The following is a 57,671-nucleotide window of genomic DNA, read 5'->3' as shown; positions in this document are numbered from 1 at the left end:
CCATCCCTGTTTTTGCACTAACATATATAGAAACATTAAAATCACTTCAGGTTTATTGGTATGCCAGGTGAAACCAAATGAGTACGCAAATACCCCCACAGATACAGAACCAGCTTGCGCAGTTGCAACAGGTTCAGCAGCAGGCGCAGTCCCTTGCCATGCAGAAATCCCAGATCGAGTCCATGCAGAAAGAAGCTGAAATGGCACTTGAAGAGCTGGATAAACTGCCTGAAGATGTTGTAATTTACCGCAGTGTCGGTGAACTGCAGATAAAATCAAACAAGGAAGAATCTGTGTCCAAGCTGAATGAAAAGGTGGAAACACTTTCACTCAGGTTACAATCCATTTCCAGACAGGAAGAAAGGATATCAAAACGTTTCACACAACTTCAGGAACAGATTGAACAGTCTATGGGGAACCAGGCACAATAAGCCTGTTCTCTATTTCTGATGACATGTCGGTATAAGCACCGGCTATGTTCAGAGGTTTCCATGCAAGTTGAAGAAACGGAGTTTTACAATAAGCTTCTGGATTATAACAATATCCTTTATCTTTGTCATCGGAACGCCGATCCGGATGCGGTAAGCAGTGCCTTTGCATTATCAGAAGCCATTGGAGGGACAATAGGGCTTGTTGATGGATGTAACAGGGTTGCTTCTCTTCTTATTGATAAACTTAGCATTGACGTGGTCGAGAAACCCGATCCGTCAGAATATGACATTACTCTTGTAGTTGACACTTCAACCAGTTCTCAGCTCAATGACATCAAACTTGGCAAATACTGTGTGATCGACCATCACGCAACAACTGCTCTTATCGAAAATGCAGAGTTTTATCTGCATCGCCATGCAACATCCACTGCTGAGATGGTCTTTGATATTCTTAAGTCCCTGGGTGCACCTGTAATGCGCCGTACTGCAATGGGTTTGCTCACAGGAATCATCACTGATACCGGTCATTTTAAACATGCCACACAGGAAACATTCAGGACGGTTTCTGAAATAATCGCATGTAGTGGTGTAGAGTATGCAGAAGTATTGGAGATGATGGCAGCAACCCCACAGGATATATCCATGCGTATAGCCATGTTAAAATGTGCTACCCGTGCAAACATTGAGAGGGTTGATGACTGGTTATTGGTGGATTCTCATGTGAATTCTTTTGGTGGTGCAGCTTCATCCATGTTCCTTAACATTGGTGCTGATGTAGCTCTCATAGGAACTTCCCGTGATGCCAATATCAGGGTAAGTGGAAGGGCCAAGCGTGAAGCTGTCGCTGCAGGTGTAAATCTTGGGAAGATAATGGAAGATATTAGCCATAATTATGATGGTACCGGAGGAGGTCATGCGGGAGCTGCCGGAATTGATGTAGTTGCCGACATGGATACCATTCTAGGTGAATGCAAAGACAGGATACGTGATATCCTCAAAGGTAAACCCAATCCTTCTATATGTGATTCATTGAATGATGAATGTCACGAATCTGAATAATTTAAAGGGGCAATTAGATGCTAGAATACTGGAACCCATTGATGGAAAGGATGCCAGTTGATGAACTGGAAAAGATGCAGGAGAAGAAACTCAAAAGTCTGGTTAACTATGTCTACCAGCACTCAGATTTCTACAAAAAAAGATTTGATGAAGCAGGTGTCAAACCTGAAGACATCCATACACTTGATGACCTGAAGAAATTACCTTTTACCTACAAATCCGATTTAAGAGATACATATCCTACAGGAATGTTCTGTGTTCCTAACGAACAGCTTGTGCGTTTCCATGTTTCTTCCGGAACCACCGGAAAGCCAACTGTTGTAGGTTACACAAAAAGTGACATCCAGGCATGGAATACATCCCTTGCAAGAGCTCTCACTTCAATCGGTGTGGGTCGTGGGGATATTATGCAGGTAAGCTATGGATATGGTCTTTTCACAGGCGGTCTCGGGCTTCACTATGGTGCTGAGGAAGCAGGTGCCACTGTTCTTCCTACAAGCTCGGGTAACACCGAAAAGCAGATAGAACTGATGCAGGATTTGGGCACTACTGCGATTGCCTGTACTCCGTCCTATTTCCTTTTCATGAACGAGGTTGCAAATCAGCATGGCATCAGCATACAGAATGACACTAAGCTTAAAGTCGGTGTATTCGGTGCAGAAGCATGGTCTGAAGAAATGAGGGCAAGAATAGAGGAGTCAACCGGTATCAAAGCCTATGATATCTACGGTACTTCAGAACTCAGTGGTCCTCTTTGTACTGACTGCCAGTTCCAGGAAGGTATCCATATGTGGGCCGACATGTTCCTTCTCGAAGTAATTGATCCCGAAACAGGTGAGCAGCTTCCTGATGGTGAACGTGGTGAACTTGTAATCACAACTCTTGCCAAGGAAGCACTCCCGCTTATAAGGTATCGTATTGGTGATATCACTATCATTAACAAGGAGCCATGTAAATGTGGTCGTACACATCCACGTATCATGAGGATACTTGGCCGTGCAGATGACATGCTTATCGTACGTGGAATCAATGTGTTCCCCGGACAGGTAGAGTCTGTACTGATGACTATACCTGAAGTTGGCGAACACTTTATGATAATTGTGGACAGGATAAATGAGCTTGATACTATGACCATCCAGATAGAGATGACCGATGAAGCATTCAGTGACAAGGTCAATGATATTATCTCTCTTGAGAAGAAGGTTCAGGCTGCACTTAAGAATGTGCTTAACTTGGCAGTCAAGGTCGAGCTTGTTGAGAGCGGAACAATCCCACGCTCGATGGGTAAATCTAAGAAAGTGATAGACAACAGAAAGCTATAAACGCTTATGCAACATAACTTCTAATAAAAATGCAGGTGTTAATATGGAAGAAAAGATAATCAAGCAGATATCACTTTTCGCAGAGAACAAGCCAGGTCGCCTTGCTAACATTGCAACTAATTTCAGAAATGCTGGTATTAACATAAGGGCTTTTACAATCGCTGAAGCCGGAGATTTCGGTATCATCAGGATGGTAGTTGACAAGCCGGACCTTGCCCACGAAGTTCTTCATGATGCAGGATTCACTGTTTCCGAAACCAGTGTTCTTGGTGTTGAAATGGAAGATGTGCCGGGTGGTCTTGGTAAGATTGCTGATGTGCTTGGTGACCAGAACATCAACATTGATTATGCATATGCTTTTGTCACAAAGACTGAGAAAGCACTTCTTATCCTCAGGGTAAATGACATCGAAGGAGCCATTAAGGTCCTTAACAGTGAAGGCGTAAAGCTCATCGATATGGCAGATATTCAGGAAATCTGATTTTCTGAATATTATTTTCTTTTCTCTAAATAGTCATTTACTTTTTTTGATCAGGGCTTTGTTATTCTTTGTCATTTTCATATTATCTTCTGGTTTTTGCAGGCGATGCAGAATCGAACAACTGAATTGAACCACTAATAATTTATATGACCTGTTGTCATTCCAATTGAAATGACGGATGCTATCAATTCAAAAAGAGTTCGCAAGCCCGAGTGTAAACTCGGTGGTTCACATACTACTATTATTGGCGGACGTGCAGGTAAAAAGATAGTGTCCTTGCTGAGTCAGCATCCTTCTGTCAAAAAAATGATCCCTTCTGTGATAACCGTAAAAGGAAAAGGCAATTCCGGTGGAAAACTGGCTGCCAGGGTACAGAGGCCTGATGACAGGGGAAACGTGCGACTTCTTCTTTCACACGGTACATCTTTCCAGGAACTGCGTATTATCACGAATGTGGGCAGTTTTGAGGAGGGTGAACGTGTGATGGATGAGCTTAATTCATTATTATCTGATATCTAAGGTGTAATTTATGTTCATTGGAATAGATCATGGTACAACTGCAATGCGTTTTGCTGCACTTTTTCCAGATGGTAATGTGCTGAAACTTGAAATTCCAAGGATAGAAGCTGCCGTGATGACACAGTCCCATCTTTTATCCTCAATAGAAGCTGCTTTTGGAATCTCTTCTTCAGATATTCATCTCATGGCTGTGACATATTCCATGGGTGATGGTATAAAGGATATTGAGGACATACGTGCTGTTGAAAACCGTGGTGTTAAAAGTATTGAAGGTGCTGGCAAGAAAACAGGTGGTGGTGGGCTTGTTTTTGATTCAATCAGATTATCAGGGATTCCTGCTGTTGTAATTCCTGGTATCCATGAAGGCAGTGACACAGATCCCCGTCTAAATATTTTCTCACATTCTACAAGTCCTGAAAAAATAGGTATCGCTTATCATGCATTTGCGCTTGGTTTCACTGATTTTGTTCTTTCTGATATAAGTTCTAACACTGTTACAGTTGCCGTTGCCAACGGAAAACTCATCGGTGCCATAGATGCCTGCATCTTTGCTCCCGGACTTCAACACGGTCCACTGGATGTACAGGCTCTCAGGGACGTGGATGCAGGAAAGATGAGCGCTAATGAGGCATTTGTAAATTCAGGTGTTCTTAAACGCACTTCATTCTCAGACAGGCATGAACTCATTAAAGCGGCAGAAGGCGGAGATTCTCAGGCTTTGCTGGCTCTGGATAGTGTTGCACTTTTTGCTGCCATGGAGATTGCAGGTATGCAACTTCTGATGAAAGATTATGGTTCTGCAGGTGAAGTTATCATCGAAGGTTCTGTTGGAGAAGTTCCTGAGGTTGTAAAGAAGATAGAAGCTCATCTTGGTATCCGGGCTCATGTTCTGGACAGATGGAGTGCAGCCATCGGCTGTGCTGAGATTGCAAGGGATATTCACTCAGGTTCAGGTGAAATTCTGGGTTTGAAGGTTAATTTCAAGAAAAAGTGAAATGCAGTTATTGTTTGAAATTATAAATTATAAATTTGAAACAATTAATTTGAAACATCAAACATTTACTGTTTCGTACATTTGCCTTCGATGTAGATTACAGAAACACCTTTTGTGTCCAGTTTTTTCTGTATCATCCCTTTAATAATCTCTGAGCAAGTTTCTTTTCCTTCTAAATCCTGCATCTCATCTATGTTAACGCAAGTTGTATCAGGTACAAGTGCTTTTACAACATTTTTCAGGTCGGGTGCACTCTGTCCGCCTGTCATTGCAGCCACATCATTCTGAAGTATGATTGCAAGGATATCAAAACCGCCTTCAACTGCATTTATCAGTCCAATTATGCCTGAATGTGCAAGTCCGAAATCTCCAATCACAGCTATGCCCTTTCCTGGAAAACCACAGGCTGTTGATATTGCGCCACCAAGTGCAAATCCGGTATCAACTGCGTTTAATGGGTCGGGCGCTGTACGAATGGAGCATCCCATATCTCCTGCAACCGGCCGGATATCATGCAACACATTATAGAGTGGCATGAATGGGCAATCACTGCACATGGGTCTTGAACCTCTGCTGAGAATGGTTTGGATCTCAGTATATTTTGATACAGTATCATTATCGATGTTTTCAAAAGCAAAATCAACATGCTCCTTTTCAACCATGCTGAAAGGAAGGTGACAGGTTCTTTTTCCAAGAACCTTTTCACAACATGTGCTTATGTGTGACTCGATAAAAGGTTCGCTTTCTTCTACAACAAGTATGCGTTCATGTTGGTCTATGAAGCGCTTAACAAGTTTCTCAGGAAATGGTGAAACCATTCCAAGACTCAGATGTGAATAAGAAGAATAAACTAATTGAGTGGAAAGGATTTCGTCCACAATTAATGAAGGATAACCGGATGAGATTATTCCAACGTTTCCTTCCTTTATGGAAATATGATTGAACCTTGAGTTTTCAGCTTCATGAATGAGGAGAGGTTCGGATTCAATGTGGAATCTCTGGTGTTTACCGTGCATTGTCAGTTTCCAGATATTCCTGTCTAAAACCATCTCTTCAGTTTTTGTTTTTGAGTTCGCCTGTAGCCTGCTGACCTTCTGTATTTCCTTTTCCAGCCGGTCAGTTATTCTCATAATTATGGGAACCTTCGCTTCTTCAGAAAGCTCAAAAGCCCTGTTTAGTGAATCGTATGCATCCTGCGGTGTTGAAGGATCAAAAGTGGCAGTCTCTGAAATTGCCCCGTAGAATCTGGAATCCTGCTCGTTCTGCGATGCTTTTGCCGCCGGATCATCGCCTGCAAGTATTACAAGTCCTGACCCTATGGTGTGCATCATTGCTGTCATGAGCGGGTCGGAAAGCACGTTCATGCCCACATGCTTGACCATTACAATTGAACGACGGCCTGTTACTGATGCACCAAGCGCAGCTTCCATGGCTGCTTTCTCATTGGTGAACCAATGGATATCGTAATCTATGGATTCCTTATTCTCAAAAAAGTAGTCTGCAACTGCAGTCATGGGATATCCGGCTACGGCAGTAATGAACCTGACATTGCTGTCAAGTGCTGCAAGATGAATTGCTTCAAGGCCGGTTATATCCTCTGTGTTAGTCATAATTTGATTATTCGATTTGAGCTTTGAGTTTAACTGAATCATCTGGTTGGGCAAACCATGCCAGTGATGCAAGAGCACCTATGATGCCATTGCCATCAAGCCAGATGTCAATGCCGTTGTCTTTAGCATATTGCAGAGCGTATTCCTTTGTAAGTTCTCCACTGCGACATTTTGTGCTGTATTCGTTGATCTTCTTTGCATCATAATCAGAGAGTACGACCATTCCGGTCTCATCGGATACGCTATATTTCAGGAGAGCTGCTTTAACACTTTCAAGCAGTTCCTGTTTTGCATTCTCATCCACGCATCCGAATTCAAGTACTGTGGAAACACAGTTCTGGGTTCTTGCGGATACCGGGAAAAGCTGTACAAGAGAGTGTGACAAATAAATAGACTCGTTACAATCCAGTGCATTTGCCATATTGTGAGTAAGTGTCCAGGTTGCACCTTCTTCCTTGGTGTCGGTGTCATCAATTCCGATGAGCACTCTTTCTCTTCTTGGAACTACAATAGTACCTTTTGCAGCACGGCCACCGCCGGATTCGGTGTAGTTACAGCGAAGCACACCTTCAGCGAATGCCCTGCATTTGGTGGCCCCTACTCCTCCGCCTCCAAGTCCTGCATAGGTAATGTGGACCTCGTCTCCTTCCACAATCACTGACTCTATGCCTGCAGCAGCTGTGGATGGTTTAAGTTCAAGGGCAGAAGTACCGGTCTTTACGGTATATCTGACCATGTTCCCTATGGAACGTGTATTCTGGATGAGCGGCGAGTGAGAATAATGGAACTTGGACCATGCAGCACCGCCATAACAGTTCGAATGCTCGATGATCTCAGCATATTCGTTTTTACTGTCGCATATTGCGTATATGCCCCTGTATGGAGTGATATAGGGGTCACTAAGTTCAATCTCTTTCATTTGGGACTTAAATGCAAGTCAATACTTTAAATGTTTTGTTTGTCGTAGTATTATCTCACATACCCTTCGTCCTTCAAGCTGACATACCTACCATCCCCGATAACCACATGATCCAGCACATCAATGCCAAGCAACTTACCGCCTTCCACAAGTTTCTCGGTAACCGCAATATCTTCTTTGCTGGGTGTGGGGTCGCCTGAAGGATGATTGTGTGAGAGGATGACTGAAGCACAGGATTCCATGAGTGCTGCCTTGAAAACTTCTCTTGGATGAACAATATTTGCATTCAGACTGCCGATGGAAATTAGTTCTTCGCGTATAACCTGGTTTTTTGTGTCAAGCAGAAGTGCCACAAGTCTTTCTTTCTTATGTTCACGCATACCGGGATAAAGAATTGAATATACGTCAGCTGGTGATCTTATCTTTCTTTTTGGTTTATCGGAGAATCCTTCCAGTTTGCGGGCAAGTTCAAAGATAGCAGCTATCTGTGCAGCTTTTGCAGTACCAATGCCGTGAATTTTAGTCAGACTTGCAATATTGGCTTGGCTGAGCTGCTTGATATTATATTCCGAAAAAATACGGCTGCACATGTTGATTACATTTTCTTTCTGTGATCCTGTTCTCAGGATTATTGCCAGCAGTTCTGCATTTGAAAGTGCCTCTGGGCCGTATTTCAGCAGTCTTTCCCTGGGTCTTTCGTCCATTGGCATGTCATGGATGCTAATCTTGTACTCACTCATTGCAATGGCTATAAAATAGTAGAATATAAATTAATCGTAATTTGTCTATTATAATTTACTCTTTATCTAAAAAATAATTAATATGAATTGACTGGATACTGTTTGCGCTGTGTACTTATAGAATGAACTTGCATAGCTTCCTGTATGAAAGTCATTTGTGTTGCAGGATATAAGAATTCAGGCAAAACAACGCTGGTTACTCGCCTTGTAGAAGCTCTTTCCGAACATGGGAAAGTTGGAACTGTAAAACAAATGCTGCATCATCGTTTCAATCCAGAGAACACCGATACCGGTAAGCATTTCGATGCAGGTGCTGATCTGGTTGCAGCAATAACGGACACTGAGCTTGTAACCATAAAGCGTAATCCATCTCTGGAGGATGCCCTGAACTCTCTTGCAGACAACGGCGCAGACTTTGCAATAGTTGAAGGTGCTAAGAGCAGTGACCTGCCAAAGATATTTCTGGGTGAACCAGAAGGTTCCGATGAAGTATCTAATATACTTGTTAAACTGCCTGTAAAATCAGACTGGGATATAGCCGCTATTGTGGAACTTATGCATGATCAGCCTGAATGGGTCACACTGGATTCTCTCATCATGAAAGTGCGTTCCAATCCTGATCTCTGTCTTTCAGGCGGAATTGCAACATTTACAGGTATAGTCCGACGTATCAATGACAATGTGGAAACAACTGCCATAGATTTTGAAAAATATGAAGGTGTTGCCGACAGGGCTATTGAAAAGATATGCTTTGACATGAAACAAAAAGATAACATCATTGATGTCTTAATTCATCACAAGACCGGACTGATAAAATCAGGAGAAGATATTGTTTACATAGTCGTGGCCGCCGCTCACAGGCAGGAGCTTTTCCAGACACTTGCGGATACACTTGAGCATATAAAGGAAGACGTCCCTATCTGGAAAAAAGAGTACACCATTGAAGGTGATTTCTGGGTTCATGACAAGCTATGAGTCAAAACAATTCGAAAAAAAGGTGTAGATGGTTTATCTGTTCTTCAGTCCCATCTGCTCATCTATTTCTTCTGCAATTTCTTCCAGTTCCTGGAATATGCGCTCGGAATCTTTTCTCATTTCCTGTACTGCAGCCTTAAGACTTCCTCCACGAAGGTACAGTCCTCTTTTTTCTCTGTAAATAAGTCCTGAGTTGATCAGGTTCCTTATGTGATGATTTACTCTTGACTGGTTGACCTCTATACTCTTGGCTATGATATCTGATGATATTCTATTCTGGTTTTCTGCCAGCTGCTGAAGTAGATCATGAACTATCTGTGTAGCAAGATTTTCCGTATCTCGGCCTGAAGATAATCCAAAACTGTTACAAAACCAGCGAATATCTTCTTCCAGTATCTTTTCCCTGGGCTTTTCCAGATTTATCAGGATTATCTGTTGTGGCATAAGATTCCTCTATCTTGCAGTATATATATAAATATATCTGTACAATATCGACATGATATCGACAAAACCGATAAAAACGCTATTTTTTGCAAAAGGTATATATACGAGTTCTACAATATTATTGCTCAGTTGATCGGAACTTTTCCGGTCAAGTGATAATTGGAGGAAAATAAACGATGATTATCAGACCAATTGGTGAGAGAGTCTTAATTAAATCTGTCAAAAAGGCAGAAGTCACTGAAAGTGGAATTTACATCCCTGACTCCGCACAGGAAGAGAAGAAAGAAGGAATTATAGTTGCTGTGGGAACCTATGAGGATGGCAAAGAACTTCCATTAAAAGCCGGTGAACACGTGATTTACGGCGGTTACAAAAGTGACGAGATCGACATTGACGGTGAACTTCACATGTTCATTGATTTCAAGGACGTCTTAGCAGTAGTTGAAGAATAAGGAAAAATAAGGTATGATGGAGGAATATCTATGTCAAAACAGATAATGTTCGATGAAGATGCACGTAAGGCATTGTTAAGTGGTGTAGATAAAGTAGCAAATACCGTAAAAATTACACTTGGTCCAAAGGGCCGTAATGTTGTCCTTGACAAGCCCGGTAGTCCGGTTGTAACCAATGACGGTGTAACCATTGCTAAAGAAATAGAACTTAAAGACAAGTTCGAGAATATGGGTGCAAAGCTTGTAAAAGAGGTTGCATCAAAAACTCAGGATAATACTGGTGACGGAACAACCACTGCAACCTTACTTGCACAGTCAATGATAAGAGAAGGATTAAAGAACATCAGTGCAGGTGCAAACCCGATCGAGGTAAAGAAAGGTATTGAAAAGGCAACCGAGAAGGTCGTTGCAAGTCTCAAGGAAAAGAGCAAGGATGTAAAGGACAAGGAAAGGATCCTTCAGGTTGCAACTATCTCCGCAAACAACGATGAGGTTGTTGGTGAGTTCATCGCCGATGCAATGGAAAAGGTAGGATACAACGGTGTAATTACAGTTGAGAATTCCAAGACCATGGAAACACACCTCGAAGTTGTGGAAGGTATGCAGTTCGATCGTGGCTTTGTATCACCATACATGGCAACAGATCAGGAAAAGCTCACCTGTGAGTTTGAGGATCCTTACATCTTAATCACTGACCGCAAGATTTCCACCATGAACCAGATCATCCCGGTACTTGAGAAGGTCGCCAAGGAAGGCAGACCTCTGGTTATGATTGCTCCGGATGTAGAAGGTGATGCACAGGCTGCACTGATATTGAATATCATCCGTGGTTCATTACGCGTATGTGCTGTAAAAGCTCCCGGATTTGGAGATGAGCAGAAGGCCATGCTTGAGGATATTGCAATTCTCACAGGCGGTATGGTAATCAGTGAAGAGAAGGGCATGAAGATCGAGGAATTCGCAGAACACATGCTTGGAACAGCACGCAAGATCAATATTGACAAGAACAAGACAACAATCATTGAAGGCAAGGGTGACAAGGCTGATATCGAAAAGAGAATGCAGCTTATTGAATCACAGATCAATGTCACAGATGCGGAGTTCAAGAAGAAGGAGCTCAAGAAACGTCTTGCAAAACTTGGCGGCGGTGTAGCGGTCATAAAGGTAGGAGCTGCAACAGAGACCGAACTCAAAGAAAAGAAGATGAGGATCGATGATGCCCTTAATGCTACAAAGGCTGCCGTTGAGGAAGGTGTGGTCACAGGCGGTGGAATTTCATTATTCCGTGTAACATCTGTGCTTGAAGACCTTAAACTTGAAGGTGAACAGGACATTGGTCTTAAGATCGTCAAACGTGCACTGGAAGAACCTATCCGCCAGATCTCACTGAATGCCGGAAGAGATGGTGCTGAAATCATTGCTCAGATCAGAGGGGAATCCAATGATCAGTACGGTTACAATGCAAAGACGGACAGCTTTGAAGACCTCTTTGAGGCTGGTGTTATTGACCCAACAAAGGTTGTCAGAAGCGGATTGCAGAATGCTGCATCCATTGCGGCCATGATCCTGACAACAGAAGCAGTTGTAACTGACTTTGATGATGAGAAAGATGATAGGACACCTGCGATCATAATCTGATCGCACTCTTATCTTTATTTATTCAACCAATATTCAGAAAACGTAACGAGGTGAAGAATAGACGTTTCAAAATCAGCAGAAATCCACAGAAATTCAAAAGTAAAATTGTACAGCCTGATAAGCAAAGAACAACAAAATATCCATGAGATAAAAGGAGTGATAGTATGAGATTTGGTCTGACAAAAGTAACACCTGCAAAAGGAGGATTATGGAACCCTATGGACGAGATCGTGCAGATGCAGGAAATGCTGAACAACATGTTCAAAGAGAGGAGTTTCGGGGAAAGATGGTCGGAAGCCGGAATACTCGCACCACTTGTGGATGTCAAGGACGAAGGTTCCGAATTACTTGTGACCACCGATCTCCCGGGAGTAGAGAAAGGTGACGTTGACCTTGATGTCAGTGACAATATGCTGACTATATCTGCAAAGCGCAGTTCAGACAAAGAAGAAAAGGACGAAGGCTACTTGCGCAGAGAAAGGACTTACAGTTCATTCTCAAGAACTGTTACATTACCAAATACAGTCTCTGTAGAGGGTGCAAAGGCAAAACTCGAAAACGGTGTGCTTACCGTTACTTTGCCAAAGATGCAGATAGAAGAAAACAAAAAGATACTCATCGAATAGATGGGTCCATGCATGAGTAATCCTGTATAGCTGCGGCTATAGCCGCTTGCTATCGGATATTTATTTACTCATTCCGGGTTCAGGCATGACCCTGAAAAACGTGTCAAGTGTCAAAAGTGATTTATGTTAAAATCAAAAAACAATAAATGGGAAATGTCAATCCCGGGGAGTTTATAATTATGGATCTTAATCGTTTCACACAAAAAGCCCAGGAATCTATTCAGGGTTCAAGTACAATTGCTGCAAGATACAGAAATCAGCAGATAGATTGCGAGCACATGCTTCTTTCATTGCTGGAGCAGAGCGGAGGACTGGTAACAACCTTACTTCAGAACATGGAAGTGCCGGTGGACCGCGTAAAAGAAAAAGTCGAAGCCCAGCTTGCAACCCTTCCACAGGTCTCAGGGCCTGGTGGTGATCAGGTCTACATGACCCAGACTATGAGACGTGTCCTTGATGCTGCTTCACAGGAAGCAGGCAAGATGAAGGATGAATACGTAAGTGTTGAGCATCTCCTGCTTGCAATGGTCGAGGAAAAGGACAGCTCGTGTGGTAAGACACTCTCAAGTGAAGGCGTTACACGTGACAGGATACTTGAAGCAATAAAGCAGGTAAGGGGGAATAGAAGAATAACCTCAGAAAATCCGGAAGACACAATGGAACCACTGAAGAAGTATGGAATTGATTTCACAGAACTTGCAGCTCAGGGTAAGCTTGACCCTGTAATTGGAAGGGATCAGGAAATTAGACACTCAGTTGAGATCCTTTCACGCCGCAGAAAGAACAATCCTGTACTTATTGGTGAAGCAGGTGTCGGTAAGACAGCAATTGTTGAGGGTCTTGCACAGCGTATTGCCAAGAAGGATGTTCCTGATGCCATGAAGGACAAGCGTATCATTGCTCTTGATATGGGTGCACTTATTGCAGGTGCCAAGTTCCGTGGTGAATTTGAAGAGAGACTCAAGGCTGTACTTAAGGAAGTTGCAGATTCTGAGGGCCAGATCATTCTCTTTATTGATGAGATTCACACCATTGTGGGTGCAGGTGCAACTGAAGGTGCAATGGATGCAGGAAACCTCCTGAAGCCAATGCTTGCACGTGGAGAGCTTCACTGTATCGGTGCAACAACTGTTGATGAGTACCGCAAGTACATCGAAAAGGATGCTGCACTTGAACGCAGGTTCCTGCCAGTATTCGTTGAGGAGCCAACTGTAGAGGACACCATATCCATCCTTCGTGGACTGAAGGAGAAGTATGAGGTACACCACGGTGTACGTCTTAAGGACTCCGCACTTGTGGCTGCTGCGATCATGAGTCATCGCTACATTGCAGACAGGTTCCTGCCTGACAAGGCGATCGACCTTGTGGACGAGGCCGCTGCAAAGAAGAGAACTGCAATTGACAGCAAGCCTGCTGAACTTGATGAGGCAGACCGTAAGATCATGCAGCTTGAGATCGAGCGCGAGGCACTGAAGAAGGAAAAGGATGCTGCTTCAAAGGAGCGTCTTGAAGTCCTTGAAAAGGAACTTGCAGATATCAGGGCTGAATCCGATGCTATGAGGGCGAGATGGGATCGTGAAAAGGAAGCTATTTCAAAGCTTGGTTCACTGAAGCAGGAGATAGAGGACACAAAGGTTCAGCTTGAACTTGCTGAGAATGATAACAACCTTGAACTTGCATCCAAATTGAAGTACGGAACACTCATCCCATTGCAACACCAGTATGCTGAAGAGGAAAAGTTGCTTCAGGAAATGCAGGGTGAGATGCTTCTGAATGAGGAGGTGGGTGAAGAGGATATTGCCGATGTTGTCAGCCAGTGGACTCACATACCTGTAACAAAACTCATGGAAGGGCAGCGTGAGAAGCTAGTACACTTTGAGGACAACCTTCACAACCGTATCATCGGTCAGAGTGAAGCTGTTAGGGCTGTTGCTGATGCGGTCATACGCAACTACGCAGGTATCAAGGACCCGAGGCGTCCGATTGGAAGTTTCATCTTCCTTGGTCCGACAGGTGTTGGTAAGACTGAGCTTGTAAAGGCACTTGCAGCCGAGTTGTTCGATGATGAGAATAACATGGTGCGTATTGACATGTCCGAGTATATGGAAAAGCACACAGTTGCAAGGATGATCGGTGCACCTCCTGGTTATGTAGGACATGATGAAGGTGGCCAACTCACAGAGGCTGTACGCAGAAGACCTTATTCCGTTGTACTCTTCGATGAGATTGAGAAGGCACATCCGGATGTGTTCAACGTCATGCTGCAGATTCTTGATGATGGTCGCCTGACCGATTCCAAGGGCAGGACTGTGGACTTCAAGAACACGCTGATAATCATGACATCCAACATCTTCGCAGGTGATCTTACCGAACTCCTGAAGTCTGATGAGGATGCACAGGATGTGGATTACAATATACTGCAGATGCGTGCAATGACTGAGCTTGGAAAGTATTTCAGGCCGGAGTTCCTCAACCGTGTTGATGAGATTGCTCTATTCCATGCACTCAAGCCGGAAGAGCTTGTAAAGATCGTTGACATCAAGGCAGCTGACCTTGTAGAGAGGCTTAAGGATAAGCGTATCAGCCTTGAACTTACAGATGCTGCAAAGGCATATTTGTCAAAGGCAGGATACAGCGAAACCTTCGGTGCAAGGCCGCTTAAGAGAGTTATTCAGAACGAGGTTGAGACGAGGATTGCAAAGCTTATTGTTGCAGGCGAGGTGCCGGAAGGTTCAACAGTAATTGTTGACAGCAATGGTGCAGAGCTTACTGTGGGCGTTAGACCTGCAGAATAAATTAACAAAACGAAAGTAACAAAATCACAGAGGTAAAAAAGTAGTAGAATTCATATGAATTCTACTTACTGTCCCTGTAACTTCTGCCCAGCTGCCTGAAGTGCTCCACCAAGGGCTTTTGCAAGCTCACAGTTTTCGTTGCATTTGCACTCACATGTGCAATATTTTGGTGCGTTTTCCATCATCCACTGGCCGAGGAAGCCAAAGGCTTTGAGTTCTTCTGCACTGGCATTCTGTACGTAGTTGTTGATGTCTTCTAATTCCATGAATTATCACCGAATTGCAATAAGTTGTGTATTAATATATACTTAAGCGTCACAATTATGTACTAAACCTGCGCCAGTATAGAAAAATAACCGTATTTTAAGTATCTTCATAAATCAAAAGTTGAAGTCCATCTTTTTTGCTTTAATCCAGAGTTCATCAAACTTATCTTTCAGTTTTGCTGCATATTCTTTGTCGTATACTTTAAGTTCGCCGAATAAATCATCTGGATTTAAGGGATCTGGAATTGTTATATATGTAATGTATTCATCAATGAGCCTGAAATCAAAATCACAATTTAGGGCCCTTGCATCTATGTTCATTTTGATCATTTCTTTGTCATGTGGATCTTTTATATGTCCAAACCTGTTTATCATTACGTAATTAAAGACATTTTCTGGAAGGATTATTTTGATCTTAACTCCTTTTTTTGCAGCCTTGACAAATTCATCAATGACATTCGGCATGAATTTATTTGGATCAATGTTATTCTCTTTATGAATGAATTTTGACATTTTTGCTGGCTTAACATGCAATATCTCATTTTCAACTTCATCAAGCAGATTCTTGATATTCTTAATGATATCTTCTTCACCAATAGAAGTGGCCCAGAACTGCAGTTCCGTATGATCTGGCTGTGCTATATCGGAGAATTTCGATTCAAGTTCTGTCACTTTCAGTTTAAAATTTTCCAGTTCGTTCTTTGTTTCTTCTTCTTTTTTAGTATAAAGGTTGTTCAGAGCAATAGATGGTTTAACAGCCTTGTATTTTCGGGGTCTTGATCTCTGGAATTCAACCAGTCCCATATTATTCAGATTTGAAAGGACTTCATAGACCTTCCCGACAGGTATGTCAGATTTACGTGACAGTTCCTGTGCTCCGGTTACTCCTTCTTTTAGTAATGTTGAGTAGGCAGAAGCTTCGTATTTAGTAAGCCCCAGATCTCTTAGTGATCCTTCATGGTTCATGTTATCACGTTTTGTAAGCATTTATACTTATAATTCCTTTGTCAAAACAACTATAAAGATGTTTTTGCTGATAAGATTTATATTCTATTCTGACGTATTCATACTTGACGATACATCGTCAGGTATTCGTAGCATCAAACTACTTATTAAAAGGTGTTTCAAAATGAAACAAAAATTAGGTGTATTTCCCAATACAAAATCTTCAGTTGACATATTAAGAGAATATATTGAAGATATTTCTGTAAAAAACCTTAATAATGATTGGATTCAGGAAAAGAAGATTGATCTGAATTTATTAATGGAAGATACTCATTCTTACGCTGGTTTTAAAGTATCTTCCAGACATTTTTGCGACAATCGCTATTAAATATTATTTTAATGTACCTTTTTATATGTTTTTTTAAGAGTGAAATTCTTATATATACACATGTATATACAATGTTTTAATTTCTTTGTTTTTCTTCTTGTTGAACGGTTATTTATTCTCATACATCATTTCGTTAGATATTGAAGTTAATTTTTATATTTTCAAACACGCATTTTAGCATTCTAAGATCTATCTTATAAATTACAGTTTGTCTATTTATCGCAAGGTTTATTTACTAATAATGCTGTACATAGTTTTGTGTACCATCAACAGCACGCAATGCGTGTATGTTAGTACCACCCTATCCAACCCCCAACGAGGCATCCTTTCCGGGATGTCTCTACCCTGTTTTAATATTTGATATAAATGACTAATCGACGTGCTGGCGCGGCAAATTGTAACCAAATACACTTCTGATGAGTTTATTTTAGGGTAAAACCCTTATATATTAAACTAGCTATTTGTCGTCATGTTAAAACAACTCGCACAGAGTTTTTTAGTAATAATAATAAATCACAAGGAGTGTTTATCATAAAAAACATCTTTCAAAAGCTGGGTGTTTTCGTAGAGAACAATACCATTCCGATTATAATGATAGCACTACTTCTGATAATTATCTCTTTTCAGGGTGCTCAGTTAATTGGAATGGCTTCAGGTACGGATACCTTTGTTGATAAAAACTCAAAGCTGTATCAGGATTATGATCATCTGTACCTGAATCTCTTTGGCACTGAGTCCATTGTTGTAATGGTTGAAGGTAGTGATGTTACAGATCCGGAGCTTCTGAAAGCCCTTGACAGGGCATACCTGTCAATTCAGAAAATACCAGGTGTTGTGGAAGTAACTTCGCCTTCTACTGTTATTAAAGAAGTTAATTATCAGATGACGGGCAGAAGTATTATCCCCGATGATCCGGAAACGATCGATGGAATAATAACCTCAGCAATGCCCAGTGCCCTTATGCCTGACGACACACATGCCATAATGTCTGTTGTCATGGAAGGTACTACATCGGATGCCACCCAGGAAGACATTCTCAGGGAAACAGAATCTTCCATTGAACTTGCAAACTTCCCTGCAGATTATAATATTATCGTTACCGGCGATCCGGCATTCATGATAGCGATGAATGATGAAATGACTACAAGCATGGGTATGCTTCTTTCCTTATCTGTTCTTTTGATGATAATAGTGCTGTATCTGGTGTTCAAGCATGTCAGATGGAGACTGCTTCCTCTGCCAATTGTTCTTGTGGGTATAATATTCACGTTTGGTGCAATGGGCTTCCTTGATATCCCAATGTCAATGGTTTCAATGTCAGCATTCCCTGTTCTTATCGGGTTGGGTATTGATTATGCCATCCAGTTCCATAACAGGATAGAAGAAGAACTTGCGCGTGGTGTAAGTGATGAAGAGGCCGTTATTGATACTATCAAGCATACCGGTCCTGCAGTATTAATAGCACTTATCATCACAGCTCTTGGTTTCTTCTCATTGTTCACATCCACAGTCCCGATGATCCAGGATTTCGGAAAACTGCTGATGATAGGAATAGCAATGTGTTTCCTTTCCTCTCTGTTTCTGGGAGTCACTGTTCTCTATGGATTCGATAAGATATCTAAATTAAATATACCTGGCAGACTTGGTTTGAAGAAGAAATCAGCACACCATGAAACTCATATTATTATTGATGAAGAACATGAAGCCGATTTCCTTGAAAAAGCCCTAAAAGGGATTTCTACATTTTCAATGAGAAATGCGTTTCTTGTATTGTTTATTGCAGGTTCCCTGTGTGTTGGTGGTCTCTATGCAGACAATCTTGTAGGTATTCAGACTGACACCCAGACTTTCGTCCCGCAGGATATGCCTTCTCTACTGGAGTTGAAACATATGGGTAATATCCTGGGTGGAGACGACCAGTTAAACCTGATAATAAAATCGGGAGATAATGCTGATCCGGAACTTCTGAAATGGATTGATGAATTCTCTGAACATGAAGTCGACGGCAGAAGCCATATACAGGGTTCTTCAAGTATTGTTGACGTCGTAAAAGCGGCAAATTCTGGTGAGATTCCTGATAGTTCAGAGAAGATACAGGATATATATGATCAGCTTTCTGACAGGGAACGAGATGCCTATCTGGAAGGGTCTACAATAATCCTGCTGAACTTAAACATAGGTAATGCAATGACGGATATTGGTCTGGAAGGCATAGAATCTCTTTCAAACATTGTGGAAGAAGATATTTATTGGATGACTCCTCCTCCAGGCGTACATATAACGATGACAGGCAATTCAATGGTTTATGTTGCTGTAATTTCTGCTTTGACCTCAGGCAGGGTCTTTATGACAATGCTTGGTATTGTGTTGGTATTTGCAGGTTTGTTGGTAATCTATAGGGATATTCTCAAAGCTCTCACTCCGGTTCTGACCATGGTTATGGTTGTAGGCTGGTCCGGCGGATTCATGTATTATACAGGAATGGAATATACACCGATGACTGCGACACTTGGGGCATTGATCCTTGGTGTTGGTTCGGAATATGCCATCCTTATGATGGAACGCTATTTTGAAGAAAGGGACAAAGGTGCTGATCCTGAAGAAGCAATGCAGGAAGCAAGTGTCAAGATTGGAAAAGCCATTGTAACATCAGGTCTTACAACGGTGTTTGGTTTCTCTGCTCTTATAGCTTCACCATTCTCAATTACCAGTAACTTTGGAGTTATCACGGTAATGGATGTAGTACTTGCATTACTTGCAACATTTGTGATATTCCCTCCAATCATAGTTACACTGGATAAATTCAGGGAAAAGAGGAGACACTTGCACCAATCGCATAACAAGTCCGGTTCAGGTGGAAGTAATATATTAAAAAGCATTCAGGAGGCAATTACCCAATGAATGTGAGATATAGTAATATAAATGGTCTTAAAAAATATACCAGTCTTATGGTGGTATGTATTCTGCTTTCTATTGCTTTTGCAGCAGCAGTACCTTCTGTGGCTGCAAAAGAATACCTGCCTCCTACATATGAATATACAAATAATTTCTATAACTCGTATGGTGAGCCTTCAATTTCGGCTTCCGTACTTGGTGATACGGAATTCGAACGAGGTGAAACCGCAACCCTTGAAGTTGTTCTTGCAAACCGTGGCGTAATCTATGGTTTTAAAGCAGACAAAGGTGTGGGGACTTCAGAAACATTACATGAGCTTTCACTTGATGAGTTGCAGTATGAAACCATGAGGACAACTGCATACGGTATCAAGGCAAGTCTTGTATCTTCTACGGATCTGATAGATATCGATCCTGAAACAAACGGTCAGACTTTGGAAGAATTATATCCTGGAGTTTTGCCCGATGATCCGATGAGATTTACCATAACTCTGTCAGAGGATATTCCTGCAGGTGTCTACATGCTGGAATTACCTTTAAGCTATGAGTATCAGAGTGAGGTCAGGATGACAGCAGGTGAATCCATAATACTTGGTGAGCCGAATCTCGATCATACAAGTATTTACACTAATGTGGAAACAACTCTTCAGATTCCTATTATTGTAAAACCTGCAGCAAAATTTGAGATAACAAATATTACAGGGTCCCTGGTGTCAGGCGGTACAAGTGTTGTGAATGTTACATACACAAATACTGGTGAACTCACCGCCGAAGATGCCATTGCAAGAATTATTGCAATGAAGCCACTGAGTACTGAACGTTCAACCAGGGTTCTTGGAGCAATGGAACCAGGTGAAAGCAGGACAGCTAGTTTCACAATCAGTTCTGATGTTGGTACACTCGCAAAGAACTATGGTATTGACAGCGAGATCAAATACATCGATGAAGATGGTGAAGATGCTTTCTCTACAGGCATGAAAGTGACCCTGCCACTTGAGGAACCTGAAAGAGAGATCAATGTAGTTGGTATTGCTCTTGCTGGTATTTTTGTAATAATAATAGTATTGATTGTTAAAAATAAAAGGAAAAACGTGTCTAATGACAATTAGAGGGATGCTTATGATTAAAAATATTAACTTTAAAACGCTGGTTTCAGTATCATTGATCCTCAGTCTGCTATTTGTAGTTCCTGTGAGTGCTGACTCCATGTCTACAATGGATCTGGAACTTCCGGATTTCTTCAATTTTGATGAGAACTATTACACAGTTTACGGTGGTCCTGATGTATCTGCCACCCTTGTAGGAGATAATGAATATTCAAGAGGCGATGAGGTTACCCTTAAGATCAACCTCATGAATAAAGGTGTGATTACCGGTTTTAAGTCAGAAGAAGATGATGATCCTGTATCAGAACTTGACCAGAAGATCCAGTCTACTGAGATGGGCTATGAGGCACAGAGGACAACAGCAATTGGTATTGTTGCAATCCTGACCTCTGATGATCCAAATATCAGGGTAAAGTCAGGTCAACAGGAAGCAGGAACTCTTGCATCCGGTGAACAGACATCTGATCCGCTGGAATTTAACATCGAAATATCAAATAATGCACCTGCCGGTGAATATCCACTTAACCTGACACTCTACTATGGTTATCAGGAAAATGTACAGATCAACGGAGACAACGAAACAGACCTTGGTATTACTAACATGGAAGTTGGTCTCTGGTATGCAGTAGGCCAGCAGATGGATGAGGTAAGTGTTATTGTTGACAAGGAAGCTGACTTTGAAGTCACAAATGTCACCGGTGAGCTTGTTCTTGGAGAAGAAGGCATAATTCATGTTATCTACAAGAATGTTGGTGAAGAAGCTGTAAAAGATGCAACTGTAAGAATAAGTTCTGCTGATCCTTTCAGCACAACCGATGACCAGTCATTTATAGGTTCACTCGAACCAGGGGAATCTGCAGAAGCAATTTTCAAGCTGAAGGTAGATGAGACTGGTGTTGCAAAGACCTATGCTATCAACAGTGAAGTAAAATATGAAGATACTGATGGTCACAGCCAGACATCCGATACTGTGAAAATAACAACCGAAGTTCTTCCAACAGGTTCCTCTGGCTCCAATTCAGGGGTATATGTAGGTATTGTTGTAGTACTTATCATTGTAGTTGTGGCTGCAATAGGTGCTAAGAAATTCCTAGCAAAAAAAGAAGAAGATAAGTGATCTTCTTCTTATCTTTAGTTTTCAGGGGCAATAATTATGATCATCACATCTCTTCAGAATCTTGGTTTTACTTCTTACGAAGCAAAGGTTTACGTGGCTCTTGTCAGGAATGAAACAGCAACAGTTTCAACATTACATGACGATTCAGGAGTTCCGAATTCGGCTATTTACGGTGCTTTGAAAAAGTTGGAAAAAAGGGGAATTATTGAATTCCAGAACACAAAACCAATGCGTTACAGGTGCATCTCTCCTGAAGATGCCATTTCCAAGTTAAAGAAAGACTATGCAGAAGAATGTGATATTGTCTTTGAAAAACTAAATGAAATATATGGCGAATCTGCAAGTGAAACAAATGAGGAGCATATCTGGAATATTAATGGTGTAAGAAATGTAACCTGTAAAGTGATCCAGATGCTGGAAGGTGCAAAAAAGGATATTCTCATACTGGCTTCATCAACTCCTTTCGGGACAATTGCAGAAAACCATTCATCCCTCAAAAAAGATTATACTACTATTATCGGCATTATGAATAAAAAAGCCAGTGAAGAAGGCATTAATGTGAGGGTTATAAGTTCATGTGAGGATGAAGCAAAGAAGATCAAGAATCTTGTTCCTCTGGCAACAGTACGTGTAAACTCAATTGAAGAGGCTGATTCAGAGCTCAAGAGTTTTGTTATTGTTATTGATAATTCGGAAATGCTTGTTGATATACTAAAAGATGGGGATGGGTACACTGATCTGTCTGCTGTATGGACTAATGGTGCAGATTTCTCTTCTGTTATTTCTCATCTGTTAAGTGCAAAATGGGACACATCGGAAAGATATACGATATGAGGTTTTATCTTGCTTCTCACTAAACATGATATTAAGGCTCAGCTTATAATTTCCATTATTTTCCTTATATTGGTAATTGTTCCTGCATCTGCAACCGTCAATGCTACATTTTCACCGGATGATGCAGTTGTCAGTTCAAGACTTGACCGTGAACCTGTCTTCTGGGCAAATGTAAGTGAGGATTCCGATGTGGTCTGGTTCCTCGATAATTATCAAGTGGCAAGTTATACTGATATTTGCAACAGCAGTTATGTTCCTGATGTTTCAGAAACGGGAAATTACAGTATAATGGTCAATGTTTCAAATCCAAATGGAAGTATAGAAAACCAGTGGTATTGGGTAGCTACTCCGACCCCTTCCCAGATTATGTCCGGCGGAAGCGGAGGCAGCAGTTCATCTGGTTCTGTTTCTTCCGGTGAAGATTCCAAAAAGATTCTTGTGAAAGAAGTGAGTATGCAGATACTCAACAAAAATGTGCTTACTGAGTTCTCATTTAATGAAGAGGAAAATCCTATAAGTTCTCTTGAATTCACTTCATCTGTAAATGCAGGTTATGTGCGCATGTCACTTGAAGTATTAAATGACCGTTCATCCTTTGTGTCTGAAGACCCGGATGATAAGGTTTACTGTTATGTAAATATCAATCCTGACAAAACCGGTCTTGATAACAAGATCAGCGATTCCCGGATTTTCTTTAGTGTCAGTCAGAAGTGGCTTGATGAAAATAATATTGATGCCGATTCTGTACGTCTGAATCTGTTCAGCAGCTATGGCTGGAAAACCTTCCCTGTAAAGATTATGTCAGGAGACAATGCATCAGAGAATTCCCATTCAAACGTTACTTTCGTTTCAACAACAATTGGCTTTGGTAATTTTGCGATAACCGGAAAGGTAAATGCAAGTTCAGATGATGAAGTGGTAGTTATTGATATGGGTGATGATTCTTCAAAGAAATCTTCAGGCTCAGACTCTGGTTCCGGGAAAAGTGAAGATGGTTCTAATTCAGAAAATGTTCTGGATACTGTGCTTAAATCCATGAAAGAATTATTTATAAAAAGAAATCCTGTAAATACTTAAGATTTTACAGGGGAAAAAATGGCACTGACAACTAATTCTAAGGTATGGAGCATAATGCTCATAGTATCAATATTCATTTCTATTTTTTTTGCTGTACTATTTTACTTTGAGGACATATTCATCGTCTTGATAGTTGGGACCTTACTCATACTTCTTACTGATAGCGTCATTATAGAATTTGATCGGTATTTTGGTCATAAGTCTTTATGGGCCAGAAGACTTTATGCTGTATCTCTTGTTGTCATAGGCATATTGCTGGTATCTCTATTACTGGTTGGTCAGTTGTCAGATATGACCTCTCTTGTGAACTCTCAGGAAGAGTATGAAACAGGAATTTCTAATATTGTTTCTACTTATGGTTATCTCTTTTCTTCACAAAATAATGTTAATATAGGTCCAATGATGGGCGAAAGTCCGTCAGGAATTCCTTCTGGGAATATAAGTGGAAATATGAGTGTAGGTGTTGATGGTGATATGGCTGCATCTCCGTTGATTTCCAGTGAGGACATGCAGTCAATTGGTGATTACATCTTCAATTTCTTCTCATCTCTGATTTCAAAATTATCTTATTATATATTCACAGGCCTGTTGATAATACCAATGATGTTCCGTCTTTATTTTGCCAGGAAGAACGTAATAGTCTCTGAGATCGTTAGCATCTTCCCTGTAAAGTATCAGGATTGTGTCTCTTCTTCAATGCTGGATATTGGAAAGCGCCTCAGGGACTACTTCTCTGCAAAGATTCTTGAAAGCGTGATTGTGGGACTTATTTGTTGCATCGGTTTTTATCTGGCAGGCGTTAACGGATGGTTTTTCCTTGGTGCGCTTGCAGGTTTGCTGAACATAGTTCCTTATATTGGTCCTGTTGTCGGTGCAATTCCTGCTGTGATAATAGCTTTTATTGTAAGCCCGACGACTGCACTTTATGCGATAATAACAGTTGTAATAGCGCAACTTGTGGATAATCTGTATCTGATACCTTACATGATCTCAGGTAAAGTGAATGTAAATCCATTGTTGAGTATTTTGCTGACTTTGATATTTGCAGACATGCTTGGTGCTTTAGGTATGATTCTTGCAATTCCGGTGTATATTATTTATAAAGTAGTATTGACTGAATTCTACAATGAACTAAGAAAAATATATCCTGATGACTATGATGCTTGATGATGTTTTTTGCTTATTCGCATGAACATTATTCTCTTTTTCATTGTGTTCACAGGCGTTAATATTTAGTGTCTCTTACATACGATTTTTGCTTCAAATGGTAAGCTTGATATACCAGTTGTGCATAATACATGCACATCCGAAAAACAAGAACTTTTTCTTTTATAGGAGATTCCATAATGAACAACGAAGATATCCAGAAATATGGTAAAGAGCTCAAAGAAGTACTTCAAATCACTACCTCTCCGGTGGCAGTTCACCTTGTCAAAGCTGACGAGGAGATCCCTGAAGGAATCCCACACGTTGGTGAAACAATCAGGCACTGCCAGATGGTTGATAATGTAAGGCGATTGGGCACTCACTTCTATGCAACATTTGATGATCAAATGTGTAAGGGTGGTGCATCTGTTATGGGACTGGCTGAGATGAGTCCAAAGCTCAAGTCTGGTGAGGTCTATTACAATCTTAATCACTTTGCTTCTATTGAAGCTGCAAAAGCAACTATGGACAAGGTTCCAATGGTGGAAGCAAATTCCGTAAAGGCTGTACTCTATGCACCACTTGAGGAAACAACCTTTATGCCTGATGTAATTCTTGTCATTACAAAGCCTAAGATCGTGATGCAACTTTCACAGGCACTGCTCCAAAAGGATGGTGGACGTGTGAATGCAGCATTTGCTGGCAAACAGAGTGTATGCGCAGATGGTGTTTCATATCCATATCTTACAGGTGAGGCAGGTGTCACAATCGGTTGCAGTGGCAGCAGAAAGTACACTGAGATACAGGACGAAGAAATGATCATGAGCGTACCTGTGGACATGTTGCCTGCTCTTGTAGAATCTGCAAAGGCAATGTTTGGCAGCTACGCCTGTTAAATAATTTTTTAAAAATATATATTTTCATTCAGTACAATTATGTACTGAATCCTTATTTTTCCAGCTATCAGACTATTTTATAGTATTTCGTTTCGCCAGCTGTTTCCGTTATCTTTTTGGATGAGAGCATCCTGTCAACAATTGGTTTAAGTTCTTTCTCATTTATTCCAAGAGAAGCAGATATCTGTCTGAATGTACAGGGTCTTCGCATTACAAGATCATAAACTTCTTCTTCGACGTTGCCATGTTTCATTTTTGAGCGAGATTTTTTAATTCCTTTAATCACCAGCTTCACACGCTCTTTTCCAAACATCTTTTCAAATTCCGCAGCAATCTGTTTTAATCTGTCTTCAGAAACCGGAACAATGTAATCCTCCGCAGGAGGTCTGCTTACTGTGAGTATCTCTATCTCATCAGGATCAATCTCTATTAATATTTCTTTTAATCTCTCAATCTCTCTTTCTGTGTGATTTACGGGAAAATCAATGTTGGCATCAACCAGCATCACTTCAATACCAAGAATCGGACGTTTGTCCATTCTTCTGATCTCTTTAAGTCCATTGATGATGTTCTGAAGCTCAATACCTTCAGCAGGTCTGTTGATGGCCATGAACGTTTTCTGGTAACCTGAAACAAGAGTTGCTACTACAAGATCAGCTTCTGATAGACTCTCACGTACAGTTTCTTTGTCAACAAGTGATGAATTAGTGATAACACAAATCGGATGAGGACTAATTTCCTTAATCCCTCTGATCATCTCTCCAAGTGCAGGGTTTAATGTAGGTTCACAAGTACCGGAAAAAGTTATGTAGTCAAGATCTTCGATATTTTTATGGTAAGAACGTAAGCCTTCAACGACTTCTTCAGGTGTTACAGTACCTTTTACACTTTCAGTTCCTGTTATTTTTTTTGGAACATGTCCAAGCTGGCAATATACACAATCAAAATTACAGTTTTTCTTAGTATCAGATGTTTTGATTACATCAATACCAAGGGATCTTCCAAGTCTTCTGGAGAGTATTGGGCCGTAAATGATTCTTTTTGTCATGCAGGTCTTCTCAGTTCGTTATTTTCTTACTGGTTCATAACTCAATTTTATATCCGGCAAATATTTTCTGGAATTTATCCGGATACATTTTTCTGATCACGTCTTTGTGTGAAGTGCAATGTCCAGCTCCAATCAATTGCATATCTTTGAACGAGCCATATTCCTGGCTGTCATGCAAACCTCCGATTATTCCGGTTATTTTGCCAAAAGAAGATGCAGCTTCTAAAATTAAGAGCAGACCCGGATGTGCACAACCCGTGAGAACATAATTTCCAGATTCACATTCCAGTATCAATGATTGTTCTTTTATGCCGGTGCCTTTTTTCTCTAATTCCCCTGTTGAGTATACCCAGTTGCAGATTTCCCGGGGAGAACTGACACCATATAATTTTTTGTTTATCCGTGAGGTAATCTCTTTTTTAAGACGTGGGGAAAATCCAGATGGCACAAAAACGTCAACATTCGGATTTATGTTAAGGAAAGTTGTAACTCCTCCGATGTGATCCCAGTGCTGATGAGAGAGTACAAGTGTATCAATGTTCTGTGGGTCAATTGATAATTTCTCCATGTTTTCAAGAAGCAGGTGTCCATCCCAGCCGGTATCGAACAATATATTATTGGTCCCGGTTTGGATAAGGCAGGCAAATCCCCATCCGCATTTCAGACCTTCCTGTGCATTATTGTCATAAACAATGGTAATTTTCATACGTGTTCCTCAGTCTGTAATTCCGAAAACTTTCTTCAGGTAATAGCCTGAGTATATGGCTCCTGCCGGATTGTGGGCAAGAACACGGTCTTTTACAATGAATGTGGTTACCGGGGCGGCTGAATGCTGTGTGAAAAGTATGTCATGTCCTATACAAAGGCCAATGATTATATTGAGCTCCGTTCCTTTCTTTTCAAGCATCATTGCCTGTCCAATGGGGTTACAAGTAGGGTCAAATGATTCCGGGTGAAGTTTTTCAAGATCGTATTCTTCTTTACTGATACTGGAAACTTTGCAGCATACAGAGAATACTTCAAAATATTTCTCCAGTATTCTTTCTATGATCTCTGCTTCTCTTTCCATGCCAACACAAAATGCAAGCCCGAGTTTTTTGTAGCCCATGTTCTGTGCATAAAGGATTATTTCTTCAAGCCTTGTTTTCTGCATATAATACTGGGCTTCAATGGCAGCAGAGGTTTTCATTGATTCAAGTTCGTTCCCTTCATAACTGATATCATCGGTTATGCCTGCACAATCCTTGCCTTCACGGCACATTTTATCATCGCAGTGTGCGCATTTCATTCAGAAATCACCAGGTGACCTAGGTCAGATATTATGAGGGATGATATTCCATCATATGAGATAAAATATGTGGTGGCGCAACATTCTGCTCAAAGCTTAGAATTTTATTTTTGTCTTGCTTTTTGCATTGGTCCATCGCTTATCTTTTCAAGAGCCTCTATCATCTTTCCAAGATTCTTATATGGGATTCCTGCTATCATCTCATCATTCTGGATGTCTGTAGACCGGCGGCATCCATAGCAACCAAGGCTCATATTCATTTTACCACTGGTAATTGGTATTATGGTGGAATCAACGCAGGTCGCCTGGAACGCAGCAGTGCTAAAAGCCTGTCTTCCGCCTTCAAAAAATGTAGCTGCAGGGATAAGCCAGTATAGTGTTTCAGGAAGATCGACAAGGATGACCGCATCAGGTTCAATCTTGAAGTCTTTCAAAGGCCCGACTATTGTGGCAATAGTGCTCTCTTCTTCAAATGCTGAGCGCTGATCTATCATATTTGCTGCAGCATCAGAACAATCAAACATTCCAAGATTAGCATGGAAATCCCCTTCTTTTACTTTTGGAGGCAATGGCACAAGTCCAAGACTTGAAGCTCCAACCATGCACGCATGTTTGTCTGCAGGAATTACAAAAGATTCCCCTTTCCTTGCCCTCATTATTGACTGACAGTGTCGGATGTTTTTCTCAGGTTCTGTGAATCCTTCCGGAATCTTTTCGCCTTTTTTTATTACTTTTACGGCAACCGGTTCATATCTGAGATCAAGGAGCTTTACAAGTTTGTCTGATATCTCGGCATTTTCCATGTTTACAACTCTTCATAAACCTTTATGAATTATATTTGGTGAGCTGGCTATTTACTGGTTTCGATACATAAAAAAGAAAAAAGAAGAAAAAGAGCAGTGTAAAAACACAGCTTAAAGTGCTTCCTGTACTCTCTTAAAGATAAGATCTGCAATGAGCCTGTCACTGCCAAGAGGTTTTGCATAGACGATTTTCACTTTCTGTCCATCCAATTCAACCTCTCCTTCATTAGTCTCTGGATCAAGGTTAATGAACTCAGGAATGTCCTCTGTAAGGTGGACTCCGGATGCCATAAATACTGGTGTTGCAGCGATTTTTGTCACACCTGTGCCTTCAAATGACATCAGCGCTTCTTTTACTTTAGGATCACTGTGTTCTACAAAGCCTGTTTTTATAACGTATTCAGGGTTATTTTCTGCGATCATGTTTGAGATTTCAGTAACAACCTGATTGTTATATGGTAACCTGCTGCCGTGTCCTATGACTAAAATTCCTATTTTTTCACTCATAATGTAACCTTCTGTTCTAATTATTAGAATCAATGAAGTATATATTACTTGCTAAATCTAATACGTTTGTAAGTTTTTATTAATATGTTTTGATTCTGCAAATGATAGATATTTTGAATTGATATACAAATTTGAAATAACGGTTTGTTCTAAGCCAGACTATGAATAAAAGAATGGATTGCTTGCTATAATCAAAAAAGAGTCGTAAAAGACTGAAGTGAAAAGAAAAAAGAGTACTGTGTCAGTGACACAGTTTAAAGGACTTCCTGTGCTCTCTTGAAGATGAGGTCTGCAATGAGCTTGTCGCTTCCAAGAGGCTTTGCGTATACAATTCTAACCTTCTTTCCGTCAAGTTCGAGTTCACCCTCATTTGTCTCCGGGTCGAGTTTGAGGATTCCAGGAATATCTTTTGTGATGTGGATGCCTGAAGCAAGGAATACTGGTGCAGCAGCGATTGTTGTTACACCTGTGCCTTCAAATGACGTGAGTGCCTCTTCTACTGTAGGCTCACTGTTCTCCATGAATCCTGCCTTTACTACATATTCAGGATTGTTCTCTGCGATCATGTTTGCGATCTCAGTTACTACCTGATTGTTGTATGGTAATCTGCTGCCGTGTCCAATAGCTAAAATTCCTATTTTTTCACTCATGATATAACCTTCTTTTTTATATGAAGTAATATTCTCAACAGTATTTGTGTTACGTTGCAGGAGTAGAAGGGTAGTTATTGGATATAATAGTTTTGATTTTTCAGTATTTGTTCCTATGAATAAATGATGTGTTTGATTCCGGGAGAACAAATAGAAACATATATAGCATATTTTGTTTTTCTCATGATGGTTGTTAGCTTTTCATAATCGGTCTACAGGGAGAAAATATGATAACCAGATTAATTTCATCGCTAGAATTGAGAATATTCATTTGCATAACAATCTTCATTATTTCACTAGTTTGTCTTACACCCACCTCTTTTGCAGCTGATGCACCTGCAGAAGAATGGAGCAGGATATTTGGCTGGGATGATTACGAAGATATAGGTGCCTTTGTTCAGGAGACCTCTGATGGTGGCTATATCGTTGCAAGTACTACTTCAGATGATACTTTTAATGATGATATTCGACTGATCAGGACAGACTCTCAGGGTTATATGCAGTGGAACCGTACTTTTGGCGGGGAATATGATGACGGTGTATATTCTGTTCTTCAAACATCTGACGAAGGATACCTGATATCAGGATATACATCTCTGTTTGATTCCGGTTCAAGCCTTGCCTGGATCATCAAGACCGATTTGCAGGGAGAACATCAATGGAACCTCACCTATGGTGGTGATATGGAGGATATGGCACTTTATGCCAGTGAGGCTCTGAATGGTGGCTACACTGTAGCAGGTTCATCTTCAGATTCAGCATCATCTGATGCCTGGTTGATCAGGATTGACTCCCAGGGCGATCTACAGTGGAATAGAACTTTTAGCGGCGATTCCAATTACAAATTGCTTTTTGCCCGTGAGGCTTCCGATGGTGGCTATGTAGTTGCAGGTCAGTCTCTGGATGAATCGCCAGATATTTGCCTTATCAAAATCGATTCACAAGGTGAGCAACAATGGGTCGAAACCTTTGGAAGTAAAGTCATTGATGCAGTGACCTCTATTCAGGTAACCGGTGATGGTGGATATGTTCTCACAGGGTTAACAGATTCTTCGGATACGGAATTTGGTGATGCCTGGGTAGTAAAGACGGATTATCTGGGTGAGCAACAGTGGGATATGATATTTGGCTGGGAAGAGTGCGGAGATGTAGGATTATCTATACAGGAAACATCTGATGGTGGTTATATTGTTGCAGGCGTGAGCACTTTCTTTGATATTGCAGGATCAGATGCATTGGTAATCAAAATTGATTCGGAAGGTAACCGTCAATGGAACAGGATACTTGGCTGGAATGATTCCAACGAGATGGCATATTCCGCTCAGGAAACTTCTGATGGCGGGTATATTGTAGTTGGTACTACCGACTCAGTAGACTATTATGGCCAGCAGGTCTGGCTCGTCAAGCTTGGAAGTAACTATTCAGTCCCAAGCGATATATTCAGAGAAGGGCCGGCTATAAAGACGTATAAACGTCCTGATTCTGTATGGATAATTCCGCTTATTGTACAAGCAGTAGTTGGGATTTTAGCTCTTGGTCTTTTTTATTATGTTATAAAAAAGCACTTCCTATAAGATGAATAAGTTTCCACGGAACCAGAAAACTTAACCGTCTGCTGAAAAATAAACAAATCAATCAAACAGTAAAGTGGCAGCAGGGTGATTAATCAATAATCACTCTTTCTTCTCCGGCATACACGTACAAATTCTTCCCCCTCACAAAAGCCACAAGTGTCATACCTGCCTTATCAGCCAGTTCAACAGACTCACGAACCGTGGCACCCTTACTTGAAATAAGAGGAATTCCAGCATTCATAGCCTTTGACACCATGGTAGATGCCAGCCTGCCGGTGGTCGCCAGAGCGCATTCAGAAAGATTAACACCATTCATCAGGGCTTTTCCAACAACCTTGTCCACAGAGCATGCTCGCCCCACGTCCTCACAGAAAAAGAGCACTTCTCCCTGGTTGTTGTAGATAATAGATGTGTGTGCACCGCCGGTACTGTGCCATGCTCTTCCAAGTTCTTTCAACTGGCCAACAGCATGAGAAATTGCATCAGTAGTGAATTTAGTATCAGAATTAATGTGTTTGATGACATCTTTGCGGTATGATGTTGTTCCGCATCGTTCTAGATGGGTGAGTTCCTCCAGTTCAGGAGTGTTAATTTTAATTTCACAGAAAATAGACTTATTTTCAATCTTTATGGAATCAACCGCCGTGTCAGGTTCAATGAATCCCTCGCAGACGAGAAATCCCAGTGCAAGCTCTTCAAGTTCATAGGGGCTTGCAAAAAAAGTAGTTACGTGAACGTTATTCACGAAAAGTTCGAACTTTTCTTCGACAATAACGTCCACAGTAATGTGTTGTTTACTGTTCTCAGTGATCTCCAGGCACTCTATCGGGACATAAAATGGAGTGGAAATACTTTCCTCGTCCGTTCGGAAGGTTTCATCCTTCCCTTTCCTTTCTGAGTACCAGTGTTCACTCATGCTTCCTTTTTAGCCTTTACCTTTGCAAAGAGCTGCTTAAGGGTGTCCTCATTGCTCTTTGTTTCGGTGAATGGGGAATCTGTGAATGGCTCGAAGTATACAGGCACATTGTCAAGCCTGTAGAATGTACCATCACATTCCATAGCATCAATTACACCAGGCAGAACTACGTCTGCTGCTGTGGTTGATGGACATGGTGCAATGTCCAGGCAGATCATTGGAATATCTGCGAGGTACTGTGCACTGTCTGCAGGAATATGGTCCATCAGGTCTGCACACATAACAAATGCTGCGTCAACATCCTTTTCCCTGAGCAGGTCCACACAGGTTGTCTCCCCAGGGTTGTACCTTGGGTATCCCTTTGTGAAGTCAAGACCGAATGGGTAACCATAGAGATAGGATGCAAGCTGGTTGAATCCTGCTACGTTACAGTGACCTCTAAGAGCACCGATGTTACACTTGGTGTAGTTATTCATTTCCTTGACGAAGTTCAGTGCAATCTCAATGTTTCTGTGTTTACCGTATGAGGATGAAACACCAAGACCTACGTAGATAGCTACGAAGTTTGATTCCTTCATCATCTCAACTGTCTGCTTCATCACTGAAATTGGGATTCCTGTGATCTCTTCAACAGATGGATGTGGCTCTTTGCCGTTCAGGATTGTGAACAGTGCGCTGAGAAGCTCGTAGTCTGTGTTAGGATTAAGCTGAAGATGCAGGTCAGATGCAGCGGCTGTAGGTGTTACCCTTGGGTCCACTGTCATCATGGTTCTGTCGAATCTTCCTCTCTTAGTCCAGTATCCTCTTGGGAACACACCGTACCTTGACATGTGTCTTGGCATGGATTCCAGTGCATTGACACCCCAGTATACTATCATGTCGGCTCTGTTCTTTGCCTGACCGGCTGTAGCTCCGACCATACCGGATTCCTGAATACCCATGACAGTTGGTCCATGGCAGATAGTTGCATTTGAATCTGCAAGTCCACCAAGGTATTCAGCAATATGAAGTCCTACTTCCTGTGCTTCACATGCTGTTTCGCTTCCAAGGAAGAAGAATGGCTTCTTTGCATTTACAAGGATATCTGCTGCCATTTCAAGTGCTTCATCCCAGCTTACGTCCTTTACCTTACCATTTTCTCTGATGGTTGGTTTCAGGAGTCTGTGTGAGCTTACGACTTCCTTGAACTTGGCAGAACCCATTTTACATGCATTCTGGACATCTATCGTACCGTTTTCCTTATCCAGATTCACCTGAACATCGTCACATGAACCTCCGCAAACCGGGCAGATAATGTTCTTGTAGACCATTTTATTTACCTCCCATGTACATCTTTGTGACAAGTTCCTCAGCGCTGAGGATTACGTCGTCAGTAGGTTCAACAAAAACAGGGCTTCCCTTGTAACGTGGTGAACCGGTTGAGAATGTGTCAGGCTCAACAACTACATTTGCCCAGATGGACCTTGGTATGAATACCTGACCTGATCTCATTGCTTCAGTTACTTTTGTGCTAAGTGCAACTGAATATTTTCTATCTCTTGATATAACTGCCACTTTCTCCGGGCAGCCAAGGGATGTAAAGTCTTCTGCACACATCCAGCAGACTGCACATTCCTTTGTGTAGTCATCGGTGTACTTGCTTCCGCCTTTTGCAAGTCTTCCTTCATCGATTGTACTACCTGTATTGAGTAATGCTTCCATGAATATCACCTCACAGACACTCGTTGTTGTCACAGGATACGTACATTGTGCCTTTTCCTTTCTGTGGGATGGCATAGTCGCCTGTGAACTTCTTGTATTCTCCGGGACACTCGATATCGTTGAACTTGAGGTCGGATTCTACGCCTTCCATTGTAAATCCTGGCAAGAATCTCTCAATGCAGCCTCCGATAACAATGGTACCGCCGGTCATCTCAGCTCCGACAGTTCTGAAAGCGTTTCCTTTTACATAGATGAGACCACCGTTGATGCGGATTCCGCAGAAGTGTTTTACACTGCCGCCGATTATGATCTCTCCACCACTAAGGCCGCCACCGATCTGGCTGACTGCGTCACCATCTATTGTGATACGTCCGCCGGTCATTCCTTCCCAGCTTCCACGATATGCACTGCCAATATGGTCCTTTGCATTTCCTTTAATGTGGATGGAACCGCCTGTCATGTCCATGCCTGCCCATGATTCGGAGTCGCCTTCAACAACGATCTCTCCGCCGCTCATTGTGGATCCTGTGTGCATGCCTACGCTGCCTTTTACAAGGATCTTTCCGGCAGTCATTTCCTGTCCTATACGCTTGACCCTTGAGACATCCCCGTCTATGATGATGGTTGTGTCTTCTGCTGAGTTTCCACCATTGCCTTCTACTGAAAAGAAGTTTGCAAGTGGTAACTCTTCAGGACCCTGCCAGACGAGCAATTTTCCAATCTCATCGGCACTTTTACCGGCAAAGTTGTCAGGTGTGATGACCTCTGCCTCAACGGTAAGGTCAAAATTTCCCGTTGGTTTAAGAATTACGTCTGCCATTAAAATCACTTCTCCGCTTTGACCTGAATCGGTGTTGGGTTTGCCAGGTACTTTTCAGGTGTTGGATATCTGTCGAAACCAAGTGTGTAGTACTTGAACCACTTCTTTACATCCGCAAGCATGCTCTTCTCTGCATCTTCATCTGTTGCGATATCAGAGTAGAATGTGTTCTTCTCCGGAATTGCTACGATCTCACCCATCTGGGAGACAACTTCTCCTGCCTTGATGGTGTATGCAGCATTCTCGAATGCTCTTATGATACTCTCGTAGTCGTTAACTTCGAGGCTCTTTGGATCAATGTCATAAATTGCAACGTCACCGTCTGCACCGATACCAAGGGTACCTTTTCTGTATGACATACCGATTGTTCTTGCAGGGTTTGCACGGGTGATGGTTGCGATCTCAAAGAGATCCATTTCCCTTGTCTCTGCACCCAGGCCAGTTCTGTCTTGTGCCCACTTGTGACATTCTGCAAATGTGTCCTGTCTTGCTTTGTTAGACATGAGCCATGCAATTACCTGTGGGTATTTGATGAATGGTCCACCATTTGGACTGTCAGTTGTCATGATGGTCTTCCATGCGTCCTTGACGTAGAGAAGTGATTCAAGACCCATAGCCCACTGTACACTGTGTACAGGGTTACCCTTCAGATAAAGGAATGGAAGTACACCGGAACCACACTCACACTCTACATCTGTGTTTGACCACTTGTGGCCTGTGAGTACGTAGAGGTCGTGGATTGCAGGACCGTCACCAGTCATTACTGTTGCGTCACCAAATGGTACACATCCACTGTCAAATACAACGTGATCATTGCTGTTGACGTAATCAGTGATTCCCTTTACACCGGACTCAAAGTCTCTCCAGGATGTACCGCCAAAAGCGTTGAACTGGCAGTGTGTAAGGTAGACAGATTCGTGTCTCTTAGCGTTCTTCTTTGTCTCTGCCCACTCAACATCCATATTTGGCTTTGCCTTGACGTTCTTTGGTATCTTGAGTGAGTCCCTTGTGATTTCCCAGCATCCAGGGTGACCAAGGTTGTTTGCGTGCAGATGCACTGGCATTGGGATACCGAGCTTCTCGTTAAGCTCTGTGAGTCCCTTAATCATGTCCTCTGGTGTGGTTTCAAAGTGAATGTTTGCCTGATCAAGAGCACCTATGTTCTCTCCCCATCCCCAGTTCTCTACACCGGCAGGGTTGACACATTTTATACCATAGGTTTTGTGTGTCTTCATCATCCATGCGATATATGCTGCTGCCTTGTCGATATCTCCTTCCTTGAGGTATCTCATAAGGAACCAGTTGTTACCCAGTACAAGATATCCACCCATGTCAAGCATAGGGGTTGAGCGCATTTCCTCGTGTGTGTGGCGTGCTTCCATTGGTGGGACAGCTGCCTCGAAGACGGTTGTGTATCCCATCTTGGAATACTCATATCCTCCGAGATATACTGATGGTACAGTATATCCGCAACCGGAGTGTGTAATTGGTGTTTTCTTCTGGTAGAACTTGTAATGGTCCTCTGGCCTCATCATTCTACCGCCGTTAACCTTTGCTCCTGCTACGTGAGAGTGTGAGTCAACACCACCAGGCATAACGGTCTTGCCCTTTGCATCAATTTCCTTAACATCTTTCATGTCAGCGCCGGAAAGTTCTGTGACAACCTTTCCGTCCTTGATGAAGATGTCCATCATTTCGCCGTTAATGTCGTTGAGCGGGTCGTAAACATAACCGTTCTTGATTGCAATAGTTCCTGCCATTTTTATTCCTCCCTTTTCTCAAGTGTAATGGCACCTACCGGGCAGATCATAGCACATGCACCATCTGAACCACAGAGGTCCTGGTTGACAACCTTTGCCACACCATTTCTTACTTCAAGGACTTTCTTGGCATCGACTTCATTAAGGTAACCTGCTCCAACTTCATCGTCGGTTGCATTTACAGGACAGACAATTACACAGTTTCCGCATCCAAGACATGAATCTTCATCAATGACAAGTGTTGATGTAAGTGTAGGTCTCTTCATTTCTTTATTTAGCAGTTTCTTCTCAAGAAGTGTCTTCTTGTCAACTTCCGGAAGGATTGCTGTCTTAGTAACAGTAATAGCTTCAACAGGGCATGCCATGTCACATGCACCACAGTAAATACATGCATCTGCACGCTGTGCAACCTTGTTTACTCTCTCACCAGCTTCCCAGTCCGGGTTGTACAGTGCATTGCATGGACATACATCTACACAGCTGCGGCAAGCAGTACATTTGTCTTCGTCCTGAACCCATGTGCCTTCAAATGGTTTTTCAACGCTGATAGCTTCAGCAGGACAGACTTCTGCACACCATCCACAGTGTATGCAACATTCTGTGTCAATAATAGTTTCACCGCCAACACTGGCAGTTCCATCGTTGGAAAGCCACTGTTTGACTTCAATGCAACCCTGAGGACAGATCTGTTCACAGAGTCCGCAGTGTACACAGTTGTCATTGACTGTTGTGTCCTTAAGTGCAACGCTTATGTGAGCATTGTCATTTACAGACTCTCCGGCCTGTTTCAGTTCGAGTGCACCTGTAGGGCATGTCTTTGCACAGATACCGCATAATATGCAGAGATCTGTCTGGTTCTCAAGGAAATCTTTGTCGATAAGTCCTCTGGTAACGGCTCCTACTGAACCGATAACTAATGAACCTTTAGGACATGCCATAACGCACGTTCCGCAACCGATACACTTCTCAGGAGTGTATTCAAGTTGCTTGTCGTCTTTTACTCCAAACACTACTTCGTTCATTTGATCTTCTCCGTAATCCTGCCTATAGGTACAAATGCTTCCAGGTCATGTCTTGTGAAAGATTGCAGCGGTTCTGCAAAAAAAGACTGCAGATATCAGTATTACTGAGGCTACTAAAGAACATTTCTCAATCAAGCACTTTTTGTGTTTGCGGGCATGAATACGCCTTTTTCAACAAGTACCGTCAGGCACAGTGCCTTCCGGAAAACTTGCTAACAATCTTGATTCTCAATGATCGTGTCACTTAACTTATGTCTCAGCCCATAGGGTCGAGAATTGTAAAATATAGTGACTCGTATTTGTTATAAAAGTATCGTTTGTATCTGTTGTTATCGTTTGTATTTTTCAACTATACCTGCCAATAGGTTCTGACTCATACTAAATATTTTAATAAATTTCATACTTTTCGCAGGATTTATATACTACTAGCTATCCCATAATATATGGGGTATATATTTGGTCTGCGAAATTTTTTGCTTTTAGCTTATGTGATCGATCATCGATCTTTTTGCAATATTTTTGTGATACCCTCATTTATGAGGAGATGGGAATGTGCCTTTGATGAGTATAATCGGATGTATTGAATACGAAAAAGAAATTGCCAGAATTCTGGCCGAAGATGAGGCGATAGAAGATATCATCGTTGTTGATGATTCCAGATCATCAGAACTTGTTTCTGATCTTGAGCATATGGGCGTGAAACCAAGGGTATTGTATCCGGATACAATTCCACCAGGACTCAAGAAAAGTAAAGATTTCAGGGTGCTTGTCACACTTCAGGATGACAATGTTTACAAGTCTCCTCAACATCTCAAAAATGAGACCTGTGAGAAGATAAAGTTCTATGGACCGGTCTCTAATGGTGTCCTGATGTATTCTAACTCCTGCGGAGAATTATTAAAAGAAGATGAAACTGATTTACACAACAGTAAATTCATTCTGAAATTGTTGCCTGAAGATGATAGTAGTACTGCACACATGAAAGAGAAACTTGGCGAATGCCTTTGCGGTGCACCAAAGAAAAGTGACTTTAAAACTGGGAATCATTCTCTGGAATTAGAAGAAAAACACAGGGTTTGCTACAATAGACTAAAAGACACAATCCTAAGGCTAAAGAACAATTCCTAAGTAATGTCTAATATTTTTGTTTTCATTCCTGTAAACAGTATTCTTTAATAGTTTACAGTACTGGTATGGGTAAAATACAGACTTTTGCAGAGTTATAATATTTGATTCTGCATTCTGGATTTTTTAAGAATAACAGGAATCACATTATGGTAGCAAAAGGAAGTGCTTATGCACTCGGTGCAGGTACGGTAATCAACGCAATAGCCACATGGAAAGGTGCGGCTTTTGGTGTCGATCTGAAAACATTTGCTGATGTGGAGCTTACGGATGATATTACTTCTGTAAATGGTACCATTCAGGGAATGCCTGATGCGGATACTCAGCTTATTGAAAGATCTGTATCATATGTGCTTGAACATTTTGGCATTGAAATGGGTGGTACAGTAACTACCAGATCAGAGGTTCCTCTTGCAAGAGGCCTTAAAAGCAGTAGTGCAGCAGCAAACTCTTCTATTCTTGCAACTCTTGATGCTATAGGTGAAGAACTTGATCCTTTTGATATTGTGAAAATGGGTGTAAGGGCTGCCCTTGACTCAAAAGTGACAATAACCGGTGCTCTGGATGATGCATGTGCTTCTTTTTATGGAGGTTTTGTAGTAACCGACAACAAGGCAATGGAACTATTAAAAAGGACAGAGCACGAGTATGAGGTACTGATATTTGCACCTGACAAAAAATCATTCAGCTCAGGTACTGATGTAGGCCGTTCAAGGCTGATAGCTCCCTGGGTTGACATGGCATTTGACCTTTCGATGGAAGGTAATTTTGAAAAGGCAATGACACTTAACGGTTTTCTTTACTGCGGAGCCCTTGGTTTTGACACAGAATTCCTGATGCGTGCCCTTGAGATTGGTGTTGAAGGTGTAACACTTTCAGGAACAGGCCCTTCATATGTTGCGCTTGTTAATGACGAGCAGGCAGGTTTGCTTGAGGATGTCTGGAAAGACTATAATTCCAGCGGAAACGTGATAAAGACTAAAGTAAATAATGAAGGTGCTCATAATGGAGAGTGCTATGATACAGCATAGCTCTAATATGTCAAAAAGTATCAATTTGATGTAATCAAATCAAAAATCACATTCTTAAGTTGTAGTAATAAATAGATGTTTTTACATGCGGGGTATACATGTCCACTATCAAAGAAGTACGCACAGAAATAGAACAGATTGATAGCGAGATCATGCAGCTTATTCATAAGCGGGTAGGTATGGCTGCTAAGGTACTTGAGGCCAAGAAACAGGAAAAGATCAATATTAACGATCCCACGCAGAATGATGTGGTTCTGGATCGTGCTGCCGATGCTGCAATCGAATTGAATCTTGATGTTTCTGCTGTAAAAGAAATATTCGATATATTGATAAGGATGAATATAGAGCGTCAGCATGAGCTGAGAGGCGAAGGTAATCTTCCTTAGGAGGAAAGAAATGGTTGATATTGCAATAATAATGGGTTCCGAATCCGATCGTTCTGTGGCAAACAGAGTTACCGGGGTGCTTGACGGTACGGATTATTTATATGATGTCCAGGTGATTTCCGCTCACCGTAACCCGGACAAACTGGATGAGTATATTTCTCAAAGTGATTCAAAAGTCTACATAGCCATAGCAGGACTGTCTGCAGCCCTTCCGGGCGTCATAGCCTCAAAGACAAAAAAGCCGGTTATCGGTGTTCCTGTAAGTGCAAAAATGATGGGCCTTGATGCCTTGCTTTCAACAGCACAGATGCCACCGGGCGTACCTGTAGCAAGTGTTGGTGTCGATAATGGTGCAAACGCTGCCCATCTGGCAATAAGAATATTGGATTTGATCTAATATTCTATTTTATTTAACTGGAACAGGCACTGCTCGTCACCATTTCCTATGGTTTCAAGCACATCAACCTCAAGGTCCTGTTCATAAATGTCAATAATCCTTGAGAAAATTCCTCTTGTAAGTGTACACAATATGGGGTTAAGCTGTGCTTCTTCTCTTCCCCATGGACACACGTTCCCTTTTAGAAGTAATTCTTTATCTCCATTTTCTCCCGTTTCATTTTCAAAATTTGCACCCAGCTGATTTATGATATTGCAACATATTTCGCCTATTCCTTCACATTCATCTCCATGTTCGTCGGAGTCGGTATTCTCAAGAATAGATTCTACCACCATGTTAATCATCTGGTGTATAACAACACTTTTTTGTTCTGTCGGAAGTGTGCGCAGCAATGTAGGAATTATCTGTGTTAGCACTGATCGTATCTTGTTCTGAAGATTAAGTTTGTTCCTTTCATCCAATAGGTCATAGTGCATCTTTTTTAGTTTTAGCAGTGAAGTAATACGTGTCAGAAGTTCCATTTTGTTTACTGGTTTTGTGAGAAACTCATCCGCACCCGCCTCAATACCTGCTATCCAGTCATCTCTTCCGGAAAGTGCAGTGACCATGATCACAGGTATGAACTGGGTTTCAGGGTTCTTTTTTAATGTTTCACATACCTGATATCCATTAAGTTCCGGCATCATGACGTCAAGAAGAATAACATCAGGCTTTTCCACAGGTACCAATTCCAGTGCATCTCTGCCATTCGTAGCTGACACTGTAGAGTAATCATTCTCTAGATATGCCTTAAGTAACTCTATATTCATGATCTCATCGTCAACAATGAGTATTTTTGGATTCTCTGTAAGCGTAATGGTAAGGACCCCTGGTGCGTTTTCTTTGGTAGTAGCGACTAGTTTATAATTTAATTATATATTTTAATTTTTATTATATATACCTGATGGTTTTTCAGGTATGATTCCTGAGATATTTGCTAAAAATCCTATCCGCAAATTTCAAAAAAGATGTTATATCAGAGCTCAACAAGCTTAGCCTTTGAGCCTTTCAAACTTATTCCGGCAGAAGTAATGTCAAATATCGTAATATCCAGGGATATTTTTGTGCTTCTCATTTTTGGAATGCTCAGGAAACGTTCGTTCTTGCCGGTGTATGGATTCTCTTTGACCATGAGCTTGATAGAACCATAAGTGGAATAATCTGCAATCTTATACGTCATCTCATATGCGGCTTCATCCATTATGTAGAGGGTTGTTGTCTTTTGCTTTGCAAGCATTCGATTAATAGTATCAAACTTATCCCTGAATTTCTTTGGCTTCAGCCCAAAAGAAAGGACTCCAATATTATCAATGACAGCTACATCTGTTCCTTCAGGTATCAACCTTACAAGGTCAATAAGGTCAATTTCCTCAATGTTAAAACCTTCCTGATCAGGCTTGAGATACCTGTCAAGATGTGCTTCTTCAATAATGTCTATCTCTGTGTCACTGTAATCATCAACAAGATGAGCTTCTCTGGCGATTGATTTTGTTCTGAACTCAATAACCTGTTTAATTACAAGCTGCCCTTTCTCAATAAAAGATTCTAAACCAATGCCCAGCATTGCAGCCTGTTCAAGCACATCTTCAGGTGTTTCTTCGGTTGCAACCATTACGCACTTCTTACCATCCATGCATGATTTATGCAGAAAGTGTAATCCAAATATGGTTTTCCCGGCACCGGGAACTCCTGTGATAAGAATTCCTTTACCTTTCGGATAACCGCCACTAATTTTTTTGTCAAGATTTGCTATTCCTGTGGGCATTCTTTCCATTTATATCACGCCAGACTATATGATCTACTTCCATTGAATTATATATTATTATGCAATATATATTATATAAATATATTCTTGGTCGGTTTGCAGTATTATTTTTTGGTGATTACTGGCCACTACAATTTAAACGTGTAATTGAAGATTTTGATGCGAATTTCTGAACAGCTACATGCAGTTTTTGCGAATGTTTTTATAGATTAGCCTCCGAAAATAAGTTGGGAGTTAATAAGAAAAACTGTCTTAACAGGCAGTTTCCAATTGGTGTTTAGTATATATTTAAAATGTCAGGTGATGGCTTAAAAATCTCTAATAAAGGTTTTTACCAGCACTTTAAAATAAAATTATAAATGGGGATTATCGTGAAAATTGATCTTAATATCAAAGTAGGGGGTGCAGCCGGACAGGGTCTTCAGACAACTGGCATGGCCCTCTCCAAGACGCTAAAGAAAAGTGGTTTCCATGTTTTTGCAACTCAGTATTATCTTTCCAGGGTACGTGGCGGCCACAACACATTCAATATACGCATAAGTGATTCTCCTATTGCTGCAATGACAGAAAGTGTGGATCTGCTACTTGCGCTGGATTCGCAGTCTATTGACAAGCACCTCTCTGAGGTAGACGATGGTGTTGTAGTAGTTGATGCTGATGTTGTCAAAGTCAACAGTTCATCAGAATCCATATTCCATGTTCCAATGCTTAAAATCGCAAAGGATGTGTGCGGTGATAAGATCTATTCCAATTCAGTATCTATGGGTGCTGTGATTGGTCTTCTGTGTCTTGACATATCTTACCTTGAGGAAATTCTGAAAGCGTCTTTCAAGAAGAAAGGCGAAGAGATCATACAGAAGAATATCAGTGCTGCAAGGGCAGGATATGATTACGTGAAAACAAATTATCCCGGTGGTTGCAAGTTCGCTGTCAGTGATCCCGGTAAAAAGGAAAAAATGATGCTTATTAGCGGCAACGATGCAGTGGGTCTCGGTGCACTTGCTGCCGGAGTGCAGTTCCTTGCTGCTTATCCTATGACTCCGTCTACTGGTGTCATGACATATGTGGCTGCAAATGCCGATAAATTCAATGTTGTTGTGGAACAGGCAGAAGATGAGATTGCAGCACTGAATATGGTTCTTGGTGCTTCCTATGCAGGAGCGCGTTCCATGACTACTACTTCCGGTGGTGGATTTGCCCTTATGACTGAGGCTCTCGGACTTGCCGGTATTACCGAAACCCCCATCGTAATATTCCTCTGCCAGCGTCCGGGGCCTGCAACAGGTCTTCCAACTATGACCGAGCAGGGAGACCTTCAGTTTGTCCTGACTGCTGCTCAGGGAGAGTTCCCCAGATGTATACTTGCACCCGGAACTCCGGAAGAATGCTTTTATCTGACTGCTGAAGCTTTTAATATTGCAGACAAGTACCAGATTCCTGTTTTTGTGTTGAGCGACCAATATCTTGCAGATTCACTTTTCACATCAAAGAGGTTTGACCCGTCCACAATTACTGTGAAGCGCTACCTTCTTTCAGATTCCGAATTAAGAACTAAAAAAGAGAAATATAAACGCTATAAACTAACGCCTCTTGGAATTTCTCCGCGTGCTCTTCCCGGTCAGAAGGGTGTACTTGTTCTATCAGACAGCGACGAGCATGATGAGTTCGGTCACATCTGCGAGGATGCGGAAAACCGCATAAAGATGAATGATAAGCGCATGAAGAAAATGGAAGTCCTCCGTGATGAGATCTCTGTTGCTAAAATCTATGGGAATCCCGATGCTGCAATATCGCTCATTGGCTGGGGCTCAACTTATGGTCCTCTTGCCGAGGTGGTGGATATTCTAAAAGCTCAGGGCAAGTCTGTAAATCTTGTCCATTTCACTCATATTCATCCGATACCCGTAGAAGCAACCAGAAAATTATTCTCAAAAGCCAAAAAGACGGTATGTGTTGAGAATAATTCTACAGGGCAGTTTGCCCGGCATCTCAAGCTTGAGACGGATGTGAAAGTAACTGAAACTATTCTTCGGTATGATGGTGAACCCTTCAGTCCGGAGTTCATAATTGCTGCCCTTAAGGAAAAGGAGGTGATCTGAATGGTAAGCATAGAGGATTACGGTGAGTTTGAGACTGCATGGTGTCCTGGATGTGGAAATTTTGGAATTCTGAAAGCTATTAAACAGGCACTTGTAAACCTTGGACGTTCACCCCATGAAGTACTTGTGGCATCAGGTATCGGTCAGTCAAGCAAGACTCCACATTATCTCAACTGCAATAGTTTTAACGGACTTCATGGCCGATCACTGCCGCCTGCAACAGGTGCCAAGATAGCCAACCATGAACTTACTGTTATTGCAGTGACAGGTGATGGAGATTGCTATGGCGAAGGCGGCAATCATTTCCTGCATACTGTCAGGAGAAATCCGGATATAACCATGATCGTTCACGACAATCAGATATACGGACTCACAAAAGGTCAGGCTTCACCTACCAGTGAAATCGGTATGAAGACAAAAGTGCAGACTCATGGTGTTTTCAACATGCCGCTAAATCCTTTATCACTGGCAATATCCCTGGATTGTTCTTTTGTGGCCCGTGGATATGCCGGAAAAGTCTCACATCTGACATCCCTGATTGAGAAGGCCATTGAGCACAAAGGTCTTTCACTTGTTGATGTGCTCCAGCCATGTGTGTCTTTCAACAAACTGAATACGTTCAAGTGGTATTCTGAAAGAGTATACGAGATGGATGATACTGGATATGAACTAAATGATCGTGTGAGGGCATTTGAAAAGTCAATGGAGTGGGGAGAAAAGATTCCTCTGGGTGTTTTCTATGTCAATGAAAAACCCTGTTTTGAGGATTATCTTGATGTTCTTAAATCCGGGCCGCTTTACAGGAACCCGCCTGCAACAGAAAAAGTGAATGATCTTATAGACAGCTTTATATGAGCCGCTTTTCTTTTTTCTTATTCTTCTTTTATTGGTAATGTGAAAGTAAATGTGCTTCCTTTTCCAGGTTCACTTTTCACACCAATAGTGCCTCCATGAAGTTCTATCATTTTTTTCACAATGGATAATCCAAGTCCAGTACCCTGATATTTTCTCGCAGTTGACGAATCTGTCTGGTAGAATGGATCAAAGAGTTTCTTCTGTTCTTCCCGGGAGATTCCTATTCCATCATCAATGACTGATGTTGTCAAAACATTTCCATTGGTACTTATTTTTACGGTAACATGTCCATCTCTGGGTGTGAACTTTACTGCATTGCTCAGGAGGTTATAGAGTATCTGCTTATATCTTATTTTGTCAGCATATATGCTAATATCCTGGTCGATCAGGAAATCAACTTCTATCTTCTTATTCTCAGCAAGTGGTTTTATTATGATGGAAATAGTATTGAGCACATTTTTCACATCAAATGTTTCAAGATGTAAATCCATTTTTCCAGCTTCCACTTTTGAAAGGTCAAGAATATCATTTATAAGTTCAAGCAGGTGTTTTCCACTTGTATATATATGCCCGGTGAACTTTTCCTGTTTGGAGTTCAGGCTACCAAAATTGCTATCCTGCAGCATCTGGGAATAACCTATGATTGCATTGAGTGGAGTTCTCAGTTCATGGCTCATGGTTGCAAGGAACTCACTCTTTGTACGATTTGCCTCTTCGGCTTCAAGTTTTGATTTTATGATAGTTTCCTCTACTTTTTTCCTTGAGGTTATATCTTCCACGCTGACAACTATCTTTGGTGCCTCAGAAAAATCTATATAAGCAGTTGAAACAAGCACATTGAGATCAATAGCCTTCCCATCAGGGGTAAGTATGGTGGTTTTACCTTCTCTTTTGAGGATATTCTTTTTAGTCAGGAACGTTTCAATGGCAGAGTTTCTAAAAATGCATTTGACACATTCTCTATTAGTTCCACAACCATCTCCTTTTACTGAATTAATACAATTGAATACTTCTCCTGCTTTGAGTCCAAGCATGTTTTTCTTTTTTCGCTGCAGCATGTCTGTACATGCATAATTTATATTCTCAACAATTGCTTCTTCATTAAGCAGTATCATTGGTATTGGCGCATGTTCAAAAATGCTGTCAAGCATATTCTTTTGTTTTATTAGTTCCTGTTCACTCTTTTTCCGCTCACTGATGTCACGGGTAATCCCCAGGAAATACCTGAAATTGCCTTTATCATCCAGTATAGGATTGACGTGCATTTCGGTCCAGACAGTTGATCCATCCTTACATGACTGCTCTACTTCCAGTATTTGTGATGTATCGGGAAGCATGCCATTTTTGAATTTCCGGAAAAAATCATTCCACGTTTCCATTGCCCGGATACTGGATTCATTTATGATTCTCTTTTCAATAGGTGTAGCCTGTACTTCCTCTGGGTCATAACCTCTGAGTTTCCGAATAGAAGGGCTGATATAGAGCAGTTCTCCATTTTCATTGAGGACCCAAATCACATCGTTTGCATTTTCGGCAATCAGGCGAAACAGCTCATCTTTTTCTTCCAGTTCTTTTTTAGTCTTTATCTCGTCGGTGATATCGGAACATACGCCAATGGTTTTCACAAATTCTTTTGTAATTTTGTCGAATACGGGTGTACCATGCTCTTTCCAGTATCGCACATTTCCATCTTTTGTAAGGACGCGATACTCAGCCTCAAAGTCATCTCCTTCTTTGCGATAGTTGTCTATTATATCCGTGACAACAGGCAGGTCGTCAGGATGTACAATTTCAGACCATCCATCTATACTTCTGTTAATCTCACCGTATTCATAGCCAAGCGTCTTTTCTATGTTGCCAAACCATTCTAATTCGTCAGTTTGCATGTTCCATTCATAAATCAGATCATTTGATGATTTCACAGCAGCATCAAAGCGTTCTTCTGCCTTTTTTCGGTCTGTGATATTGTGCATGACTCCTGAAAAATACCTGAAATTTCTTTCAGAATCAAAAACAGGGTTAATTGATAATTCCATCCATAGTGTTGAATTGTCTTTGCACAGTATTTCAATTTCAAAAACAGATGCTTTGGCAGTTTCTCCTTTTTTCAGCTTCGCAAAAAAAGTTCCCATCATGCCACCGATAAAATTAAAAGTTTCTTCAGGTACCAGTTCTTTCAGACCTTTCTCCAAAGTTTCTTTCTGCGTGAAGCCAGTTACTCTTTCTACAGAAGGGCTTACATAGATCAAGTTTCCATTGGCAGCCATTGTAAAAGCAAAATCATGTACATTTTCTGAAAACATGCTAAAGCTTTCCATAATGGCATGTTGGCTACCTGAAACTTTTTCTATCAGGTAGTTAAGCTCACTTTGTGTATATGGCTCTTTTATGTACCAGATGGTATCTGATTTAGAGATCCTGTTCAGAAAATCATCATTGACTTCAGATACTATAAGTATAATAGGGCTGCTTTTCGAAGAAGCTATTTCTATTGAATTTTCCCAAGTATCTGAATCTGATAATTCAAGTTTACAGATGTATATAGTATAGTTTTCTGCTGTTTGTATTCTATAATCCGTTTTTTGCTCCGGATTGTAAATTGATACATTACTGCAAATATCCTCAATTTTGTTCTTCAGCTTAAGTGATTCTTCATTTTTTGTGTTGAGGATAACTATTTCATACATAAGTTTACCGCATTTCTATGTGTTCTATTGTCAATTATTGTCAAAATGGGCGTAAGTCCATATTGATATTTATGATTCCATATGATCTATTATATATTAATAAACCCCAAATATAAATATAATTGCATAGGTTTCAATAGGAATAATGGGCTTTAATGACAACAAGTTTTTCAAAAGAGCATTTCTCGCTGGCGATCACCTGTGCTTCGAACGAGTATTTACTCATTTCCTCAATCACTTTCTCTATGCCTGTAAGTGATGAGATCAGCATAAGAATAAATCCATGAGGTTTGAGATAATTGCTAACCTGCTGCATAAAAGGCTCCACATCCTTTCGTCCGTCCACACCGCCATCGAATGCGTAGTTTAGCCAGCCGGGTACTTTCTCATCTTCTGCTGTAGGGAGGTAAGGTGGATTAAAAATAATAGCATCATACTGCTTTTCTTCTTTCAGACCGGCGAACATGTCAGTTCTTATTACGTCTATTCCGTTGGACTTTGCGCATTTCGCAGCTATAGGACTTATTTCGGTAGCAATGAGGTATATGTTCCTATTGGCTTTAAGCACAGCAGAGACAAAACCAGTCCCGGTTCCAATCTCCAGAACTTTCATGCCATCTTTGGTCAGGTCCAGAGCTGTGTCTGCAAGTAAATAAGAATCTTCTGCGGGTTCGTAAACCTGATCGGTCAGTGTGACCTTTGCACTTCGGTGTTCAATTGTAACCATGGATAAATGTTATTTCTGTTTATGCCTGAACATCATATTTGCAAGTTCTGCGAATTGTTCCGGTTCAAGGTTCTCAGGTCTTTTATTAAGCAATTCCTGTGGCAATTCGTTTATGAATTCCTTCATATCCTCAATTCCCAGAAGTTGTTTGTTCCTGAGTATGGAATTTCTCATCTTTTTTCGTCTCTGTCCGAAAACTGCAGTGACAAAATCAAGGAAATACTTCTCATCAAGAACTTCAAACTGGGCAGGACGTGGTTTAATTTCAACAACAGCTGAAAGCACTTCTGGAGGGGGTGAGAATGCTCCTCTTGGTATTTTCATTATCATTGATGTGTCTGCAAAATAGTGTGCATTAACCGACAGGCGGCTGTAATCTTTTGAATTAGCGTGGGCTACCAGTCTCTGTGCAAATTCGTACTGGTACATCAGGATTGCCAGTTTAAAATCATATTTGAAAAGCTTGAATGTGATCTCGGATGAGATAGAGTACGGAAGATTGGCTACAACTTTGTCAAAAGGCGGAAAATCAACCTCAAGTACATCTCCATGTATAAGCGTAAAATTCTCTGGCTCTCCAAAACGGTCCTTTAGTACATAAACAAGTTCCGGGTCCCTTTCGATTGCAATGACATGGCCGGCTTTTGCCATTAGCCTTTCAGTGAGGTTTCCGATGCCTGCACCGATTTCCAGTATTGTCTCATGGGGTTGTATGTCAGCGGCATCAACGATTTTGTCAAGAATCCTTTCGTCGATCAAAAAATGCTGGTCATGGTATCCACCACGGATGCCATATTTTCTGAGTATCTCATAGACCAAGAAATGAACACCTTTTAATGAGTACGTGGGCGGCGTGAAGGGGTTGTGAAAAGCCTGTATTTGATATTCTCATCTTTTAGCTCTTCTATTATCCTGTTTACGATGGTCTTTTCAGGAGAATGAACTCCCCCAACTCTTTCATGTAGTTCCGCAAGAGTCTTGAAGGTTCCTTTCTTCCTTTCATCAATAATAGCCCACATAAGCTTCTTTCCAATTCCCGGAAGTAATTCAAACATGTGAAGCCTGTTTGTGATAGGGTGTGCATCGTTAAAGAACTGTACAAACCTGTCCTCATTATGTTTAACAGTCATTTCCAGGATGTACGGCAACTCCAGCTGAGCTCCGTGGCTGAGATCTGCATATGTGATACGGTGTTTTACATGATCAATAAGATCTCTGTCGCCATCGCCTATATAAACTCTTGACTGGATGTCAGGCACTTTTCCTTCCTTGGGCACAAGCTCCATCAGGACGAAATGTTTTTCTCCAACTGCCTGGACAAGAGGTTTCTTTTGATATGAAGGGCGTTTGTCATCGCTGCTCCCATATGGGAGATAATCTAAAATCCATGCATACTCTTCTTTTTCAGGTGATTTTCCCCTTGCTGGCATATATTCATTCCCTCCAGTGGCATACCTGTTGCTACTGCTGCAACTTCTCTCGATGTTAAAAAAGGTGTGTATCGAATATAAATCTAATCCATTGCTTCTTCAACAAGGTTTAGCATTTCATCGAGTTCTTCTTCAGTAAGTGTGAATCTTTCTTTTGCGTAAAGTGATCTGAGTTCATCTCTTGACTGTGGCATGATATCTGCAATTCTGATTGCGATCTCAGGCTTCATTTTTTCCAGCTCAAGAAGTTTATTTACAAGATCTCTTGCTTTTTCCGGAGTTGTCTTTGAGAACATCTCTGCATGGTTGATAGCTTTGCGCAGTTCATAGCCCAACTCTTCCTCGCTATTGAGGCGTTCTTCCATAATCTCGTGCAGCATACCCTTTACTTCAGGCAGGGTCAACAACTCTTCACTAAGAACTTCTTTTACTATCATTGATATACACTCTATGCATTAGTTAGATTAAGCCACATTGGAATGGCGATATGATTACAAGATTTAATTCAGAGATAAAATATTATCGCTAAATATACGCAGTAAAGATATATCTAACGATAAATAAAGCTAATCCAGGTATTACACCTGAATTTACTATAAATTTAGTATTTCTGTGGTTTAAGGTGCTGTGGAAGGGATATAAGTTCCTTCATTGCGTTTCCGTCCCTAATCTGCAGGATGTAGGCACGTCCGCGCTGGCCGAGAACCTTTCCGGTCCTTCCCTGGAATCTTGCGTGTGGCATTCCTTTCTGTACACTTGGGTCAATGTCGATGTGGACCATCTGGCCGCAGTCGAATTCCTGAATTGCCTTGCTTACCGGGGAAAGTCCTCTTTCTCTTGAGGTCTTCTTTAACTTGTATCTTGTGCAGTGTTTTTCACCGTGTGATGTTGCCATGATTATTTTCCTCCATTGAAAATATGATTTTAATGTATGAATTGTATGTTAGTCCATCGGACTTGTTTATATGTCAACTTTAATAACGTTGAGTTCATCAACTTTTGCCTGAATGCCCAGAAGTCCTGTCAGACTTGGTTCAGTTCTTCCATCGTCTCCTGATGTAAGTTCCTTGACATACAAACCACCATCACAATGCACTTCTATGATAGCGAATTCATCTGTTTTCTCAACGAGCTTCATGTTGTGGACATATCGTTTCCTGACAAGGTCAGCTCTTCTGTGGGCCACTCTCTGCGGAGTCCTCTGATGTATCTGTACTCCGATAAGTGAATTTATAGCATCTTCCAGTTTGTCCGTGGAAACAGGCTCTTTGAATGTAACTTTAAGGTTATAAACTTTATCCGCCTTTGAGGACTTCAGGGTCTCAATTACTGCCTTCTCAACAATCTTAAGTCCTTCAACCTCAACTTTTCCGTCTGCAAACTCATTAATCTTCTTTTCAAGTTCCCAGACATCTATGCTGCGTATTTTCGGGCTAACAGCTTCTACTACAAATGGTCTTCCGGTGCCTAACATGAGCGCATCGATGTCTTCCCTTCCTGCGCCGTGGAACTTGGAATCCTTTGCTTCGGTCATTTCTATAAGTTCTTTGCCTATGAGTTCGTCCACAGATTCAGGATATTGCTTTCCAGTGTTATTGCACTGCTCACATCCCCTGCCGCCACAGCTTCTGCATGGCCATCTTGTCTGTGGGATTCCCCTAATGAGTTTCCTGTATCTTCCCTGGATGTAGAGTGATTTTACCTGCACACTTGTTCTTTCTTCTGCAATATCAAGGGTTATAACAAGGTCCGGTCTCTCAAATTCCACTTCTTTACCGGTGCGTGCAGAAATTAGTTTACCTACCTCACGGTTCATTTCAGTTTTGAACTGCTCGGCCTGTGTGATCCCACACTCGCTCCAGAGTATTTCCTCGTTCTCCCCAATGAGTCCGCTGACTTTTGTACCAACCAGGATTGTTGAATACTCTCTGTCTCCGATACTTTTCACCGCTCTGTCTGCCCAGACATCAAGGTTTTCGAAAATACCAAGACATACCCAGCATTTCTCATCCTCGCCTTCTATCTTCAATGTTTTTCTGGCATATTTGCTGCTTTTTGCCATCTCTTCAAGGAGGGAATCATCGCCAGATTCCTTGAACATTGCATCGCCTTCCATTGCCAGAGCCAGTTTGATGGCCTGCCCTCTTTCAACGTTAGTAAGGCCGGTGGATAATTTGGCGAACTGCCTACCCATGCAATGGTCGCAGATGGGGCCTTCTTCGATTATTTTCTTAGCGGTTTCAAGTATGCTCATTGGATCACTTTGTAGTATATTATAAAGGGAATTTAGGATTTGCGTAAATAGGTACTATATAATATAACCCTTTTCGACTATTTGATTATGCCTCTTTCCTGTCAAGCTCGTTGTGGATGATTATCATGCAATGGTCAGAGTGTAGTGAAATAGGTCCTATGTTGAGGGTGCATTTTGCAACCTTATCTATCATTTTCTCTTCATCTTCGGTAACTCCCATATGATCGCCAAGGACGAACACAGCATCAGAGTTAAGTTCGGAGTATTCGCTTATATCTTCTCCATCTTCTCTCAGGTAGTAAATATCCCTACCTGCCTCGCTGAATTCTTTGAGCAGCTCTTCCAGGCCTGCACGGCGTATGTATACTCCGGGAGTAGATTGTATCTCGTATTCAATTGCATCCTTTTCCAGTGCTTTCTTAATAAGTGATCCACTGCTTCTTTCATCAGGATTGAGATATTTTAGTTTCTCACCGTTGAACCTGACTATTTTGCTTGGGTTGGGTTCTCCCTGAAGTACAAGGTGGACATTCACATCACGTCTCATTCCATGTGAAAGGAAAAGGGCTGAGTTGACACATCTGCAGAGAATGTCCATCCTTCCGGCAGAGCCAGGAAGGTCATTCAGGGAGAAATCTCCGCTTGTCAGTGCTTTATGTCCTATTATCACAAAATCTTTCATTGAATTTCCTCAGTTATAATTGATTATTTGAATATCTTTTTTAGCAGGGTTAGTTGTCACCTTTCAGCAACATCTTCGCCAGAGCGGCTGCTATCTGACGGTAATCCACATCATCGTCTGCTATGCCGGTAACGAAATCATCATATTTGTCGAGTTTACCACGTCTGATAAGCATTTTGATCTCATCGGCAACCCTGTTCTCTTTAATCTTTTCAATGTCACGGTTGCTTGGAAGGTCTCTTTTGATTATGGCCGTATTAGTAGTCTCTTCAATGGCTTCCAGTTTTGTCTTTTCTTTCGCGCTTACAAAACTGTATGCAAGTCCAGGCCTGCCAGCACGAGCTGTCCTGCCGATCCTGTGCACATATATCTCCGGGTCATGAGGCAGGTCGTAATTGAAGACAACTTCAATGTTATCAACGTCAATACCCCTTGCAGCCACGTCAGTAGCAATAAGGATACCTATATCCTCAGCCCTGAATTTGTTCATGCGCTGCTCTCTCTTATTTTGCTTGACATCTCCGTGGAGAGCATCCACCGGATATCCTCTGGAGCGCAATTTGATCACAAGTTTATCTACTTCTTTTTTGGTGTTACAGAACACAAGTGCAGACTTGATGTTCTCAGCTTCGATAAGTCGTCTAAGGGATTCGATCTTTGCGTTGTCCTTCACTTCGAAATAGTATTGCTTCACCTGTGGTACTGTCATTTCTTCCTGTACTACTTTTATATGTACCGGATTGTTCTGGTACATGTCTGTCAGTTTCAGTATTGCTTCCGGCATTGTAGCTGAGAATAGAAGTGTCTGCCTGTCTGTAGGTGTGCTGTCAAGTATCCTCTCAATATCATCCCTGAAGCCCATATTCAGCATCTCGTCAGCTTCATCAAGCACAACAATTCCAATATCATTTGTGGGGAAGTTTCCTCTTTCAAGGTGGTCGATTATTCTCCCAGGTGTTCCTACAACTATCTGAGCACCATTTTTCAGGCCATTTGCCTGGGATTGCATTGCACCTCCGCCATAAACAGGTAATATTTGCATTTCAGGGATGTATTTTGCAAGTTTGCCAAGTTCTTCAGCTACCTGTATTGCCAGTTCTCTTGTCGGGCAAATTACAAGTGCCTGAATCATTTTCTCGCTTGGTTCAAGCGTTTCCATAAGGGGTATGCCAAAGGCAGCAGTCTTGCCGGTTCCTGTCTGCGCATGGCCAATAACGTCTTTACCTTCCATTATTTCCGGAATACATTTCTTCTGGATTTCTGTTGCTTTCCTGAAACCCATTTCACGGATACTTTTCCTTATTTCCTTTGACAGGTAAAGGTCTTTGAAAAATTCAGTTTCCATTTTATTTTCACTCTTGAAGGTACCAGTGGATTTTTTCTAAATTTATATCTCTGGCTTGTAATAATTATTTATTTTTAGGGATGCTGTTAGTTATTTGCTATCTTAGCGGCTATCTTTCCAGCTGTTTCTGCTACATCAGAGGCACTCAGTCCCATGATTCTTATCATTGCTTCTTTCCCGACCCCGCCTTTGTCATATATTATGTCCGGTACGGATTTGAAAGTCTCAATAGCAAAGGATGTTCCCCAGTCCATTGTATGTGTGTCTGAAGGTTCGTCTTCTCTTGAGAATGAAGAAATACTAAGTCCAAGTTCCCGGCAAATATCAAGGATAGTTTCTGAGTATTTGATATTCATTGATGCCCTGTATGCCGGGTCATATTTCATGGCTGACAGTACTATTCTTGCAACATGGCTGCTTGCACCAAATTCAATATCGCCGACAATATGGACCTTATCTTTGAGCTTTACTATCCTGCCGCTTACAGCCGCCACATCTGCTGTGCTCTGCGCATTGGGGAGTGCCATTGCGATATTACATCCCACTTCGGGGATGAGCTTTGCAAAAGTATCTTTTTTCTTTAATATATGCACTCCTTCTCTTACATTATTGATAGTTGTGCATCGTTCTGCATTGTTCAGAAGCCATGCAAGCTGGTTCACTGGTCCGACACCTTTGCCGACAGGAACGCTTCCTTTGATGCCTTCAACAACAAATTCCTTTGCCATTCTGGCAGCTTCTTCAATGCTATCTCCTTTAGCGAGGTAAGATGCAAGTGAAGAGGAATATGTGCATCCTGATCCATGAGTGCCACCTTTAACAAAAGTCCCTTTGATTGTAAAGTATCTGTCATTGCAGGAGTCATATATTATATCTGAAGCATCCAGGTGCCCTCCTGTGACAATGACGTATTTGACTCCGGTTTTACTGATTGCTTTTGCGGCAACTTTTGCATCCTCAACACTTTTTATCTGCATTTCTGCAAGCTTATTTGCTTCGTTGATGTTCGGGGTCACAACCTCCGCAACAGGTAAGAGTTCTTCCTTGAGGGTTCTGATAGCTTCTTTGCGAAGCAGGTCACCGCCTGCTTCGGCTGCCATAACAGGGTCAACAACCAGCTTAAGATTGTGTTTTCTCACCATATCTGCAACAGTAGAGGTAATCTCTGATGAAGAAAGCATACCGGATTTTGCCCATGTGATGTCCATATCATCACAGACGGCATCAACCTGTTCAATAATAACCTTGCAGGGAATGTCATAAGCACTTCTGACTCCCAGTGTATTCTGGGCAGTAACTGATGTGATCGCACATGCCGGATGAAGTCCCAGTGAAGCTATGGTTTTGATGTCTGCTTCAATTCCTGCCCCTCCACCGGAATCAGAACCTGCAATGGTAAGTATGACTGGTATCTTGCTCATCTTAGATCTCTCATTTAGTTCTTTGACGTTGACGGAGCTCTTAAATGTCTTGTCGCTTATATAACAGTTGGTCAATTGAACCTATATATCTTTGCGACTCATTTTCATAGTTTTGCAGTCCTCTGGATATCTGAAAACTGTTAATCTCGATAGTTTTATATACAGCATACGCAACATTGGAGCATCGCAATATGTATATGTAAATAAGCAAATTTACAAGCTAGATATTAGCTACAAGTTTAAGTGTAGAATTTATTCAGATTTATTTAACTGAGGCGACTAAAATGGGAAACAGACCTCTTGATATATTGAACGATGCTTTGAACACACCTGTAATTGTGAGACTTAAAGGCGCAAGGGAATTCCGTGGAAAACTCCAGGGATATGACGTACATATGAACCTTGTACTTGATGATGCAGAGGAACTTAAGGAAGGAGAAATTGTAAGAAAATTGGGTAGTGTCGTAATCAGAGGTGACAACGTAGTATACGTATCTCCCTGAAGTGAACGTAACCTATAAGAACTACTAGCAATATCATGGGTAACCTCCAGGCTGTAATTCATAGGCTTTAAATTATTATTAATCAATTAAGGAATTTCATATTAAAGGTGATTATAAATGTCAAAAGGTACTCCCTCAATGGGTAAAAGACAAAAGCGTACACATGTAAAATGTAGGCGCTGCGGTAGTGTTTCACTCAACATTCATACAAAACAGTGCACATCCTGTGGCTTTGGAAAGACCTCACGCATGAGAAGCTACAAGTGGCAGGCAAAGTGCAAATATTAAGTCTTTTTAGACTAGGGATATAAATGCGCGAAGAATGCGGTGTTGTTGGGGTTGTACAGTTCGATGAAGAACCACATCCAGTCCCCTCCGCGCTTCGTATCTATTATGCTTTATATGCTCTGCAGCATCGTGGTCAGGAATCCGCAGGAGTAACTGTCCATGATGGTAAGGAGCCTCATACTTTAAAGGGTATGGGTCTTGTTCCTGAGGTTTTTAACAAGGATGAACTTGTTGCCCTCAAAGGTGATGTTGGCATCGGCCACGTTCGCTATTCTACTTGCGGCGATTCACGTATAGAGAATTGCCAGCCTTTCATTGTAAAATACAAGAGTGGCAATGTTGCTCTTGCGCACAATGGTAATCTGGTCAATGGTTATGAACTGCGCGAGCAGCTTGAAGCCGAAGGTCATGTATTCGTTGCTAATTCTGATACGGAAGTAATTGCTCATCTTCTTGTGAAGGAACTGTTGAAGTATGATCCGGTTGAAGCAATGCGTAATGTTATAAAACAGCTTAATGGTTCATATTCATTGGCTATAATGATCGATGATATGCTCATGGCGGTAAGGGATCCATTAGGATTCAAACCATTGTGTTTCGGTACCATTGATTCTGGTTATGTGGTAGCTTCCGAGAGTGTGGCTATTGATACTCTTAACGGCAAGCTTCTCAGGGATGTAAATCCTGGTGAACTTATTATTTTCCGTGATGGCGAAGTAGAATCATACCAGCTCTTTCAAGAGAAGTATTGTGCTCACTGTGTTTTCGAATATGTTTATTTTGCGCGTCCAGATTCTATCATTGACGGACAGCTTGTCTATAAGGTCCGTGAAAAGATTGGTGAAAGGCTTGCACGCGAGCATCCTGTGAGTG

59 protein-coding genes (1 of these 59 cut by a window edge) are annotated in these 57,671 nt (G+C 41.5%); 29 read left to right on the top strand and 30 right to left on the bottom strand.

All coding sequences use genetic code 11. The features are described from left to right. The first annotated feature begins 77 nt into the window (after positions 1–77). The 6 genes from FKV42_RS05760 to FKV42_RS05735 all read left to right on the top strand — a co-directional run bounded on the left by FKV42_RS05760 (position 78) and on the right by FKV42_RS05735 (position 4,806). Positions 78–431, top strand: a complete 354-nt coding sequence (locus tag FKV42_RS05760) for a prefoldin subunit beta (protein ID WP_154809286.1) — start codon at positions 78–80, stop codon at positions 429–431. Between the two features lie 60 nt (positions 432–491). Next, entirely contained in the window at positions 492–1,490 is a 999-nt protein-coding gene (locus tag FKV42_RS05755; RefSeq protein ID WP_154809285.1) for a DHH family phosphoesterase, read from the top strand. Between the two features lie 17 nt (positions 1,491–1,507). Next, positions 1,508–2,812 (top strand): phenylacetate--CoA ligase family protein, encoded by a 1,305-nt coding sequence (locus FKV42_RS05750; protein ID WP_154809284.1) that lies wholly within the window; start codon positions 1,508–1,510, stop codon positions 2,810–2,812. Between the two features lie 43 nt (positions 2,813–2,855). Continuing rightward, positions 2,856–3,293: an ACT domain-containing protein gene (locus FKV42_RS05745; protein ID WP_154809283.1), complete on the top strand. Its 438-nt coding sequence runs from the start codon at positions 2,856–2,858 to the stop codon at positions 3,291–3,293. A gap of 171 nt (positions 3,294–3,464) precedes the next feature. Further along, on the top strand, positions 3,465–3,812 hold the full coding sequence (locus tag FKV42_RS05740) for a DUF2103 domain-containing protein (RefSeq protein WP_154809282.1): 348 nt from the start codon (positions 3,465–3,467) through the stop codon (positions 3,810–3,812). A gap of 10 nt (positions 3,813–3,822) precedes the next feature. Then, a complete protein-coding gene (locus tag FKV42_RS05735; protein ID WP_154809281.1) occupies positions 3,823–4,806 on the top strand; it encodes a methanogenesis marker 12 protein in 984 nt (327 codons plus the stop codon). Between the two features lie 65 nt (positions 4,807–4,871). Here the strand turns inward: FKV42_RS05735 and FKV42_RS05730 are convergent, their stop codons facing one another. The 3 genes from FKV42_RS05730 to radC are packed head-to-tail and all read right to left on the bottom strand — an operon-like array spanning position 4,872 to position 8,075. Further along, positions 4,872–6,416, bottom strand: a complete 1,545-nt coding sequence (locus FKV42_RS05730; protein WP_154809280.1) for a thiamine pyrophosphate-dependent enzyme — start codon at positions 6,414–6,416, stop codon at positions 4,872–4,874. A gap of 7 nt (positions 6,417–6,423) precedes the next feature. Then, positions 6,424–7,335, bottom strand: coding sequence for a methanogenesis marker protein 11 (gene mmp11 / locus FKV42_RS05725; protein WP_154809279.1), 912 nt, complete (start codon positions 7,333–7,335; stop codon positions 6,424–6,426). 50 nt (positions 7,336–7,385) lie between these two features. Further along, positions 7,386–8,075 (bottom strand): RadC family protein, encoded by a 690-nt coding sequence (radC, locus tag FKV42_RS05720; RefSeq protein WP_154809278.1) that lies wholly within the window; start codon positions 8,073–8,075, stop codon positions 7,386–7,388. A gap of 144 nt (positions 8,076–8,219) precedes the next feature. On the opposite strand from radC, the gene FKV42_RS05715 reads away from it, so the two are divergent. After that, on the top strand, positions 8,220–9,050 hold the full coding sequence (locus FKV42_RS05715) for a molybdopterin synthase (RefSeq protein WP_154809277.1): 831 nt from the start codon (positions 8,220–8,222) through the stop codon (positions 9,048–9,050). A gap of 33 nt (positions 9,051–9,083) precedes the next feature. Here FKV42_RS05715 and FKV42_RS05710 read toward each other — a convergent pair whose 3' ends face one another. After that, positions 9,084–9,494 (bottom strand): ArsR family transcriptional regulator, encoded by a 411-nt coding sequence (locus FKV42_RS05710; RefSeq protein ID WP_154809276.1) that lies wholly within the window; start codon positions 9,492–9,494, stop codon positions 9,084–9,086. Between the two features lie 176 nt (positions 9,495–9,670). On the opposite strand from FKV42_RS05710, the gene groES reads away from it, so the two are divergent. The 4 genes from groES to clpB all read left to right on the top strand — a co-directional run bounded on the left by groES (position 9,671) and on the right by clpB (position 15,005). Continuing rightward, positions 9,671–9,946 (top strand): co-chaperone GroES, encoded by a 276-nt coding sequence (groES, locus tag FKV42_RS05705; protein WP_154809275.1) that lies wholly within the window; start codon positions 9,671–9,673, stop codon positions 9,944–9,946. Positions 9,947–9,976: 30 nt separating this feature from the next. Next, the gene (gene groL / locus FKV42_RS05700) at positions 9,977–11,584 is read left to right on the top strand and encodes a chaperonin GroEL (protein WP_154809274.1); all 1,608 of its coding nucleotides are present in this window, start codon (positions 9,977–9,979) and stop codon (positions 11,582–11,584) included. A gap of 164 nt (positions 11,585–11,748) precedes the next feature. Beyond that, complete coding sequence (locus FKV42_RS05695; protein WP_154809273.1) at positions 11,749–12,210, top strand: Hsp20/alpha crystallin family protein; 462 nt, start codon at positions 11,749–11,751, stop codon at positions 12,208–12,210. A gap of 179 nt (positions 12,211–12,389) precedes the next feature. After that, positions 12,390–15,005, top strand: coding sequence for an ATP-dependent chaperone ClpB (gene clpB, locus FKV42_RS05690; protein WP_154809272.1), 2,616 nt, complete (start codon positions 12,390–12,392; stop codon positions 15,003–15,005). A gap of 65 nt (positions 15,006–15,070) precedes the next feature. On the opposite strand, the gene FKV42_RS05685 is transcribed toward clpB, so the two are convergent. Then, on the bottom strand, positions 15,071–15,271 hold the full coding sequence (locus FKV42_RS05685) for a hypothetical protein (protein ID WP_154809271.1): 201 nt from the start codon (positions 15,269–15,271) through the stop codon (positions 15,071–15,073). Between the two features lie 114 nt (positions 15,272–15,385). Beyond that, positions 15,386–16,237: a TrmB family transcriptional regulator gene (locus tag FKV42_RS05680; protein ID WP_196214061.1), complete on the bottom strand. Its 852-nt coding sequence runs from the start codon at positions 16,235–16,237 to the stop codon at positions 15,386–15,388. 163 nt (positions 16,238–16,400) lie between these two features. Here FKV42_RS05680 and FKV42_RS05675 point away from each other — a divergent pair, with 163 nt between their 5' ends. The 8 genes from FKV42_RS05675 to FKV42_RS05640 all read left to right on the top strand — a co-directional run bounded on the left by FKV42_RS05675 (position 16,401) and on the right by FKV42_RS05640 (position 25,675). Then, a complete protein-coding gene (locus tag FKV42_RS05675) occupies positions 16,401–16,604 on the top strand; it encodes a hypothetical protein (RefSeq protein WP_154809269.1) in 204 nt (67 codons plus the stop codon). Positions 16,605–17,195: 591 nt separating this feature from the next. Beyond that, entirely contained in the window at positions 17,196–19,505 is a 2,310-nt protein-coding gene (locus FKV42_RS05670; RefSeq protein WP_154809268.1) for an efflux RND transporter permease subunit, read from the top strand. Beyond that, the gene (locus FKV42_RS05665) at positions 19,502–20,608 is read left to right on the top strand and encodes a COG1361 S-layer family protein (RefSeq protein WP_154809267.1); all 1,107 of its coding nucleotides are present in this window, start codon (positions 19,502–19,504) and stop codon (positions 20,606–20,608) included. The genes FKV42_RS05670 and FKV42_RS05665 overlap by 4 nt, the downstream gene beginning before the upstream one ends. A gap of 10 nt (positions 20,609–20,618) precedes the next feature. Further along, positions 20,619–21,722, top strand: a complete 1,104-nt coding sequence (locus FKV42_RS05660) for a COG1361 S-layer family protein (RefSeq protein ID WP_196214060.1) — start codon at positions 20,619–20,621, stop codon at positions 21,720–21,722. A 36-nt stretch (positions 21,723–21,758) separates the two neighbouring features. Further along, on the top strand, positions 21,759–22,556 hold the full coding sequence (locus tag FKV42_RS05655) for a TrmB family transcriptional regulator (protein ID WP_154809265.1): 798 nt from the start codon (positions 21,759–21,761) through the stop codon (positions 22,554–22,556). Between the two features lie 9 nt (positions 22,557–22,565). Next, positions 22,566–23,633 (top strand): PGF-pre-PGF domain-containing protein, encoded by a 1,068-nt coding sequence (locus FKV42_RS05650; RefSeq protein ID WP_154809264.1) that lies wholly within the window; start codon positions 22,566–22,568, stop codon positions 23,631–23,633. Between the two features lie 18 nt (positions 23,634–23,651). Continuing rightward, positions 23,652–24,800, top strand: coding sequence for an AI-2E family transporter (locus FKV42_RS05645; RefSeq protein WP_154809263.1), 1,149 nt, complete (start codon positions 23,652–23,654; stop codon positions 24,798–24,800). A 179-nt stretch (positions 24,801–24,979) separates the two neighbouring features. Beyond that, entirely contained in the window at positions 24,980–25,675 is a 696-nt protein-coding gene (locus FKV42_RS05640) for a DUF169 domain-containing protein (protein WP_154809262.1), read from the top strand. A gap of 67 nt (positions 25,676–25,742) precedes the next feature. Here the strand turns inward: FKV42_RS05640 and FKV42_RS05635 are convergent, their stop codons facing one another. The 6 genes from FKV42_RS05635 to cfbA (FKV42_RS05610) form a co-directional block, all read right to left on the bottom strand. Continuing rightward, complete coding sequence (locus FKV42_RS05635; protein WP_154809261.1) at positions 25,743–26,723, bottom strand: radical SAM protein; 981 nt, start codon at positions 26,721–26,723, stop codon at positions 25,743–25,745. A 34-nt stretch (positions 26,724–26,757) separates the two neighbouring features. Further along, complete coding sequence (locus FKV42_RS05630) at positions 26,758–27,429, bottom strand: MBL fold metallo-hydrolase (protein ID WP_154809260.1); 672 nt, start codon at positions 27,427–27,429, stop codon at positions 26,758–26,760. A gap of 9 nt (positions 27,430–27,438) precedes the next feature. Then, complete coding sequence (locus FKV42_RS05625; protein ID WP_154809259.1) at positions 27,439–28,011, bottom strand: DUF1847 domain-containing protein; 573 nt, start codon at positions 28,009–28,011, stop codon at positions 27,439–27,441. A 104-nt stretch (positions 28,012–28,115) separates the two neighbouring features. Further along, complete coding sequence (locus FKV42_RS05620) at positions 28,116–28,814, bottom strand: DUF169 domain-containing protein (RefSeq protein WP_154809258.1); 699 nt, start codon at positions 28,812–28,814, stop codon at positions 28,116–28,118. A 111-nt stretch (positions 28,815–28,925) separates the two neighbouring features. After that, positions 28,926–29,321, bottom strand: coding sequence for a sirohydrochlorin nickelochelatase (cfbA, locus tag FKV42_RS05615; protein WP_154809257.1), 396 nt, complete (start codon positions 29,319–29,321; stop codon positions 28,926–28,928). 254 nt (positions 29,322–29,575) lie between these two features. After that, complete coding sequence (gene cfbA / locus FKV42_RS05610) at positions 29,576–29,971, bottom strand: sirohydrochlorin nickelochelatase (RefSeq protein WP_154809256.1); 396 nt, start codon at positions 29,969–29,971, stop codon at positions 29,576–29,578. Positions 29,972–30,198: 227 nt separating this feature from the next. On the opposite strand from cfbA (FKV42_RS05610), the gene FKV42_RS05605 reads away from it, so the two are divergent. Further along, positions 30,199–31,545, top strand: coding sequence for a hypothetical protein (locus FKV42_RS05605; protein WP_154809255.1), 1,347 nt, complete (start codon positions 30,199–30,201; stop codon positions 31,543–31,545). An 88-nt stretch (positions 31,546–31,633) separates the two neighbouring features. Here FKV42_RS05605 and fdhD read toward each other — a convergent pair whose 3' ends face one another. The 6 genes from fdhD to FKV42_RS05575 are packed head-to-tail and all read right to left on the bottom strand — an operon-like array spanning position 31,634 to position 37,764. After that, positions 31,634–32,461, bottom strand: coding sequence for a formate dehydrogenase accessory sulfurtransferase FdhD (fdhD, locus tag FKV42_RS05600; protein ID WP_154809254.1), 828 nt, complete (start codon positions 32,459–32,461; stop codon positions 31,634–31,636). Continuing rightward, positions 32,458–33,771, bottom strand: coding sequence for a formylmethanofuran dehydrogenase subunit B (locus FKV42_RS05595; RefSeq protein ID WP_154809253.1), 1,314 nt, complete (start codon positions 33,769–33,771; stop codon positions 32,458–32,460). The genes fdhD and FKV42_RS05595 overlap by 4 nt, the downstream gene beginning before the upstream one ends. 1 nt (position 33,772) lies before the next feature. Then, a complete protein-coding gene (locus tag FKV42_RS05590) occupies positions 33,773–34,162 on the bottom strand; it encodes a molybdopterin dinucleotide binding domain-containing protein (RefSeq protein ID WP_154809252.1) in 390 nt (129 codons plus the stop codon). Between the two features lie 10 nt (positions 34,163–34,172). Then, a complete protein-coding gene (locus FKV42_RS05585) occupies positions 34,173–34,982 on the bottom strand; it encodes a formylmethanofuran dehydrogenase subunit C (RefSeq protein ID WP_154809251.1) in 810 nt (269 codons plus the stop codon). Between the two features lie 5 nt (positions 34,983–34,987). Continuing rightward, positions 34,988–36,742, bottom strand: coding sequence for a formylmethanofuran dehydrogenase subunit A (locus FKV42_RS05580; protein WP_154809250.1), 1,755 nt, complete (start codon positions 36,740–36,742; stop codon positions 34,988–34,990). 2 nt (positions 36,743–36,744) lie between these two features. Next, positions 36,745–37,764, bottom strand: coding sequence for a 4Fe-4S binding protein (locus FKV42_RS05575; RefSeq protein WP_154809249.1), 1,020 nt, complete (start codon positions 37,762–37,764; stop codon positions 36,745–36,747). Between the two features lie 552 nt (positions 37,765–38,316). On the opposite strand from FKV42_RS05575, the gene FKV42_RS05570 reads away from it, so the two are divergent. From FKV42_RS05570 to FKV42_RS05555, 4 genes are all read left to right on the top strand, one after another. After that, on the top strand, positions 38,317–38,892 hold the full coding sequence (locus FKV42_RS05570) for a hypothetical protein (RefSeq protein ID WP_154809248.1): 576 nt from the start codon (positions 38,317–38,319) through the stop codon (positions 38,890–38,892). Between the two features lie 146 nt (positions 38,893–39,038). Further along, positions 39,039–39,920, top strand: a complete 882-nt coding sequence (locus FKV42_RS05565; protein ID WP_154809247.1) for a shikimate kinase — start codon at positions 39,039–39,041, stop codon at positions 39,918–39,920. A 98-nt stretch (positions 39,921–40,018) separates the two neighbouring features. Further along, positions 40,019–40,306, top strand: a complete 288-nt coding sequence (locus FKV42_RS05560) for a chorismate mutase (protein ID WP_154809246.1) — start codon at positions 40,019–40,021, stop codon at positions 40,304–40,306. A 10-nt stretch (positions 40,307–40,316) separates the two neighbouring features. Beyond that, positions 40,317–40,703 (top strand): 5-(carboxyamino)imidazole ribonucleotide mutase, encoded by a 387-nt coding sequence (locus FKV42_RS05555; protein WP_154809245.1) that lies wholly within the window; start codon positions 40,317–40,319, stop codon positions 40,701–40,703. On the opposite strand, the gene FKV42_RS05550 is transcribed toward FKV42_RS05555, so the two are convergent. Both FKV42_RS05550 and FKV42_RS05545 read right to left on the bottom strand, forming a co-directional pair. Then, a complete protein-coding gene (locus FKV42_RS05550) occupies positions 40,700–41,530 on the bottom strand; it encodes a methanogen output domain 1-containing protein (protein ID WP_268865969.1) in 831 nt (276 codons plus the stop codon). The genes FKV42_RS05555 and FKV42_RS05550 overlap by 4 nt on opposite strands. A gap of 188 nt (positions 41,531–41,718) precedes the next feature. Continuing rightward, entirely contained in the window at positions 41,719–42,516 is a 798-nt protein-coding gene (locus FKV42_RS05545; protein ID WP_154809243.1) for an ATPase domain-containing protein, read from the bottom strand. 362 nt (positions 42,517–42,878) lie between these two features. On the opposite strand from FKV42_RS05545, the gene FKV42_RS05540 reads away from it, so the two are divergent. Continuing rightward, complete coding sequence (locus FKV42_RS05540) at positions 42,879–44,606, top strand: 2-oxoacid:acceptor oxidoreductase subunit alpha (RefSeq protein ID WP_196214059.1); 1,728 nt, start codon at positions 42,879–42,881, stop codon at positions 44,604–44,606. After that, a complete protein-coding gene (locus FKV42_RS05535) occupies positions 44,607–45,461 on the top strand; it encodes a 2-oxoacid:ferredoxin oxidoreductase subunit beta (RefSeq protein ID WP_154809242.1) in 855 nt (284 codons plus the stop codon). It begins immediately after the preceding gene. 17 nt (positions 45,462–45,478) lie between these two features. Here the strand turns inward: FKV42_RS05535 and FKV42_RS05530 are convergent, their stop codons facing one another. The 10 genes from FKV42_RS05530 to thiD form a co-directional block, all read right to left on the bottom strand. Beyond that, on the bottom strand, positions 45,479–48,148 hold the full coding sequence (locus FKV42_RS05530; RefSeq protein WP_154809241.1) for a PAS domain S-box protein: 2,670 nt from the start codon (positions 48,146–48,148) through the stop codon (positions 45,479–45,481). A 133-nt stretch (positions 48,149–48,281) separates the two neighbouring features. Beyond that, positions 48,282–48,875 (bottom strand): HemK2/MTQ2 family protein methyltransferase, encoded by a 594-nt coding sequence (locus FKV42_RS05525; protein WP_154809240.1) that lies wholly within the window; start codon positions 48,873–48,875, stop codon positions 48,282–48,284. Between the two features lie 9 nt (positions 48,876–48,884). Then, positions 48,885–49,694: a 16S rRNA (adenine(1518)-N(6)/adenine(1519)-N(6))-dimethyltransferase RsmA gene (gene rsmA, locus FKV42_RS05520; protein ID WP_154809239.1), complete on the bottom strand. Its 810-nt coding sequence runs from the start codon at positions 49,692–49,694 to the stop codon at positions 48,885–48,887. 14 nt (positions 49,695–49,708) lie between these two features. Then, complete coding sequence (locus FKV42_RS05515; RefSeq protein ID WP_154809238.1) at positions 49,709–50,305, bottom strand: DUF655 domain-containing protein; 597 nt, start codon at positions 50,303–50,305, stop codon at positions 49,709–49,711. 83 nt (positions 50,306–50,388) lie between these two features. Then, entirely contained in the window at positions 50,389–50,742 is a 354-nt protein-coding gene (locus tag FKV42_RS05510; protein WP_154809237.1) for an RNA polymerase Rpb4 family protein, read from the bottom strand. A 164-nt stretch (positions 50,743–50,906) separates the two neighbouring features. Then, the gene (locus FKV42_RS05505; protein ID WP_154809236.1) at positions 50,907–51,200 is read right to left on the bottom strand and encodes a 50S ribosomal protein L21e; all 294 of its coding nucleotides are present in this window, start codon (positions 51,198–51,200) and stop codon (positions 50,907–50,909) included. A 66-nt stretch (positions 51,201–51,266) separates the two neighbouring features. After that, positions 51,267–52,559: a tRNA pseudouridine(54/55) synthase Pus10 gene (locus tag FKV42_RS05500; RefSeq protein ID WP_154809235.1), complete on the bottom strand. Its 1,293-nt coding sequence runs from the start codon at positions 52,557–52,559 to the stop codon at positions 51,267–51,269. Between the two features lie 85 nt (positions 52,560–52,644). Next, positions 52,645–53,241: a tRNA (pseudouridine(54)-N(1))-methyltransferase TrmY gene (gene trmY, locus FKV42_RS05495; RefSeq protein WP_154809234.1), complete on the bottom strand. Its 597-nt coding sequence runs from the start codon at positions 53,239–53,241 to the stop codon at positions 52,645–52,647. Positions 53,242–53,290: 49 nt separating this feature from the next. Beyond that, positions 53,291–54,586, bottom strand: a complete 1,296-nt coding sequence (locus FKV42_RS05490; protein WP_154809233.1) for a DEAD/DEAH box helicase — start codon at positions 54,584–54,586, stop codon at positions 53,291–53,293. An 86-nt stretch (positions 54,587–54,672) separates the two neighbouring features. Beyond that, complete coding sequence (thiD, locus tag FKV42_RS05485; RefSeq protein ID WP_154809232.1) at positions 54,673–56,007, bottom strand: bifunctional hydroxymethylpyrimidine kinase/phosphomethylpyrimidine kinase; 1,335 nt, start codon at positions 56,005–56,007, stop codon at positions 54,673–54,675. 284 nt (positions 56,008–56,291) lie between these two features. Between thiD and FKV42_RS05480 the strand changes: the two genes are divergently transcribed. The 3 genes from FKV42_RS05480 to purF all read left to right on the top strand — a co-directional run. Next, positions 56,292–56,510 carry an LSm family protein gene (locus tag FKV42_RS05480; RefSeq protein WP_023844185.1) on the top strand — a complete coding sequence of 73 codons (219 nt, stop codon included), beginning with the start codon at positions 56,292–56,294 and terminating at the stop codon, positions 56,508–56,510. A gap of 117 nt (positions 56,511–56,627) precedes the next feature. Beyond that, positions 56,628–56,798, top strand: a complete 171-nt coding sequence (locus FKV42_RS05475) for a 50S ribosomal protein L37e (RefSeq protein ID WP_154809231.1) — start codon at positions 56,628–56,630, stop codon at positions 56,796–56,798. A 23-nt stretch (positions 56,799–56,821) separates the two neighbouring features. Then, positions 56,822–57,671, top strand: the 5' portion of a protein-coding gene (gene purF / locus FKV42_RS05470; protein WP_154809230.1) for an amidophosphoribosyltransferase. 566 nt of this gene lie beyond the right edge of the window; only the first 850 of its 1,416 coding nucleotides appear in the window; the start codon lies at positions 56,822–56,824; its stop codon lies off the right edge, out of view.

It is taken from the genome of Methanolobus vulcani, from assembly GCF_006546655.1.
Taxonomy (GTDB): Archaea; Halobacteriota; Methanosarcinia; order Methanosarcinales; family Methanosarcinaceae; genus Methanolobus; species Methanolobus vulcani_A.
Note: the sequence above shows the minus strand (reverse complement) of the source record. Positions and strands in the feature narration are given on the sequence as shown.

What these genes read in the sequence shown, in the direction of transcription:
- cfbA (WP_154809257.1), bottom strand. Translation starts at nt 29,321, where the DNA reads ATGAGTGAAAAAATAGGAATTTTAGTCATAGGACACGGCAGCAGGTTA.
- FKV42_RS05580 (WP_154809250.1), bottom strand. Translation starts at nt 36,742, where the DNA reads ATGGCAGGAACTATTGCAATCAAGAACGGTTATGTTTACGACCCGCTC.
- groL (WP_154809274.1), top strand. Translation starts at nt 9,977, where the DNA reads ATGTCAAAACAGATAATGTTCGATGAAGATGCACGTAAGGCATTGTTA.
- FKV42_RS05500 (WP_154809235.1), bottom strand. Translation starts at nt 52,559, where the DNA reads ATGAGCATACTTGAAACCGCTAAGAAAATAATCGAAGAAGGCCCCATC.
- mmp11 (WP_154809279.1), bottom strand. Translation starts at nt 7,335, where the DNA reads ATGAAAGAGATTGAACTTAGTGACCCCTATATCACTCCATACAGGGGC.
- FKV42_RS05710 (WP_154809276.1), bottom strand. Translation starts at nt 9,494, where the DNA reads ATGCCACAACAGATAATCCTGATAAATCTGGAAAAGCCCAGGGAAAAG.
- FKV42_RS05735 (WP_154809281.1), top strand. Translation starts at nt 3,823, where the DNA reads ATGTTCATTGGAATAGATCATGGTACAACTGCAATGCGTTTTGCTGCA.
- FKV42_RS05595 (WP_154809253.1), bottom strand. Translation starts at nt 33,771, where the DNA reads ATGGTCTACAAGAACATTATCTGCCCGGTTTGCGGAGGTTCATGTGAC.
- cfbA (WP_154809256.1), bottom strand. Translation starts at nt 29,971, where the DNA reads ATGAGTGAAAAAATAGGAATTTTAGCTATTGGACACGGCAGCAGATTA.
- FKV42_RS05760 (WP_154809286.1), top strand. Translation starts at nt 78, where the DNA reads ATGAGTACGCAAATACCCCCACAGATACAGAACCAGCTTGCGCAGTTG.
- FKV42_RS05685 (WP_154809271.1), bottom strand. Translation starts at nt 15,271, where the DNA reads ATGGAATTAGAAGACATCAACAACTACGTACAGAATGCCAGTGCAGAA.
- FKV42_RS05530 (WP_154809241.1), bottom strand. Translation starts at nt 48,148, where the DNA reads ATGTATGAAATAGTTATCCTCAACACAAAAAATGAAGAATCACTTAAG.
- FKV42_RS05515 (WP_154809238.1), bottom strand. Translation starts at nt 50,305, where the DNA reads ATGCCAGCAAGGGGAAAATCACCTGAAAAAGAAGAGTATGCATGGATT.
- FKV42_RS05525 (WP_154809240.1), bottom strand. Translation starts at nt 48,875, where the DNA reads ATGGTTACAATTGAACACCGAAGTGCAAAGGTCACACTGACCGATCAG.
- FKV42_RS05565 (WP_154809247.1), top strand. Translation starts at nt 39,039, where the DNA reads ATGGTAGCAAAAGGAAGTGCTTATGCACTCGGTGCAGGTACGGTAATC.
- FKV42_RS05635 (WP_154809261.1), bottom strand. Translation starts at nt 26,723, where the DNA reads ATGACAAAAAGAATCATTTACGGCCCAATACTCTCCAGAAGACTTGGA.
- FKV42_RS05620 (WP_154809258.1), bottom strand. Translation starts at nt 28,814, where the DNA reads ATGGAAAATGCCGAGATATCAGACAAACTTGTAAAGCTCCTTGATCTC.
- radC (WP_154809278.1), bottom strand. Translation starts at nt 8,075, where the DNA reads ATGAGTGAGTACAAGATTAGCATCCATGACATGCCAATGGACGAAAGA.
- thiD (WP_154809232.1), bottom strand. Translation starts at nt 56,007, where the DNA reads ATGAGCAAGATACCAGTCATACTTACCATTGCAGGTTCTGATTCCGGT.
- groES (WP_154809275.1), top strand. Translation starts at nt 9,671, where the DNA reads ATGATTATCAGACCAATTGGTGAGAGAGTCTTAATTAAATCTGTCAAA.
- FKV42_RS05585 (WP_154809251.1), bottom strand. Translation starts at nt 34,982, where the DNA reads ATGGCAGACGTAATTCTTAAACCAACGGGAAATTTTGACCTTACCGTT.
- FKV42_RS05745 (WP_154809283.1), top strand. Translation starts at nt 2,856, where the DNA reads ATGGAAGAAAAGATAATCAAGCAGATATCACTTTTCGCAGAGAACAAG.
- FKV42_RS05660 (WP_196214060.1), top strand. Translation starts at nt 20,619, where the DNA reads ATGATTAAAAATATTAACTTTAAAACGCTGGTTTCAGTATCATTGATC.
- trmY (WP_154809234.1), bottom strand. Translation starts at nt 53,241, where the DNA reads ATGAAAGATTTTGTGATAATAGGACATAAAGCACTGACAAGCGGAGAT.
- FKV42_RS05480 (WP_023844185.1), top strand. Translation starts at nt 56,292, where the DNA reads ATGGGAAACAGACCTCTTGATATATTGAACGATGCTTTGAACACACCT.
- FKV42_RS05655 (WP_154809265.1), top strand. Translation starts at nt 21,759, where the DNA reads ATGATCATCACATCTCTTCAGAATCTTGGTTTTACTTCTTACGAAGCA.
- FKV42_RS05545 (WP_154809243.1), bottom strand. Translation starts at nt 42,516, where the DNA reads ATGGAAAGAATGCCCACAGGAATAGCAAATCTTGACAAAAAAATTAGT.
- FKV42_RS05560 (WP_154809246.1), top strand. Translation starts at nt 40,019, where the DNA reads ATGTCCACTATCAAAGAAGTACGCACAGAAATAGAACAGATTGATAGC.
- FKV42_RS05630 (WP_154809260.1), bottom strand. Translation starts at nt 27,429, where the DNA reads ATGAAAATTACCATTGTTTATGACAATAATGCACAGGAAGGTCTGAAA.
- clpB (WP_154809272.1), top strand. Translation starts at nt 12,390, where the DNA reads ATGGATCTTAATCGTTTCACACAAAAAGCCCAGGAATCTATTCAGGGT.
- FKV42_RS05680 (WP_196214061.1), bottom strand. Translation starts at nt 16,237, where the DNA reads ATGAACCATGAAGGATCACTAAGAGATCTGGGGCTTACTAAATACGAA.
- FKV42_RS05645 (WP_154809263.1), top strand. Translation starts at nt 23,652, where the DNA reads ATGGCACTGACAACTAATTCTAAGGTATGGAGCATAATGCTCATAGTA.
- FKV42_RS05625 (WP_154809259.1), bottom strand. Translation starts at nt 28,011, where the DNA reads ATGAAATGCGCACACTGCGATGATAAAATGTGCCGTGAAGGCAAGGAT.
- FKV42_RS05740 (WP_154809282.1), top strand. Translation starts at nt 3,465, where the DNA reads ATGACGGATGCTATCAATTCAAAAAGAGTTCGCAAGCCCGAGTGTAAA.
- FKV42_RS05715 (WP_154809277.1), top strand. Translation starts at nt 8,220, where the DNA reads ATGAAAGTCATTTGTGTTGCAGGATATAAGAATTCAGGCAAAACAACG.
- FKV42_RS05555 (WP_154809245.1), top strand. Translation starts at nt 40,317, where the DNA reads ATGGTTGATATTGCAATAATAATGGGTTCCGAATCCGATCGTTCTGTG.
- FKV42_RS05640 (WP_154809262.1), top strand. Translation starts at nt 24,980, where the DNA reads ATGAACAACGAAGATATCCAGAAATATGGTAAAGAGCTCAAAGAAGTA.
- FKV42_RS05510 (WP_154809237.1), bottom strand. Translation starts at nt 50,742, where the DNA reads ATGATAGTAAAAGAAGTTCTTAGTGAAGAGTTGTTGACCCTGCCTGAA.
- FKV42_RS05590 (WP_154809252.1), bottom strand. Translation starts at nt 34,162, where the DNA reads ATGGAAGCATTACTCAATACAGGTAGTACAATCGATGAAGGAAGACTT.
- FKV42_RS05730 (WP_154809280.1), bottom strand. Translation starts at nt 6,416, where the DNA reads ATGACTAACACAGAGGATATAACCGGCCTTGAAGCAATTCATCTTGCA.
- FKV42_RS05490 (WP_154809233.1), bottom strand. Translation starts at nt 54,586, where the DNA reads ATGGAAACTGAATTTTTCAAAGACCTTTACCTGTCAAAGGAAATAAGG.
- FKV42_RS05575 (WP_154809249.1), bottom strand. Translation starts at nt 37,764, where the DNA reads ATGAACGAAGTAGTGTTTGGAGTAAAAGACGACAAGCAACTTGAATAC.
- FKV42_RS05605 (WP_154809255.1), top strand. Translation starts at nt 30,199, where the DNA reads ATGATAACCAGATTAATTTCATCGCTAGAATTGAGAATATTCATTTGC.
- FKV42_RS05535 (WP_154809242.1), top strand. Translation starts at nt 44,607, where the DNA reads ATGGTAAGCATAGAGGATTACGGTGAGTTTGAGACTGCATGGTGTCCT.
- FKV42_RS05750 (WP_154809284.1), top strand. Translation starts at nt 1,508, where the DNA reads ATGCTAGAATACTGGAACCCATTGATGGAAAGGATGCCAGTTGATGAA.
- FKV42_RS05670 (WP_154809268.1), top strand. Translation starts at nt 17,196, where the DNA reads ATGATAGCACTACTTCTGATAATTATCTCTTTTCAGGGTGCTCAGTTA.
- FKV42_RS05695 (WP_154809273.1), top strand. Translation starts at nt 11,749, where the DNA reads ATGAGATTTGGTCTGACAAAAGTAACACCTGCAAAAGGAGGATTATGG.
- FKV42_RS05755 (WP_154809285.1), top strand. Translation starts at nt 492, where the DNA reads ATGCAAGTTGAAGAAACGGAGTTTTACAATAAGCTTCTGGATTATAAC.
- fdhD (WP_154809254.1), bottom strand. Translation starts at nt 32,461, where the DNA reads ATGAGTGAACACTGGTACTCAGAAAGGAAAGGGAAGGATGAAACCTTC.
- FKV42_RS05475 (WP_154809231.1), top strand. Translation starts at nt 56,628, where the DNA reads ATGTCAAAAGGTACTCCCTCAATGGGTAAAAGACAAAAGCGTACACAT.
- FKV42_RS05675 (WP_154809269.1), top strand. Translation starts at nt 16,401, where the DNA reads ATGAAACAAAAATTAGGTGTATTTCCCAATACAAAATCTTCAGTTGAC.
- FKV42_RS05505 (WP_154809236.1), bottom strand. Translation starts at nt 51,200, where the DNA reads ATGGCAACATCACACGGTGAAAAACACTGCACAAGATACAAGTTAAAG.
- FKV42_RS05665 (WP_154809267.1), top strand. Translation starts at nt 19,502, where the DNA reads ATGAATGTGAGATATAGTAATATAAATGGTCTTAAAAAATATACCAGT.